Below are 57,671 nucleotides of genomic sequence, written 5' to 3'. Positions count from 1 at the left end.
ATCGAGCAGGATTACGGCCAGGGCGAGGTTGCCCACCAGGTAGGCGGTTGGGTAGTTATCAAAGATGATGCCGCCGCCATCGACGCCGGCAACCATGCCCACGGCCAGGATGATCACCAATATCGGGATCCCCAGGCGGGACGAAAGAGAACTCACCAGAATGCTCGCACTCACCAGCAACGCGCCGATCAAGAACAGGCTGTTGATGGTCGTCGCATTCAAAGGCAGTACTCCATGAGCAAACAAGACGGGGCGCAAACTGACCATGCAGTCTGCGTGCCAGCGATTCTAACCTGTTGAATTGCTGCGCTGTCAAAAAGCTTTTGTGGGGTCAATCCTGTAGGAACCGGGGGGGACGCCTACAGGGTGGGATTAGTCAGTTAGAGGCGAAAACGCCCGACCATCCCATTCAAATCCACCGCCAGGCGCGACAGCTCACTGCTCGCCGCACTGGTCTGGCTGGCGCCGGTCGCCGATTGCACCGACAGATCGCGGATGTTCACCAGGTTGCGATCCACTTCCCGCGCCACCTGGGCCTGTTCTTCCGCTGCGCTGGCGATGACCAGGTTGCGTTCGTTGATCTCGACGATCGCGGTATTGATGGTATCCAGCGACATCCCGGCGCCTTTGGCGATGTTCAGCGTCGATTCGGCGCGTTCGGTGCTGTTGCGCATCGAATCCACCGCGTGTTCGGTACCGGCCTGGATACTGCCGATCATCCGCTCGATCTCGCTGGTCGATTGCTGGGTGCGATGGGCCAGGGCGCGCACTTCGTCCGCCACCACCGCAAAACCGCGACCGGCTTCACCGGCACGTGCCGCTTCAATCGCCGCGTTCAGGGCCAGCAGGTTGGTCTGGTCGGCCAGGCCGCGAATCACGTCGAGCACTTTGCCGATGTCGCGCGACTCATTGGCCAGGTCGCCAATCAAGGTGGCGGTGGCTTGCACATCGCCGCTCATGCGCTCGATAGCGCTGACGGTTTCCTGCACCAGGTCACGGCCATCACCGGCGGAGGTGGTGGCGTTGCGCGACGCTTCAGAGGTGCTCACCGCATTGCGGGCGACTTCTTCGACGGCACTGGTCATCTCGTTCACCGCGGTGGCGGCTTGTTCGATTTCGTTGTTCTGCTGGGTCAGGCCGCGCGCGCTTTCGTCGGTGACGGCGTTCAGCTCTTCCGCAGCAGATGCCAGTTGGGTCGCTGAGCCGGCAATGCGTTGCAGAGTGTCGCGTAGTTTGTCCTGCATCTTGGCCATGGCGGCCAGCAGGCGCCCGGCTTCGTCGTTGCCGTCGACCTTGATCGGCCGCGTCAGGTTGCCTTCGGCCACTTCTTCGGCTGCTTCCAAGGCCTGGGAGATGGGCAGGGTGATGCTGCGGGTCAGCAGCCACGCAAACAGCAGTGTCAGCAGGGTGGCGATCACCAGCAGGCTCACCACCATGTTGAAGGCCATGTTGTATTGGTCTTCGGCGTCTTTATTGGTAGCCAGGGCCATCTTGTTGTTGATGTCCAGCAGGCGGGTGAGCACGGCGTTGACCTGCTCGGAGTTGCTCAGCAGTTCGGTGTTGAGCAGGGCGCGCAGCTCTTCCACTTGATTGGCGCGCGACAGGCTCTTCATGCGCTCTTCAATCTGATGGTACTGGCCCAGCAGGCGTACGTATTCGTCGTAGGTCGAGCGCTCTTCGCTGCTCTCGATGAGTTTTTCGTAGATGCCCTGGGCCGTGCGAATCTGCTGATTACGCAGCTCAAAGGCTTCCAGGGTTTTTTGCTGAACCTCCGGCTCGCGGTTGGTCAGCAGGCGGTACGACAGCACGCGCAGGCGCAGGGTCAGCTGGGTGAATTCATCGAGCGCACGAATGCTTGGCACGCTGGACAGGGTGATGTCTTCGGTGGCGCCACGGATCTTGCTCATCTGGTTCAGGGCAAACACACCGAGAAACAACATCAATGCGCCAATAAACGCGAAGCCGAGGAAGGCCCTCGGAGCGATATTCATATTACGAAGCGACATGCGGGAATCCTGGGGGAGAAGCGCGATCCGTGCGGCCATGAGACGGGGTGTCCCTCTCTATCGGTCGTACGACTAAAGTCTAAAGGGGCGTGTGCGGTTTTGTCGCATCTGACGAGGGGTTTCGCGGATTCAGGAACCAGATCCGGTAAATGCAGTCACTAAGGCTCGAAAGTGCGGCCCGGCCCTTAAAAATCGGGCTGCGCGCCGGGGATAACCCTGGCATCCGAGGTGAATTTTCTTTATCGTCACCGCCCTTTGAAAAAGCCCGAGAAATCAAAATGTTAGAAGCATCCCTCAGCCAATTGGAACAACTGGTCAGTGACCTCGTACAGCAGAACCAGGATCTGTTGGGCACCAACGAATCCCTCAAGGCGGAACTGGCCCGCGCCAAGGATGAGAACGACAGCCTGCAACTGAACCTGATGGAACAGGAAGAAAAGCACGGCGCCACCGCCGCACGTATCCAGGCGCTGGTTGAGCGTGTGAGCGCAGGGCCTGTCGGCGCATGAGTGAAGGGATAAAGGTCGTTTCGATTCTCGGAGAGGATTACTCGATCAAGGCTCCGGCCGGGGAAGAGAAAACCCTGATGCACGCCGTGACCCTGCTCAAGGCGTCCCTGGCCACCACCAAGAAGAAGTACCCGACCCTGATCGGTGACAAGCTACTGGTGCTGGCGGCGCTGAACCTGTGCGCTGAGCAGATCGAAATGCAGCAGGCGCACCAGCAGGAACTCGACCGTTACCAAGAGCAAGTCAGCGCCACGGTCGATGTGATTTCCAAGGCGATCGGAACGCCTTAGAACCACTCATCTTGCATGCCGAGGCACGTGTCATCGCGGGCCTCCAAGATTGCCAGTTCATGATGGCAGCTCGGCACTTCCCAGGTCAGGAAGTACCGGGCAGCCTGGAGCTTGCCTTTATAGAAGGCCGCATCCGCCGCATTGCCCTTGGCCAAGCCTGCTTCGGCGTGAATCGCCTGTTCCAGCCAGCGCCAGCCAATTACCGTATGCCCGAACACCTTCAAGTACAGCGCTGAGTTCGCCAGGCTGCTGTTGACCTTGCCGTGGGCGAGATCCGTCAGCAAACCGATGGTGACGCTTTGCAGGCGGTTGACCAGCTGTTCCAGCGCTTCCCTCAGCGCGGTGAGGCTTGGGTATTCCTGGGCACGGGCGCCGGTTTCGGCGATCAGTCGGATGAGTTGCTTCAAGCCTGCGCCGCCATTCTGCGCCAGCTTGCGCCCGAGTAGATCCAGGGACTGGATACCGTGGGTGCCTTCGTGGATCGGGTTCAGGCGGTTGTCGCGGTAATACTGCTCCACCGGGTATTCGCGGGTGTAGCCGTGGCCGCCGAGAATCTGGATCGCCAGTTCGTTGGCCTTGAGGCAGAACTCCGACGGCCAGGATTTGACGATGGGCGTGAGCAGGTCCAGCAGTTCGTGGGCTTGTTTGCGTTCGGTTTCGGTGGCCAGGGTGGTGGTGTCGTCGAACAGCCGCGCGGCGTAGAGGCCGAGGTCGAAGGCACCTTCCACGTAGGATTTTTGGGTGAGCAGCATGCGTTTGATGTCCGCGTGCTGAATGATCGAGACCGGCGCGGTCGTGGGATCTTTACTGTCGGGCAGGCGACCTTGCGGGCGTTCGCGGGCGTACTCCAAGGAGTAGAGGTAGCCGGCGTAACCGAGCATGACCGCGCCCATGCCGACACCAATCCGCGCCTCGTTCATCATTTGGAACATGCAGCTCAACCCCTGGTGCGGTTTACCCACCAGATAGCCGACGCAATTCCCGTTATCGCCGAAGTTCAGCGCGGTGGACGTGGTGCCCCGCCAGCCCATCTTGTGGAACAGCCCCGCCAGCAATACATCGTTGCGCTCGCCCAGGCTGCCGTCGTCGTTGACCAGGAATTTGGGCACGATAAACAACGAAATGCCCTTCACCCCGGCCGGCGCGTCCGGCAGTTTGGCCAGCACCATGTGCACGATGTTCTCCGACAGCGGGTGGTCGCCGCCGGAGATGAAGATCTTGTTGCCCTTGAGTCGATAGGTGCCGTCGGCCGCAGGCTCTGCGCGTGTACGAATATCCGACAGCGAAGAACCGGCGTGGGGTTCGGTGAGGGCCATAGTGCCGAAGAAACGGCCGTCAATCATCGGTTGCAGGAAGCGTTGTTTTTGGTCCTCAGTGCCGAAGCTTTCGATCAGGTTGGCGGCGCCCATGGTCAGGAACGGATAGGAAGTGGATGCCGCGTTGGCCGACTGGAAGTGTGCAAAACAGGCTTGGGACAGCAGGGTCGGCAGTTGCATGCCGCCGGCTTCGAAGCTGCGCGCGGCGTTGAGGAAGCCGGCTTCCAGGAAGGCGTCCACGGCGGGTTTCACCTCCGGAATCAGGATGGCCTTGCCGTCTTCGTAGCGCGGTTCGTTTTCGTCGTTCTTGCGGTTGTGAGGGGCGAAGTACTTTTCCGCGATGTTACGCGCGGTGCTGATGGCCGCATCGAAGGTTTCACGATTGTGTTCGGCAAACCGCTCGCGCTGGGTCAGGCCCTCGGCATCGAGGACTTCGTACAGCTCGAAAGCCAGATTGCGGGAACTGAGCAGCGTCTCGGACATGGCGGATTACCTATGTGGGAATAGGGCCGAGTCTAGGTGGGTAAATAGAGGCTGGATAGCAAGATTGATTTGGGTGATGGAGGTGTAAAACAACAGCGCAAGGCTTGCGCAGTCCATGTGGGAGCTGGCTTGCCTGCGATGGCATCGCTGCGGTCTGTCAGTAGCACCGCGTCGCTTGCATCGCAGGCAAGCCAGCTCCTACAAGGGGAGGGTGTTAGCCGATGGTCATCAGGCTGGCGTTACCGCCCGCGGCTGCGGTGTTGACGCTCAACGCCCGCTCGATCACCAAACGCTCCAGCGCAATCGCCGTCTCGCCTTGCGACAAGCCATGCACGCCGACAATCGCCCCACCACGCTGCGCCACTTGCTGGCACACCGCACGCAATTGATCGGAATCACCGTGATGCAGGACTGCGTCGAACACTACGTCGTCTTTGGACCAGTCGGCCACGCGCTTGATCTTCGCCTGAATCTCTTTAGGCAGGCGTGGGAACAAGGCCTTGGTCAGGTCAGATTCCGGCCATACCGCCGAACCGCCCACGGCCAGTACCGCCGCCAGTTGCGTCAGCAGATCGCCTTCCACTTCCGCCAGGCACAGTACGTGCTCGCGGGGCAGGATGGCGTAGCTGTTGCGTTCGCCGGTCGGGCCGGCCAGTTGGCGGGTGATACCGCTTTGCGATTGCGCGGCGAACTGGCTGCACAGGGCGCTCAGGTCGCTGAACTTATTGCTGTCGGCCCAGGTTTTCAGGGCGGTCAGCGGCTGGCTCATGGCATCGCGCAGGCGCACGTCCGGCGCGGCCAATGCGTCGCCGCGTACGAAGGATTGCTCGATGGCATCCGTAGGACGCGTCGACAGCAGGCGGTACAGGTACAGCGGGCCACCGGCTTTCGGGCCAGTGCCCGACAGGCCTTCGCCGCCGAACGGTTGCACGCCGACCACAGCGCCCACGATGTTGCGGTTCACATAGACGTTACCGGCATGGACGTTGTCGATCACCTTGGCGATGGTCTCGTCGATACGGGTATGCACGCCCAGGGTCAGGCCGTAGCCGGAAGCGTTGATCTGGCCGATGAGCTGGTCAATCTCTTTACGCTTGTAGCGCACCACGTGCAGCACCGGGCCGAAGATCTCCCGTTGCAGTTCGTCGAAGCTTTCCAGCTCGATCAGGGTCGGCATCACGAAGGTGCCACGCTTGATCTCTTCACCATCGGCAATCGCCACTTGATACACAGTGCGGCCTTTGTCGCGCATGGCCTGGATGTGTTTCTCGATGCCGGCCTTGGCTTCGGCGTCGATCACCGGGCCGATGTCGACGGACAGGCGCTCTGGGTTACCCAAGCGGCATTCCGCCATGGCGCCCTTGAGCATTTCGATGACACGGTCTGCCGAATCTTCCTGCAGGCACAGCACACGCAGGGCCGAGCAGCGTTGGCCGGCACTGTCGAAGGCCGAGGACACCACGTCGATAACCACTTGTTCGGTCAGCGCCGAGGAGTCGACGATCATCGCGTTCTGGCCGCCGGTTTCGGCGATCAGCGGGATCGGACGACCCTGGGCATCCAGACGGCCGGCGACGTTGCGTTGCAGCAGACGCGCCACTTCGGTAGAGCCGGTGAACATCACGCCTTTGACGCGATCATCCCCCACCAGGCGGGCACCCACGGTTTCGCCCTGGCCCGGCAGCAGTTGCAGCACGCCTTCCGGAATGCCGGCTTCCAACAAGATGCGCACGGCTTGCGCGGCCACCAACGGTGTTTGCTCGGCCGGCTTGGCCAGTACCGGGTTACCGGCGGCCAGTGCGGCGGCGACTTGGCCGCTGAAGATGGCCAGCGGGAAGTTCCACGGGCTGATGCACACCACCGGGCCCAGTGGGCGGTGGGCGTCGTTGGTGAAATCGTTGCGTGCCTGCACCGCGTAATAGCGCAGGAAGTCTACGGCTTCACGCACTTCGGCGATGGCGTTGGCGAAGGTCTTGCCAGCTTCGCGGGCCAGCAGGCCCATCAGCGGCTGGATCTCGCCTTCCATCAGGTCGGCGGCACGTTCCAGGATGGCGGCGCGCTCGGCGGGTGGGGTGGCCTGCCAGATCGGACCGGCGCTGATGGCGCATTGAATGGCATTGTCGACGTCTTCAACGGTAGCTTCTTGCACATGGCCGACCACATCACGCAGGTCGGACGGGTTCAGCACCGGCGCCGCCGCTTGCTCGCTGGAGGCGCAACCGAGCATCGGCGCGGCTTTCCAGTTGTTATGAGCGGTGGCCAGCAAAGCGCAGGACAGTGACGCCAAGCGGTGTTCGTTGGCCAGGTCGATACCGGCCGAGTTGGCGCGGTCGCTGCCGTACAGGTCGCGCGGCAATGGAATGCGCGGGTGCGGCAGGCCGAAACCGCCTTCCTGTGTAGCCATTTGCTCGATGCTGGCCACTGGATCGGCCACCAGCTCCTGGATCGAGATGGATTGGTCGGCAATGCGGTTGACGAAGGAGGTGTTCGCGCCGTTTTCCAACAGGCGACGGACCAGATAAGCCAGCAATGTTTCGTGAGTGCCAACTGGTGCGTACACCCGGCATGGACGGTTCAGCTTGCCATCGGCAACCTTGCCTACAACTTGTTCGTAGAGCGGTTCGCCCATGCCGTGCAGGCATTGGAATTCGTACTGGCCGGGGTAATAGTTCTGACCGGCGATATGGTAGATGGCCGACAGGGTGTGGGCGTTGTGCGTGGCGAACTGCGGGTAGATGACTTCCGGCACCGACAGCAGTTTGCGTGCGCAGGCAATGTAGGAAACGTCGGTGTACACCTTGCGGGTGTAGACCGGGTAGCCTTCCAGGCCTTCGACCTGGGCGCGCTTGATTTCGCTGTCCCAGTACGCGCCTTTCACCAGGCGGATCATCAGGCGATGACGGCTGCGACGCGCCAGGTCGATGACGTAGTCGATCACATACGGGCAACGCTTCTGGTAGGCCTGGATCACGAAACCGATGCCGTTCCAGCCGGTCAGTTGCGGCTCGAAGCACAGGCGCTCCAGCAGGTCCAGGGACAGCTCCAGGCGGTCGGCTTCTTCGGCGTCGATGTTCAGGCCGATGTCGTATTGCTTGGCCAGCAGGGTCAGGGACAGCAGGCGCGGGTACAGCTCGTCCATCACACGCTCGTACTGCGCACGGCTGTAGCGCGGGTGCAGGGCCGACAGCTTGATGGAAATGCCCGGGCCTTCATAAATCCCACGGCCGTGGGAGGCTTTGCCGATCGAATGGATGGCTTGTTCGTACGAGGCCAGGTACTTCTGCGCGTCGTGCTCAGTCAGCGCGGCCTCACCGAGCATGTCGTAGGAATAGCGGAAGCCCTTGGCTTCGAACTTGCTCGCGTTGGCCAAGGCTTCGGCGATGGTTTCGCCGGTGACGAACTGCTCGCCCATCAGGCGCATGGCCATGTCGACGCCCTTGCGGATCATCGGCTCGCCGCTCTTGCCGATGATGCGGCTCAGGGACGAAGTCAGGCCCGCTTCGTTGTGGGTGGCGACCAGTTTGCCGGTCAGCAGCAGGCCCCACGTAGCAGCGTTGACGAACAGCGACGGGCTATTGCCCAGGTGTGGCTGCCAGTTACCCGTGCTGATCTTGTCGCGGATCAGCGCGTCGCGGGTGCCCTTGTCCGGGATGCGCAGCAGCGCTTCGGCCAGGCACATCAGTGCCACGCCTTCCTGGGACGACAGGGAAAATTCCTGCAGCAGGCCCTGGACAATACCGGCACGGCCGCCAGCACTTTTCTGGTTACGTAGTTTTTCAGCGATCGAGGCGGCCAGCTTGTTGGTGGCTTCGGCCATCGGGGCCGGCAGGCGAGCCTGTTCGATCAGCATCGGCACCACTTCCGGCTCAGGACGGCGGTAAGCGGCGGTGATCGAAGCGCGCAATACGGATTGCGGCAGGATGCTCTCGGCGAACTCAAGGAAGCACTGGTGGGCGTGGTCGGTCTGGACCTCGCCTGCATCGTCGGCGTCCTTGCTGCTCAAACCATTGAGTTCGGTCAGGGTTGCACCACCCTCCAGTTTCTCCAGGTAATTGAAAATCGCCTGCTTGATCAGCCAGTGCGGCGTGCGATCAATGGAGGTCGCGGCAGCCTTCAGGCGCTCGCGGGTCGGGTCGTCGAGTTTGACCCCAAGGGTGGTCGTAGCCATTTTCTTATCCTCATGGGTGCCACTACCGAGTGGCATCAGCTGGCGGCAAGATTAGCTTTGCGCATGCAGAGGTGCAACCGGGTGCAACCCTTTTTATTCAGGAAATTTTCGATCGTGATCGGGAAAAAACACACCGTCGACGGATTGCGCTCTGCCTTGGTGCGTTTGCTTCTGAGATCGGCTGTTCTTGCTCCGAAAAGGAGCAAAAACAGGCTGTTTTCCACAAAACACATCAAGGTGCAACTTATTCTCGCGAAACTGGTTGCACCTTATTTGCTTTGTTGAATAGCATTCGCGCCCAAGGTGCAACCACCTCAACGAGTCGGTTCATCGGCTGACGGCTTTCCTGGGGAAACGTCAGTCATAAATGCGCGGCACGCAGCTACGTCTACCTACTTCCAGTGGGTGGCCGTCTGACAGACCGCTGCTACATAAAAACAAAGCCAGGGCGTCACTCTTATGAGCGTTAGTAATCCAACCCTGATCACGTTTGTGATCTACATCGCAGCAATGGTGCTGATCGGCTTCATGGCCTATCGCTCCACCAACAACCTTTCCGATTACATCCTGGGCGGTCGCAGCCTCGGTAGCGTGGTGACTGCCTTGTCGGCCGGCGCTTCCGACATGAGCGGCTGGTTGTTGATGGGCCTGCCGGGCGCGATCTACATGTCTGGCCTGTCGGAAAGCTGGATCGCCATCGGCCTGATCGTCGGCGCTTACCTCAACTGGCTGTTCGTGGCCGGTCGCCTGCGGGTCCAGACCGAGCACAACGGTGACGCCCTGACCCTGCCGGATTACTTCTCCAGCCGTTTCGAAGACAAGAGCGGCCTGCTGCGGATCATCTCCGCTGTGGTGATCCTGGTGTTCTTCACCATTTACTGCGCCTCCGGCATCGTCGCCGGCGCCCGCCTGTTTGAAAGCACCTTCGGCATGTCCTACGAGACTGCCTTGTGGGCCGGTGCTGCAGCGACTATTGCTTACACCTTCGTCGGTGGTTTCCTGGCCGTGAGTTGGACAGATACCGTACAAGCTACGCTGATGATTTTTGCGCTGATCCTCACGCCGATCATCGTGCTGCTGGCCACCGGTGGCGTCGACACCACGTTCCTGGCCATCGAAGCCCAGAACCCTGACAACTTCAACATGCTGAAAAACACTTCGTTTATCGGCATCATCTCGCTGATGGGCTGGGGCCTGGGTTACTTCGGCCAGCCGCACATCCTCGCGCGTTTCATGGCGGCGGATTCGGTGAAGTCGATTGCCAAGGCGCGTCGCATCTCCATGGCCTGGATGATCCTGTGCCTGGGCGGCACCGTGGCGGTGGGTTTCTTCGGTATCGCTTACTTCTCGGCGCACCCGGAAGTGGCAGGTCCCGTGACCGAAAACCACGAACGCGTATTCATCGAGTTGGCCAAGTTGCTGTTCAACCCATGGATTGCCGGTGTACTGCTGTCGGCCATTCTGGCGGCCGTGATGAGCACTTTGAGCTGCCAACTGTTGGTGTGCTCCAGCGCCCTGACCGAGGATTTCTACAAAACCTTCCTGCGCAAAAACGCCTCCCAGGTTGAGCTGGTATGGGTCGGCCGCCTGATGGTGCTGCTGGTTGCACTGATCGCCATCGCCATGGCCGCCAACCCGGAAAACCGCGTACTGGGCTTGGTGAGCTACGCCTGGGCCGGCTTCGGCGCCGCGTTCGGTCCTGTGGTGCTGATCTCGGTGATCTGGAAAGGCATGACCCGCAACGGCGCACTGGCCGGTATCCTGGTCGGCGCTATCACCGTGATCGTGTGGAAACACTTTGAGCTGCTGGGCCTGTACGAAATCATCCCAGGCTTCATCTTCGCCAGCCTGGCGATCTACTTCGTGAGCAAGATGGGCGCACCGACTGCCGGTATGGTCGAGCGTTTTGATGCTGCGGAAAAAGACTACAATCTCAATAAGTAATTCGCTGGGTGTTTAGCGCCAAGTGAGTTGGAAGAAAGGCCCGCGTCCTACGGATTGCGGGCCTTTTTTTACCTGTGATTTACGTCGGTCTGAAGAAGATTCAGACGCGTCTGTGTAGGGCTTTACTGATTTATCTGGGGCATGCTCAGCCAGGGGGAGTCGTGATGCAGAATCGGTCCTCCACACCTAGCAGAGAAACACCGGATGTTCGCTCCTGCCAATCAAAGCGCCTTTACCCTGACCCTCGATGGGAAGCCCAGTGAGTTCCAGGTCCACGGGTTCATGGGGGATGAGTTTGTTAGCCTGCCTTTTCGCTTTGACCTTGAGCTGGTCAGTGAGCAATCCGATCAAGACCTTGAGAGCCTGCTACACCGCCAAGCGTTCCTGGGCTTTGACGCCCATGGTCATGGGGTTCATGGTCTGGTGTATCGGGTGGCGCAGGGCGATTCGGGCAGACGCCTTACCCGTTACCAGATCACGCTGGTGCCGCAGTTGGCTTATCTGGAACACAGCACCCATCAGCGAATTTTCCAGAAAAAAACAGTACCCGAGATCATTGCGCAGGTATTGGAAGCGCAGGCTATCCAAAGTGATGCCTTTGCGTTTCAACTGAGCGGCAAGTATCCCGAGTGTGAATACTGTGTGCAGTTCGGTGAAACCGATCTGGAGTTCATTCAGCGTCTATGCGCCGAATCGGGCATTCACTATCACTTCCAGCACAACCCTGAGCGACACCTGTTGGTGTTTGGCGACGATCAAAGTGTTTTTGCGCGGCCTGATCAATCCACGCCGTATTCGCCTGGTACCGGGATGGTTGCCGACGAGCCAGCGATCAAGCGCTTTATCCTGCGGCTGAAGACGCGTACCACCGGTGTGAACCTGCGTGACTACGATTTCAAGAAGCCTGGCCTGACGTTGGAAAGCGAAGCATCCAGTCGGCTGCGGCCCACCCTGGACGACCAGCGCTACCCGGGGTACTTCACGGATCGTGAGCAGGGTAAGTATCTGGCGCAACGCTTATTGGAGCGTCATCGCAGCGATTACCGTCAGGCCAGCGGCGCCAGCGACCAGCCAGCGTTGGTGACTGGGCAGTTCTTGAAGATGACTGGGCACCCTCGTCAGGAATGGAATGATTTGTGGCTGGTTACCCAGTTGCACCATGTAGGGCACCAACCTCAAGTGCTTGAGGAGTCTGTTGGCGATGAGTCGCCTCAAGGCTACAGCAATGAATTTGTTGTAACGCCTTGGGACGTAGCGTTTCGAACACCTCTGATTATGTCCCGGCCTCAAATAGCGGGTTACCAGAACGCAGTGGTGACCGGCCCTGCCGACAGCGAAATCCATTGCGACGAATACGGTCGGGTCAAGGTGCAGTTGGCGTGGGATCGCGATGGGGAACATAACGACCATTCCAGCTGTTGGCTGCGGGTTGCCAGCGGTTGGGCGCATGATCGTTATGGGGCGGTATTGATCCCTCGGGTCGGTATGGAAGTGCTGGTGGGCTTCGTGAATGGCGACATGGATATGCCGCTGGTCATGGGCTGCCTGCCCAACGCGGCCACCCAGGTGCCCCTCGATCTGCCTGCGGACAAGACCCGCAGCATCTTCCGCAGCCAGAGCAGCCCCGGCGGTGGTGGCTACAACGAGCTGCGCATCGAGGACCGCAAGGGGGCCGAGGAAATCTACCTGCGTGCCCAGCGGAATTGGACGCAGCATGTGCTGCATGACCAGCAGGTGCAGGTTGATAACGCGCGTCGGGTGAGGGTCGGGGGTGAGTCGCACCATGAGCTGCAGGGCGATGAGCAGCGCATCACCCATGGCAATCGGCTGACCGAACTTAAGCAGGATGATCACTTGATGGTCGGTGGTTCGCAGCAGATGCGCGCCGGGCGGACAGTTCAGATTGGCGCGGGGCAAAGCGTTGTTATTGACGCCGGTGCCACCGTCACGATTCAGGCGGGCGGGCAGTCGATCACTCTTTCAGCCAGCGGTATTTTCAGCAGTGTGCCGATTCAGCTCGGCGGTGCACCTGCTCCGCCCGCAGCACCGTTGATACCCGGAGTAAAGGAAAAGCTGCTGGCGGTCGTCCCCGCACCGCTAAGTACCGCGCAAGTGGCCAGCCTGAAGCGAAGTGCGCCGTTTTGTGAAGAATGTGAACGTTGCAAAAACGGTCAATGTGATCTCGCGCAACATGGCGGTAAAGGAGCGGGAGCTAAGGCTGCCAAAGCCTCAGACGTCGAGCCGGGGTTCCATATCGTGCAGCGTGCGATGTCTCGGGATGCGTTGGAAAAAACGTTGTTCGAATCGCCCAGTGCGATCGTCCTGGAACGTTTTCGCAACCTCAATCCGCAGCTCACGCATTACGCCAGGCCGGGGCAGATGCTCGTCCTTAGCGATCCGCTCAATAGCCAATGCACGCGCGAAGAAGCGCTGCTGATGGAGGCGGCACGGGAAGTGAACGACGCCATGACGCTGATGAGCGATGACGAGGCGGCGTTCATGGTGGAGCACCAGCAAGAGATTGGTGCGTTGTTGGCGCAGAGTTCTACGGCGGTGGGGATTGGATCAAGCATGGTGGCAAGTCATTTAACGCGGGCCCAGTCCATCCTCGTCCATCTTGAAAATTTGCACGTCAAAACGTTCCAGGCCCGGGGCAATCTGCAAGGCGCAGAATTTTTCGCTGAGCGTCAGAAACTATTAACTCGACTAGATAACAGTCTCGGGCCTCTGGTACGCAAAGGCGCAGGCGTTTCCGATCATCCAAAGCTCAAAAGCGCATTGGGGATTTCCAGTCGCAGCCTGGTTCATCATTGGAGTAAAGCCGGTGTATCAGGAGGGATTCCTGGGTATGCGACGCATATTCAGGGTGTGGCGCGGGCGAGTCAGTACATGAAGGTGGGTGGTTTTGTGGGTATTGGGCTCGGCGGGACAGCGTCGGCGTTGAAGGTGAAAGAAACGTGTCGGGTTGGAAGCAGGGATGAGTGCCAGCAGGTCAAGCTCACCGAAAGTGGCGCATTCATTGGGATGGTAACAGGCGGAATAGTTGGGGCGTTGGGGAGCGGAACTATATGTGTCGGTATTGGCGTTGCTACCGTTGGGGTGGGCGGAGCGGTCTGCGCTGTTGTAGTCGCGGGGTTGGGGTCTGCTGTTGTGGGTAACGCGTTTTCAACAGTGGGTGAAACTGTTGGGGAAGTTGTCTATAAGGTGGTCCGATGATAAATGACTCAGAAATAATTTTTTTGATGTCATCATTAAGCCTGTTGGCGTTGGGTGCTTTCAGTGTTGGTGTTTGGTTTTATATAATTTTTTTTAGAATGTCTGAAGTTGTTAGTTGTTTGGAGCGGTCGTTAGTTGTTCAAGGCAGGTGCGAGTTTTTAAATGCTGGGCTGGTGGGTAATTTTTATATTCTAAGTGGGGTCTCTGGTGTGTTGGTTTTCCCTCAAAGATCAATTGAAAGGGGTGAACTTGATCTAGAGGACTATCGGCAGTTTCCAACGTCTTTAAAATTTTGGATTGTGTCCTCTACTTCAGCAGCAATTGTGCTTGCATTAGTCGGTGTTGGGATGGTCTTGGCAATTAAGTTCTTAGGGTGGCCTGCCTCGAGCCTTTAAGCTTTTTTCGCTACGCATAAATTTTATACTGAGCCAATTGGTTTGGGCACTGTGTCGTGCCTATCTTAAGAAATTGAACAGATATATATGAATTTAAAACGTAGAAGGTAGTTGTCGTTATTTTGGTGGTATGAATATTTCTTTGCGTGCTTGTTCTTTTGACAGGACTTTATCCAATGCCAAATCAATTATTACCCAGCGCTTGGTTGACTCAGAGCCCCCTCCAGCCCACCGAATACCTCTTTGTCATCCTCAGCAACGCCAGCGACGCCAAACCCTTCGCCGCTTGGCGATGTACTGCAGCTGGAATGCCGCTCCAACCCATCTGGGCAGGCACTGCCTACGCCGAGTGGAATGAAGTAATGCCTTATGTCGGCATCATCGAACCCAACAGCCCCTTCCTTGATTGGATAGCAACCACCGAGGCCACAGATTGGGGGTGGTTGGCGGTGTCCTCGAGCCCACTGGAAACGGTGGTAGCGCACCTGCAAAGCCTGACAAAGGTGTATTTACCGGATGACCAGGAGGTGTTTTTACGCTTCTGGGACGGCTCGCAGTTTTTGCCGATGTTGCAAACGTTGGGAGATGAGGTGGGGAAGGTGTTGCCGGTGTTCCAGCGCTATCTAATCAATGGCCAACCGCTGACAGGGGCGACCGGCCCGGTCACCGACGCCAAGGCCAGCCCCTGGTGGCGAGTGTCTGCACCGTTAATGGAGCACCTGGCTGAACAGTCACCGCACATCTTGATCGATAACCTGCTGCAATGGCTCGAAGAACAGCGCCCCGACCTCTACACCGCCTTCACGCCGACGACCCTGCAGCACAAGGTCGCCTATTTTGCGCGCAGTCCGAATGTCAGCCATGAGGCGCTGGCCGACTACCTTGCCTCAGAGCTGAGTTGAGCCCAATGCCTGCTGCAGATCTTCGATCAGGTCTTCAATCGCCTCGATACCTACCGACAGGCGAATCATCTCCGGCTTCACGCCGGCCTTGGCTTGTTCCTGCTCGTTCATTTGCCGGTGAGTGGTGGACGCCGGATGACACGCCAGGGACTTGGCGTCGCCGATGTTCACCAGGCGCTTGAAGATTTGCAGCGCATCGTAGAAGCGCACACCGGCGGCATAACCGCCTTTGAGGCCGAACGAGAGAATCGCCGAGGGTTTGCCCTGTAGGTATTTCTGCGCCAGTTCGTGGTGCGGGTGATCCGGCAGGCCGGCGTAGCTGACCCACTCCACATCCGTATGGCCTTGGAGGAACTGCGCAACTTTCAAGGCGTTTTCAGTGTGGCGCTCCATACGCAAGGCCAGGGTTTCCAAGCCTTGTAGCAGCAAGAAGGCATTCATCGGCGCCAGCGCCGCGCCCGTGTTGCGCAGCGGTACGGTACGCGCGCGGGCGATGAATGCGGCGGGACCGAACTTTTCGGTGTAGACCACACCGTGATAGGCCGGCTCTGGGTTGTTGAGGCCGGGAAATTTCTCCGGGTAGTCGGTCCAGGGGAAAGTGCCGCTGTCGACGATCACGCCACCCAGGGAATTACCGTGGCCGCCGATGTATTTGGTCACCGAGTGCACCACGATATCGGCGCCGAACTGGATCGGCTTGCACAGGATCGGCGTGGCCACGGTGTTGTCCACCATCAGCGGTACGCCACGCGCGTGGGCGACCTTGGCCAGGGCTTCCAGGTCGACGATATTGCCCGCCGGGTTGCCGATACTTTCGCAGTAGACCAATTTGGTGTTGCCGTCGATCAGTTCGGCGATGGCTTCGGCGGAGTCGTCGCGGGCGAAACGCACATCGACGCCAAAGCTGGGCAGCAAATGCGCGAACAAAGTGTAGGTGCCGCCGTAGAGCTGCGGGGTGGTGACGATGTTGTCGCCCGCTCGTGTAAGGGTCTGGATGGCATAGTGAATCGCCGCGCTGCCGGCCGATACGGCCAGGGCCGCGATACCGCCTTCCAGCGCGGCGATGCGCTGCTCCAGCACGTCATTGGTGGGGTTCATGATCCGTGTGTAGATATTGCCGGGCACGTCCAGGTTGAACAGATCGGCGCCGTGCTGGGCGTTATCGAATTCGAACGCGACGTTCTGGTAGATCGGCACTGCGACGGCCTTGGTGGTCGGGTCCGACTTGAAACCGTGGTGCAAGGCGATGGTGGCGTCTTTCATGATGGTGGTGGACCTCCCTGGCGTGTGGATCGCCACAATAAATCCGCACCCTCACCAACATTTAGACTTTTTTCAGGTGCACACCTGTCTTTTTGACATAAGCACCGCCCGGCACGCCGCACTGCACCAACGCCCGCGTAAAAGGTAAACTTCGCCCCCTGCGCAGGAGCAACCATGAATTATCGTCACGCCTTTCACGCCGGCAACCACGCCGATGTCTTCAAACACCTGACCTTGACCCGCCTCATCGCCCTGATGTCGCGCAAGGAGCAGCCGTTCGCATACCTCGACACTCACGCCGGTATCGGCCTGTACGACCTGCAGGGCGACCAGGCCAACCGCACCGGTGAATACCTGGAAGGCATTGCGCGCCTGTGGGGCGAAAGCGACTTGCCGCCGTTGACCGATGATTACATGCGCGTGCTGCATGAGATGAACCCGGACGGCCAATTGCGTTACTACCCTGGCTCGCCGGAGTTGGCGCGACGCCTCACGCGGCCCCAGGACCGCGTGCTGCTCAATGAAAAACACCCGGAAGACGGCGTGCTGCTCAAGGACAACATGAAGGGTGATCGTCGCGTGAAGGTGCACTTGGGCGAAGGCTGGCATGTACCGCGTGCCCTGCTGCCTGTGCCGGAAAAGCGCGCCTTGATGCTGATCGATCCGCCGTTCGAAAAACTCGACGAGATGCAACGCTGCGCCGCTTCCCTCAAGGAAGCCGTGAGCCGCATGCGCCAGACCGTCGCGGCCATCTGGTACCCGGTGAAAGACCAACGCATGTTGCGCCGTTTCTACCAGGACCTGGCTGGCACCGGTGCGCCGAAGTTGCTGCGTGTGGAGTTGCTGGTGCATCCGTTGGACACACCCAACACCCTGACCGGCTCGGGCCTGGCGATTGCCAACCCGCCGTGGGGCTTGGAGGAGGAGTTGCGTGAGCTGCTGCCGTGGCTGTCCAAGAAGCTGGGTCAGACCCAGGGCGGGTGGCAGATGGATTGGTTGATCGCTGAGTAACTTGTAGGAGCGAGCTTGCTCGCGAAAAACGTCAACGATAACGCGTGTTTTCAGACGAAACGTGTCGCGCTCAGGTTTTTCGCGAGCAAGCTCGCTCCTACAAGGATTTTCAGATCGGGCAGGTTACGCCGGTGCCACCAATCCCGCAGTAGCCCTGCGGGTTCTTCGCCAGGTACTGCTGGTGATACGCCTCGGCGAAGTACACCGTCGGTGCTTCTTCGATTTCCGTGGTGATCACGCCCAGACCAGCCTTGCTCAGTTCGCCTTGATAAGCCTCGGCACTCGCCTGTGCCGCCGCCAATTGCTCCGGCGTGGTCGCGTAGATCACCGAGCGGTACTGGCTGCCGATGTCGTTGCCCTGGCGCATGCCCTGAGTCGGGTTGTGCAGTTCCCAGAACATCTTCAGCAAATCTTCGTATTTCACCTTGGCCTGGTCGTACACCACCAGCACCACTTCGCTGTGGCCGGTCAGGCCCGAGCAGACTTCTTCATAGGTCGGGTTCGGCGTGTAGCCGCCGGCGTAACCGACCACGGTGCTGACCACGCCATCGCGCTGCCAGAACCGGCGCTCGGCCCCCCAGAAGCAGCCCAGGCCGAAGATCGCAAAGCCGACGTCATCCAGGAAAGGGCCGAGCAGCGGGTTGCCGTTGACGAAATGCGTCTCTGGCAGGTTCATCGGGGTTTCACGGCCAGGCAGAGCTTGTTCTTGGGTAGGCAGCACGTTTTTGTTCACCAGAATTTCCGAGCGCAAGACCATGATCAGTCCTCTCGTCAGGTTGAGTTAGCGGTAAAGATTCAGACAGCCAGTGTGCCCGAGTGTTACGGCGCTGTCAGGCGATTGGCCCGCGCGGGTAGCGTTTGAGCATCGCCAGCAGCTCTGCACCGGGGATCGGCCGGTCAAACAGGTAGCCCTGGCCGACATCGCAACGGTGGCGGCGCAGGAACGCCAGTTGCTCGGCGGTCTCGATGCCTTCTGCCACGACCTTGAGCTTGAGGTTGTGGGCCATGGCAATTACGGCCGAGGTGATTTCCATGTCGTCCTGGTTATCCGGGATTTCGTGGATGAAGCTGCGATCGATCTTGATGATGTCGATGGGGAATTTTTTCAAGTAACTCAACGACGAGTAGCCGGTGCCGAAGTCGTCCATGGCCAGGGTCAGGCCAAAGCTTTTCAGTTGATCAAGCTGCAGACGCGTGTCTTCGGTGGCTTCCAGCAGCAGGCCTTCGGTCAGTTCCAGCTCCAGCAGGTTGGCCGGCAGCTGTTCTTCCTTGAGGATCGCGGCAATCGAGGCCACCAGGTCCGGGTCGGAGAACTGCTTGGGCGACAGGTTGATTGCCACCTGCAGGTTGCCCATGCCGCCGGCGCTCAGTTGCTTGCTCATGCGGCAGGCCTGGCGGGCGATCCATTTGCCGATCGGGATGATCAGGCCGGTCTCTTCCGCCACGCTGATGAATTGGTCGGGGCGGATCATGCCCTTTTCCGGGTGGTTCCAGCGCAGCAGTGCTTCCATGCCCAGCAGGCGGCCGCTGCGCAGGCACAGCTTGGGCTGGTAGAACACGTCCAGCTCGTTTTGGGTGAGGGCGCGGCGCAGGTTGTTCTCGACGAACAGCTTGTAGCTGGCCTCGGCGTTCAGCGCTTCGGTAAACACTTGGACCTGGTGTTTGCCGTTGGCCTTGGCCTTGTGCAAGGCCAGGCCGGCGTTGCGCATCAGGGTCTGCGGATCGCGACCGTGCAGCGGCGCGCACGCCAGGCCCACGGAGCCGGTGACGCTGATCAACTGGTTGTCGACGAACATCGGTTTGTCGAGCGTCGCCAGCAACTGGCTGGCAACCTGCTGGCCGCTCTCCAGGTCGGTGTCGTCGAGCAGCACCGCGAACTCGTTACTGGCAAACCGTGCCAGGCTGCCGCCGGCACTCAGGCTGTTGCGCAAACGCCGTGCGAGGCTGATCAGCAGCTTGTCGCCGGTCTGGTGGCCGAGGCTATCGTTGATGCGCTTGAAGTTGTCGATGTCCACCAGCAACAGGCTGATCGGGCTGTCGCTGTCGCGGGCAAAGCGTTCGTCGAGGTTGCGGATGAACGCCGGGCGGTTACCCAGGTTGGTCAGGTTGTCGGTGTAGGCCAGGCGCTCGATGCGCTGTTGGGCCAGCTTGGTCTGGGTGATGTCTTCGTAGATGCCGATGTAGTGGGTCAACTCGCGGTTGTCGCCATACACCTTGGAAATCGACAACTGGCCCCAGTAGGGTTCGAGGTTTTTGCGGCGGCTCTTGAATTCACCCTGCCAGCTGTTGCTCTTGGCCAGGGCAGACGGTGCGTCGAACAGCAATTCACTGAGGTTTTCCAGCGCCGGCAACTGGGCCAGGCGGTGGCCGTGGACCTCTTCGGCGCTGTACTGAGTGATCGCGGTAAAGCTCGGATTGACGTACTCGACCACGCCGTCGCAGTTGACCAGCAGAAAGGCGTTGGCGCTTTGCTCCACGGCGCGCTGGAACAGGTGCAGAGCGCTGGTCGCCGTACGGCGGTTGTGGTTGTTGATGACTTGCGCGAACTGATCGGCCAGCTCGCCGGCAAAGGCAATTTCATCGGCCTGCCAGGCGCGGGTGCTGCCGCTTTGCTCCAGGCACAGCACGCCCACCACATGGCCGTCGACGCGAATGCTCGCGTCGAGCATGGCGTGGATGTCTTTATCGCGCAGGCTGTCGGCCATTTCCCGGGTGCGAGGGTCGCGCAGCGCGTTGGTGGCGTCGATCGCCCGGCTGCTGTGCAAGGCTTCCAGGTAGTCCGGGAAGCAGCTTGCATCAATGGATTCGGGCAGGTGGTGTTGCTCGTCGGCGCGGTGGTAGGCCGAGATCGGCACCAGGCGCTGACCTTCGAGGTTCCAGATGCTGGCGCAGTCAATCTGGTAGATATCGCAGGCACTGCGGGTGATCAGCTCGGCGGCTTCTTGCAGCGAATTGTGGGTCGTGTAGCGCTGGCGGGCCAATAGCAGGATCAGCTCCTGCTGGGCGCGCACCCGCTCCAGGTGCTGCAGTTGTTCCTGCTGGGCGCGCTGGTTGAGCTCCAGGGCGATCTGCAGGCGGCTGTTCTGGTTCTCCAGGTCTGCCGTCGGGGCAGCAGTGGGAATCTCGCTGAACAGGCCGTCGACCACCATCAGGTAGCCGCGCAGCAGGTGGCGATTGTGTTGCTTGTAGGATTCGCCCATCTCCAGCAGGCTCAGCGGCCCGTCGTTGGTGTGCAGGGTGTAGCGCACCAGGTAATGCGGGCTCTGGGTCAGTTGCTGCTGGATGGTGTCGTGCAGTTGATAGCGTGCCTGGGGCTCCATCAGGCTGGCGTAGGGCGTGCCGATCAAGGCGCACAACTCGACCGCTGGCAGGCCGAATTGGCGTTCGCAATTGGGGTCGAGGTAAAGGAGGGCCCAGCTTGCCTCATTCAGCCGCTCGAAACGCAGCATACCGAGGCGCGAAGGCACCGGTAACTGCGTCACTACCTCGGCCGCCATACGGGCGACATCGGGTTGGCTTTTCATGGGGGAAACTCACTTGAAATTACGCGCACGGCGCCGGGCTCACGCCCTCTTTTCTGTTGCCTGCGGCAAGGTTGCATCATGCGGCGCGGGCTGACAAGAGAGGATGAAGGCTAAGTGCTATAAGGGGGTTATCGGCTGCGAAAGGGATTTCTACAATCGGGGTGATGGAAGGTGTACAAGCCTGTTTTTGTTGTCCAACAAACCGGCAAAAAAAGCCCCGCCAAGTGGCGGGGTTGAGGTACGAGCGTGGCGCTCGAAAATCGGTGCAACCAGGCCTCCCGGGTGAACGGGAGGCCTGTTCGTGCTTACAGCAGGATGGTGCGGATGTCGTTCAGCAACTGGCTCAGGCGCTGGGTGAAGCGAGCAGCAGCAGCGCCGTTGATCACACGGTGATCGTAGGACAGCGACAGCGGCAGCATCAGCTTCGGCTGGAACGCTTTACCGTCCCACACAGGCTGGATGGTTGCCTTGGACACGCCCAGGATCGCCACTTCCGGCGCGTTGACGATTGGCGTGAAGCCAGTGCCGCCAATGTGACCGAGGCTGGAGATGGTGAAGCACGCGCCCTGCATGTCGTCCGGGGTGAGCTTCTTGTCGCGGGCCTTGGCAGCCAGTGCAGCGGCTTCGGCAGCGAGTTGCAGCAGGCTCTTCTGGTCGACGTTCTTGATGACCGGTACCAGCAGGCCATCCGGGGTGTCGACGGCAAAGCCGATGTGCACGTACTTCTTGCGGATGATCGCCTTGCCACTTGGGGCCAGCGAGGCGTTGAAGTCCGGCAGCTCCTTGAGCAGGTGCGCGCAGGCCTTGAGCAGCAGCGGCAGCACGGTCAGTTTCACGCCGGCTTTTTCGGCCACGGCTTTCTGCGCAACGCGGAAAGCTTCCAGGTCGGTGATGTCGGCCTGGTCGAACTGAGTCACGTGCGGGATGTTCAGCCAGCTGGCGTGCAAGCCGGCTGCGCCGATTTGCATCAGGCGGGTCATCGGCACTTCTTCGATTTCACCGAAGCGGCTGAAGTCCACGGTACGGATCGGCGGAATGCCCGAACCACCGGTAGCGCCGCCGGCAGCCGGAGCTTCCTTGGCTTTCTGCATCATGGCCTTGACGTAGACCTGCACGTCTTCCTTCAGCACGCGACCATGAGGGCCGGTGGCCGACACAGCGTTCAGCTCAACGCCGAACTCACGGGCCAGTTGACGCACGGCAGGGCCGGCGTGAACCTTGGCGCCGCTTGGCGCAGGTGCGGCAGCAGCAGGGGCCGCAGCGGCCTCGGCTTTTGCAGCAGGCGCAGGCGCAGCGGCAGCCGGTGCAGCTTCAGCCTTGGCGGCGGGAGCGGCGGCCGGAGCGGGCGCAGCAGCAGGTGCAGCGCCTTGTACTTTCAGCTTGAGGATGAAGTCGCCAGTGCCGACTTCGTCTTCCAGCTTGACTGCAATGCTTTCCACCACGCCGGCAGCCGGCGAAGGGATTTCCATGGAGGCCTTGTCGGACTCCAGGGTGATCAGCGACTGGTCGGCTTCGACGGTGTCGCCGACCTTGACCAGCAGCTCGATGATCTTGGCCTTGCCCGACGAACCGATGTCCGGGACATGAATGTCCTGGACGCTGGCGGCGGCAGGTGCAGCCGCCGGGGCCGGAGCGGCCTCGGCAGCAGCAGGCTTTTCAGCCGCAGGAGCAGCAGCGGCAGCAGGAGCCGCCGCAGGGGCTGCATCAGCGGCACCTTCGATTTCCAGTTCCAGCAGTTCGTCGCCTTCTTTCAGGCGGTCGCCCAGCTTCACTTTCAGGCTCTTGACCACGCCGGCCTTGGGAGCAGGGATTTCCATGCTCGCCTTGTCCGACTCCAGGGTCAGGATGCTCTGGTCGGCTTCGACGGTGTCGCCGACCTTCACAAACAGCTCGATTACTTCACCTTCACCGCTGCCGATGTCAGGTACGCGAATGAGTTCGCTCACAAAAAATCTCCTCAGCAGTCCAGTGGGTTGCGTTTTTCCGGGTTGATCCCGAACTTGACGATAGCGTCTGCCACCACCTTAGGTTCGATCTCACCACGGTCAGCCAAGGCTTCCAGGGCTGCCAACACCACGAAGTGACGGTCAACTTCGAAGAAGTGACGCAGCTTCTTGCGGCTGTCACTGCGGCCGAAACCGTCGGTGCCCAGGACTTTGAATTCCTTGGACGGGACCCACTGGCGAATTTGTTCAGCAAACAGTTTCATGTAGTCGGTCGAAGCGATCACCGGACCTTTACGGCCATTCAGGCACTCTTCAACGAAGGTGAGCTGTGGCTTCTGGCCAGGGTGCAGGCGGTTGTGACGTTCTACGGCCAGGCCGTCGCGACGCAGTTCGTTGAAGCTGGTAACGCTCCACACGTCAGCGCCGACGTTGAACTCTTCACGCAGGATCTTCGCCGCTTCACGCACTTCGCGCAGGATGGTGCCGGAGCCCATCAGCTGTACGTGGTGCGCTGCTTCCTTGGTGTCTTCTTCGAGCAGGTACATGCCCTTGATGATGCCTTCTTCCACGCCAGCCGGCATGGCTGGCTGCTGGTAGGACTCGTTCATCACGGTGATGTAGTAGAAAACGTCCTGCTGCTCTTCGGTCATCTTCTTCATGCCGTCCTGGATGATCACCGCCAGCTCATAGCCGTAGGTTGGATCAAAGGTGCGGCAGTTCGGGATGGTGGCAGCCAGGATGTGGCTGTGACCGTCTTCGTGTTGCAGGCCTTCGCCGTTCAGCGTGGTCCGGCCAGCGGTACCGCCGATCAGGAAGCCACGGGTACGGCTGTCGCCTGCTGCCCACGCCAGGTCGCCAATGCGCTGGAAGCCGAACATCGAGTAGAAGATGTAGAACGGCAGCATCGGCTGGTTGTGGCTGGAGTACGAAGTACCGGCAGCGATGAAGGAGCTCATGGCGCCCGCTTCGTTGATGCCTTCTTCGAGGATCTGGCCCTTCTTGTCTTCCTTGTAGAACATCACTTGGTCTTTATCGACTGGCTCGTAGAGCTGGCCGACGGAGGAGTAGATGCCCAACTGACGGAACATGCCCTCCATACCGAAGGTACGGGCTTCGTCCGGGATGATCGGCACGATGCGCGGGCCGATTTCCTTGTCCTTGACCAACTGCGCCAGGATGCGCACGAAAGCCATGGTGGTAGAGATTTCACGGTCGCCCGAGCCGTCAAGGATAGCCTTGAGGGTACTCAGGTCTGGCGTCGGTACGCTGAAGCTGTTGGCGCGACGCTGAGGCACGAAACCACCCAGTGCGGCGCGGCGCTCGGCCAGGTAACGGGCTTCGGCGCTGTTCGGCTCCGGCTTGAAGAACGGCAGGTTCTCCAGCTCTTCGTCCTTGACCGGGATGTCGAAGCGGTCGCGGAACAACTTCAGGCTGTCGACATCGACTTTCTTGGTGTTGTGCGCAGTGTTCTTCGCTTCGCCGGCACCGGTGCCATAACCCTTGATGGTCTTGGCCAGGATGACGGTTGGTTGTTCTTTGTGGTTGACCGCTTCGTGGTACGCCGCGTAGACCTTGTACGGGTCGTGGCCGCCACGGTTGAGTTTCCAGATCTCGTCGTCGGACAGGTCGGCAACCATCGCCTTGAGTTCAGGCGTGTTGAAGAAGTGTTCACGAACGAACGCGCCGTCTTTGGCTTTGTAGTTCTGGTACTCGCCGTCGATGACTTCGTCCATGCGACGTTGCAGGATACCGTCGACGTCCTTGGCCAGCAGTGGGTCCCAGAAACGGCCCCAGATGACTTTGGTCACGTTCCACTGAGCACCACGGAACACGCCTTCGAGTTCCTGGATGATCTTGCCGTTGCCGCGAACCGGGCCGTCGAGGCGCTGCAGGTTGCAGTTGATGACGAAGATCAGGTTGTCCAGCTTCTCGCGGCCGGCCAGGGAGATGGCGCCCAGGGATTCCGGCTCGTCACACTCGCCGTCGCCCAGGAAGCACCAGACTTTCTGCTTGCCTTCAGGAATGAAACCACGGGCTTCCAGGTACTTCATGAAGCGCGCCTGGTAGATCGCCTGGATTGGGCCCAGACCCATGGAAACGGTCGGGAACTGCCAGAAATCAGGCATCAGCCAAGGGTGCGGGTACGACGACAGGCCGTTACCGTCCACTTCCTGGCGGAAGTTGTTCATGTGTTCTTCGGTGATACGGCCTTCCATGAACGCACGGGCGTAAACGCCTGGAGAAGTGTGGCCCTGGAAGTAGATCAGGTCGCCGCCGTGTTCGTCGGTCGGGGCCTGGAAGAAGTAGTTGAAGCCGATGTCATACAGGGTTGCGCTGGAAGCGAAGCTGGAGATGTGACCGCCCAGGTCCGAATCTTTCAAGTTCGTGCGCATTACCATCGCCATGGCGTTCCAACGTACCAGCGAGCGAATGCGGCGTTCCATGAACAGGTCGCCAGGCATGCGTGCTTCGTGGGTAACGGGGATGGTGTTGCGGTATGGCGTAGTGATGGCGTAAGGCAGTTGCGAGCCGCTGCGGGTCGCGAGTTCGCCCATACGGGTCATCAGGTAGTGAGCACGGTCTTCGCCTTCTTTGTCGAGAACCGATTCCAGGGCGTCCAGCCATTCCTGGGTTTCGACGGGATCGAGGTCTTGCATGGCTTGCTCCAGGGCGGAAAGGCTACCAGAATCGGTTGCCTGAAGTTTGCGACTGGCCTTGTGGGCAGACGACATAAATTCTTGGATGGCCGAAGGTTGCTTCGGCGTCCTGTAGTTTTACTACAAATCGTCGGCCATTTCAGCCTTTCGAATGTATATACGAGTAGTAAAACTACACAAGACTGAGCGTATGGCTCGGTCTGGCTGGTGAGCATAATCGTTATTGTTGATCTTTTGCGAACAAGAAAAGGTGAATGTTTGATGTTGGCTGCCAAAATGAAATTAATTTCAGCTATTTCTAACCTTTGTTCGACAGTCCTTCATAGAGCGTGGTTCTTGCGTTCACAGCCACACGCCATTTACGCGCCGAACAAGGATAGACCATGAGCCTTCCAACACTCGCCGAACTACCGGCCATTCTCTTGCCAAAAGCCCAGCGAGCCGAGCAGTCATTTCGTGACGCAGTGGCCGCGCTGGACGACGATCATGGACTTTCTGCGTGGACGCCGCAACGGTGGGCCGACTTCGCCCGCGTGTGCGCGGCCAGTGATTTTGTCATTGAACAGAGTGTTCGTGACCCTTTGATGTTGTTGGAGTTGGTGGCCTGGGGCGAGTTGGACCGTGGTTTCGCGCCCGACGAGCTGTGCGGGCAGATTGCTGGCGCCGTGCAACAAGCCGAAACAGAAGACGAGCTGGGCCGTGTGCTGCGTCGCCAGCGTACGCGCCAGCAGGTGCGCATCATCTGGCGCGACCTGACCCGCCAGGCGGACCTGGTGCAAACCTGCCGCGACCTCTCCGACATGGCTGACGCCAGCATCGACCAAGCCTACCAATGGCTGTACCAGCGCCACTGCGTGCAGTTCGGCACGCCCACTGGCCGGCGCAGCGGCGAGCCGCAGCACATGGTCATCCTCGGCATGGGCAAGCTCGGCGCGGTGGAGCTGAACCTATCGTCGGATATCGACCTGATCTTCGCCTACCCCGAGGGCGGCGAAACGGTGGGCGTCAAACGCTCCCTGGATAACCAGGAATTTTTCATTCGTCTTGGTCAAAAACTGATCAAGGCCCTCGACCCGATGACCGTCGACGGCTTCGTATTTCGTGTCGACATGCGCCTGCGCCCCTACGGTTCGGCCGGTGCACTGGTGCTCAGCTTCAATGCGCTGGAGCAGTACTACCAGGACCAGGGCCGCGACTGGGAGCGCTACGCCATGATCAAGGCGCGGGTCGTTGCTGGCGACCAGGTGGCCGGTGCGCAACTGCTCGACATGCTGCGACCGTTTGTCTATCGCCGCTACTTGGACTTTTCCGCCATCGAAGCGCTGCGCACCATGAAGCAGTTGATCCAGCAGGAAGTGCGGCGCAAGGGCATGGCCGACAACATCAAGCTGGGTTCGGGCGGCATCCGCGAAGTGGAATTCATCGCCCAGGCCTTCCAGCTGATCCACGGTGGTCGTGACCTGAGCCTGCAGCAGCGTCCGTTGCTCAAGGTGCTCGGTACGCTGGAAGGCCAGGGCTACCTGCCGCCGGCGGTGATCGCCGAATTGCGCAATGGCTACGAATTCCTGCGCTACACCGAACACGCGATCCAGGCGATTGCCGACCGGCAGACGCAAATGCTCCCGGACAGCCCGGAAGACCAGGCGCGCATTGCCTTTATGTTGGGCTTTGCTGACTGGGCCGCCTTCCACGAACGCCTCATGTACTGGCGCGGTCGGGTGGACTGGCATTTCCGCCAAGTGATCGCCGATCCTGACGAAGAAGAGGGCGAAGAAAGCGAGTTGGTGGTGGGCGGTGAGTGGTTGCCGCTGTGGGAAGAATCCCAAGATGAAGAAGCCGCCTGCCGGCAATTGGCCGAAGGTGGTTTTACCGACGCGACCAAGGCCCTCAAGGCGTTGGCCGGCCTGCGCAACAGCCCGCAACTGCGCGCCATGCAGCGTTTGGGGCGTGAGCGGCTGGATGCATTTATTCCGCGCCTGCTTGCCCAAGCGGTGGAGCACGCCAACCCGGACCTGGTGTTGGAGCGCGTGCTGCCATTGGTCGAAGCCGTCGCGCGGCGTTCCGCTTATCTGGTGCTGCTCACGGAAAACCCCGACGCCCTGCGTCGCCTGTTGACCCTGTGCGCCGCCAGTCCGTGGATCGCCGAGCAGATTACCCGCTTTCCGCTGTTGCTCGACGAATTGCTCAACGAAGGCCGTCTGTTCAAGCCTCCGTTGGCGCCTGAATTGGCCGCCGAGTTGCGCGAGCGCCTGACGCGCATCCCCGAAGACGACCTTGAGCAACAGATGGAAGCCCTGCGCCACTTCAAGCTGGCCCACCGTCTGCGTGTGGCCGCCTCGGAAATCGCTGGCAGCTTGCCGTTGATGAAGGTCAGCGACTACCTCACCTGGCTTGCCGAGGCCATTCTCGAACAAGTGCTGGCCCTGGCCTGGCGCCAGACCGTGGCGCGCCACGGTTCACCGCAACGATTGGACGGCACCCTGTGCGATCCTGGGTTCATCATTGTCGGTTATGGGAAAGTCGGCGGGATCGAACTGGGGCATGGTTCGGACCTGGACCTGGTGTTTATTCACGATGGTGATCCGCAGGCTGAAACCGATGGTGCCAAACCGATCGACGGGGCGCAGTTCTTCACGCGCCTGGGCCAAAGGATCATCCACTTGCTGACCACCCAGACCAACTCCGGCCAGTTGTACGAAGTCGACATGCGCTTGCGGCCTTCCGGCGCGTCCGGTTTGCTGGTGAGTTCGCTGGGTGCGTTTGACCGTTATCAACGAAATGAAGCGTGGACCTGGGAACATCAGGCGCTGATCCGTGCGCGGGTGCTGGTCGGCAGCCAGGATGTAGGCCATGCGTTTGAGCAAGTACGGGCTAAAGTGCTGGGGCAGGAGCGGGACCTGGCGAAGCTGCGCCAGGAGGTCAGCGAGATGCGCGCCAAGATGCGCGACAACCTGGGCACCAAGACCACGGCGGCCGGCACCGGCGCCAATGCCTTCGAGGCCACGGCAGTGTTCGACCTCAAGCAGGACGCCGGAGGTATCGTCGATATTGAATTTATGGTGCAATACGCGGCTTTGGCGTGGTCTGCGCAACATCCATCGTTGCTGCGCTACACCGACAATATCCGCATTCTGGAAGGCCTGGAGCAGGTGGGCTTGATGCCCGCCGCCGATGCCCACCTGCTGCGCGAGGTGTATAAGGCCTACCGTTCCGCCGCGCATCGCCAGGCCTTGCAAAACGAGGCCGGCACGGTAGCCGGGGATCAGTTCGCCGACGAACGGCGCCAGGTGATGCGAATCTGGAAAGAACTGGGGTTAAGTTGAGTCAACTGTAGGAGCCGGCTTGCCGGCGATGAGGCCCTTGGAATCCATGGAGATCTTTCGGACGTTATCGCTGGCAAGCCAGCTCCTACAATTGTTCGTCTCCTACAGAAAATTTCGATGCGGGGAGGCATAAGCCTCCCCGCATCGTTTGTGGAAACTACATGAATATTCTGATCGTTGGGCCCAGTTGGGTCGGTGACATGGTGATGGCGCAGACACTGTTCAAGTGCCTGCGCATGCGCTACCCGGACTGCCAGATCGACGTACTTGCCCCTGAGTGGAGCCGGCCGATCCTCGAACGCATGCCGCAAGTGCGCAAGGCCTTGAGCTTCCCGCTCGGCCATGGCGCGCTGGAGCTTGCGACGCGCCGTCGCATCGGTAAATCCCTGGCGGGTGAATACGACCAGGCGATCCTGCTGCCCAATTCGCTCAAGTCGGCGTTGGTGCCGTATTTCGCCGGTATCCCCAAGCGCACCGGCTGGCGTGGTGAGTTCCGCTACGTGCTGCTCAATGACGTGCGCACTCTGGACAAAGCCCGCTACCCGCTGATGATCGAGCGCTTCATGGCCCTGGCCTACGAGCCGGGGGCCGAGTTGCCCACGCCGTATCCGCGTCCGAGCTTGCAGATTGATCCGGTGAGCCGTGACGCCGCCCTGGCCAAGTTCGGCCTGGAACTCGATCGTCCAGTCCTGGCGCTGTGCCCCGGCGCCGAGTTTGGCGAGTCCAAGCGCTGGCCGTCGGAGCACTACGCCAAGGTCGCCGAGGCGAAGATCCGCGAAGGCTGGCAGGTATGGCTGTTTGGTTCGAAGAAAGACCATCCGGTGGGCGAAGACATTCGCCAACGCCTGATTCCGGGCCTGCGTGAAGAGGCGGTCAACCTCAGTGGTGACACGTCGCTCGCCGAAGCCATCGACCTGCTGTCCTGCGCTGACTCGGTGGTGTCCAACGACTCCGGCCTGATGCACGTCGCCGCCGCGCTGAACCGCCCGCTGGTGGCGGTGTACGGCTCCACGTCGCCGGGTTTCACGCCGCCGTTGGCCGACAAGGTCGAAGTGGTGCGCCTGGGCCTGGAGTGCAGCCCGTGTTTTGATCGCACCTGCCGTTTCGGTCACTACAACTGCATGCGCCAGTTGCTGCCGCAGCCGGTGAACGAAGCCTTGCAGCGGTTGCAGGGCTCTGCGGTCGAGGTCCGATAGTTTGCGCGTACTGGTAATCAAGACCTCATCCTTGGGCGACGTGATTCATGCCTTGCCGGCCCTGACTGATGCAGCGCGGGCGATTCCCGGCATCCGATTCGACTGGGTGGTGGAAGAAGGCTTCGCCGAGATTCCCACCTGGCACCCGGCGGTCGATAAGGTGATCCCGGTGGCGATCCGCCGCTGGCGCAAGAACCTCTGGCAGACCATCAAGAGTGGCGAGTGGCGGCGCTTCAAACAGCAAGTCCAGTCGACTAAATATGACCTTGTGATCGATGCCCAGGGCCTGCTGAAAAGCGCCTGGCTGACCCGCTACGTGCGTGCGCCCATCGCGGGTTTCGACAAGCATTCCGCCCGCGAGCCGATGGCTGCACGTTTCTATTCCCGTCGCCTCGCCGTGGCGCGTGGGCAGCACGCGGTGGAGCGTCTGCGTCAGCTGTTCGCCGTGGCCCTCGGTTATGACTTGCCCAAAGGCTTGGGCGACTACGGCCTGAGCACTGAAAAACTCCTGGGCCTGCCGCCGAAAAAGCCGTTTGTACTGCTGCTGCACGGTACCACTTGGGACACCAAGCACTGGCCCGAAGCTTACTGGCGCGAGCTGGCCGAGCGCATGGGGCGCCTGGGTGTGGATGTGAAGTTGCCTTGGGGCAACGCCGCCGAAAAAGCCCGCGCCGAACGCCTGGCCCAAGGCCTGCAAAACGCCGAAGTGCTGCCCAAATTGAACCTGGCCGGCGTCGCCCGCGTACTGGCCGGCGCCCGTGCCTGTGTGGCGGTGGACACCGGTCTCGGTCACTTGGCCGCCGCGCTGGATGTGCCGACCATTTCCCTGTTCGGCCCGACCAACCCCGGCCTCACCGGCGCGTATGGCAAGGGCCAGATTCACCTGGCCAGCGACTTCCCCTGCGCACCGTGCCTGCAAAAACAATGTACCTATCAACCGACGGCCGACGACCTGCGTCGGTTCGACCTCAAGCGCGAGTCGCCCCTGTGCTTCACGCGCCTGAACCCTGAGCGTGTGGCAAGCCGACTGAGCACGTTGTTATTGGCTGAGGAGCTGCACTGATGCAACTGGCTTTTGTTTTGTACAAATATTTCCCCTTCGGTGGCCTGCAGCGCGACTTCATGCGCATCGCCCTGGAGTGCCAGCAGCGCGGCCATCAGATTCGTGTCTACACGCTGATCTGGGAAGGCGACATCCCGCCCGGCTTCGAAGTGCTGGTGGCGCCGGTCAAGGCGTTCTTCAACCATCGGCGCAATGAGAAGCTCAGCGCCTGGATGGCCGCCGACCTGGCCAAGCGCCCGGTAGATCGCCTGATCGGCTTCAACAAAATGCCGGGCCTGGATGTGTACTACGCCGCCGACGGCTGCTTTGAAGACAAGGCGCAAAATCTGCGCCACTCGCTGTACCGCTATTTTGGTCGCTACAAGCACTTTGCCGACTACGAGCGCGCGGTGTTCGCCAAGGACGCCAAGACCGAAGTCCTGATGATTTCCGAAGTGCAGCAGCCGCTGTTCATCAAACACTACGATACGCCGCTGGAGCGCTTCCATCTGCTGCCGCCGGGCATTGCCCAGGACCGCCGCGCGCCGCCGAATGCCGCCGAAATCCGTGAAGGGTTCCGCAAGGAATTCAACCTGGGCGCTGACGACCTGCTGCTGGTGCAAATCGGCTCGGGCTTCAAGACCAAGGGCGTCGACCGCAGCCTCAAGGCCGTGGCCGCGTTGCCGGCGGAACTGAAAAAACGCACGCGCCTGTTTGTAATCGGCCAGGACGACCCCAAAGTATTCCAACTGCAAAGCGCAACGCTGGGGCTGGGCGACAACGTGCAGTTCCTCAAGGGCCGCAGCGATATCCCGCGTTTCCTGCTGGGTGCCGACCTGTTGATCCACCCGGCGTACAACGAAAACACCGGCACCGTATTGCTTGAAGCCTTGGTGGCCGGGCTGCCGGTACTGGTCTCGGCCGTATGTGGTTATGCCCACTACATCGCCGAAGCCGACAGCGGTCTGGTGCTGGATGAGCCGTTCGAACAAGCGCAGCTCAACCAGTACCTGGCGAATATGCTCACTGACACTGCACAGCGCGCGGCCTGGAGCCGCAATGGTTTGGCCTTCGCTGAGACGGCCGACCTTTACAGCATGCCGCAGCACGCTGCGGATGTGATCCTGGCGGAGCCAAAACGATGAAGTTGATTCTTGCCGAACCGTTCAAGACGTTATGGGCCGGGCTTGATGCCTTTGCCGAAGTCGAGAAACTGCAAGGCGAAGTATTCCGCGAGCTGGCGGCGCGTCGCACCCTGCGTACCGTGGTGGATGGCCGTCCGTATTTTGTGAAAATCCACCGTGGCATTGGCTGGGCGGAAATCTTCAAGAACCTGATCACCGCCAAGTTGCCGGTGCTAGGCGCTGGCTTGGAGTGGGATGCCATCCACCGCTTGCAGGAACTGGGCGTTCCGACCATGACTGGCGTGGCCTTCGGCGAAAAAGGCAGCAACCCGGCGGACCAGCACTCGTTCATCATCACCGAAGAGCTGGCACCGACCCTTAGCCTGGAAGATGTGACGATCAATTGGGTGGCGGAGCCTCCGGCGCCTGCGTTGCGTCATGCGCTCACCCATGAGCTGGCGCGCATGGTCGGCGATATGCACCGTGGCGGTGTGAACCACCGCGACTGCTACCTGTGCCATTTCCTGCTGGACACGGCCAAGCCCATTGATGCGAAGAACATCAAGCTGTCGGTGATCGACCTGCATCGCGCCCAACTGCGCGCGCACTTGCCGTTGCGTTGGCGCGACAAGGACCTCTCCGCGCTGTACTACTCGGCGCTGGAAATCGGCCTGACCCGTCGCGACAAACTGCGTTTCCTCAAGGGTTACTTTCGCCAGCCGCTGCGCCAGATCCTGGCCGAGCAATCGGCGTCGTTGAACCTGATGCAGCGTAAGGCCGACAAGCTTTACGCACGCAAGCAGCGCCTCGGGGATGCAATCTGATGGCGGGTTGGAACCTGGAACCTGCCTACGCCCACCTGGCGGATGATTTTGGAAGCCTCGAAGCGGTTTTCGCCCTGCAGGGCGAGCGGCTAACCCGTGATCCACTGTCGGAAGTGATCCGTGTGGAGCGCGGCGGGGTCAATTACTACGTCAAGCGCTACACCGGCGCCGGCAAGGGCCTGCGGCGTTACCTGGGCAAGCCTCGGGTCAAGTCCGAGTGGCAGAACCTCAAGCGCTTCGCCAAGTGGGGCATTCCCACCGCCGATGTGGTTGCCTGGGGCCTGGAGCGCAAAGGCCTGGCCTACGACCGTGGCGCGATGATCACCCGCGAGCTGCCGAGGACCGAAGACCTTTCGGTGCTCGCCGAGCGCAACGATGCGCGCCTGCGCGACCCCAAGTGGGTCAACGCGGTGAGCCGCCAGCTCGCCGAATACACGCGCACCATGCACGACCATCGTTTTACCCATAACGATTTGAAGTGGCGCAACCTGCTGGTTGATGACCAAGCGACCCTGTACCTGATCGATTGCCCCAACGGCGATTTCTGGCGCGGGTTCTGGCTCAAGTACCGCATCACCAAAGACTTGGCCTGCCTGGACAAAGTGGCCAAGTATCACCTGTCCGCCACCCAGCGCCTGCGGTTCTACATACAGTACCGTCAACGCCGGCACCTGAGTGCATCGGATAAAGAGCGGATTCGCCACGTGGTGAAGTTTTTCGAGGGGCGCGAATGAGTGACTTCCTGGCGGTTGAGGACCGTGCGCTTCTGGAGCGCAACGGCCTGGCAACTTTTGATGCCCTATGGGCCAAGCAACTGGACGCGGTGGACGAGCCGAACACCAGCAAGGGTGGCTGGAGCAGCGTGTTCCGCCTGGAGCTCGACGGCCACGGTTACTACCTCAAGCGCCAGAGCAACTACCTGACGCGCAGTTTGCACCGCCCGTTTGGCGAGCCGAGTTTTTCTCGCGAATTTCGTAATATCAGTCGGTACCAAAAGCTCGGTATCCCGGCGTTGCAGGCGGCGTTCTATGGCGAGCGCAAAGTGGCCGGCGAACACCGTGCCATGCTGTTGACCCGCGCCCTGGATGGCTGGAATGACCTGGACTCGTTGCTGGAGCATTGGCCTTCGCTCGGTGATGCCCAGCACCGCGCGATCCTGCTGGCCTGCGGTCAGCTTGCGCGTCAATTGCACAGTGTCGGCCAGGTGCATGGCTGTTTTTACCCCAAGCATATTTTTATGCAGGCCAGCGGCGACGGCTATGTCGCGCAGTTGATCGACCTGGAGAAAACCCGCCCGCTGCTGTTCGGCTGGCGTGATCGGGTCAAGGACCTGGAGCCTTTGCTGCGTCGTGCACCGCAGTGGTCTGACGAGCAAGTTCGCCAACTGCTGGCTGCCTACCTCGACCAGCCTGAAGACAGCGCGCTGGTCTCCACCTGGCTCCAGAAGTTGACCGCTCGCCGCAGCCACAAGGAAAACCGTTGATGCGTTTGTCCGAGCTGAAAACCGCCGGCCGCACGCCGGGCTTGCCCCTGACCCTGGAGCTGGCCGATGCGGCGGGCCCTGGCCAGTTGCAACTGCTGAGTCTGTTGCGCGTGTTGCCCGGCGAACGGTATGTGGGCGCCGCCGTCTGGCGTGGCCGTCCGGTGTTGGCCAAGTTACTGGTGGGCAGCAAGGCGGCGCGGCATTTTCAGCGAGAACTCACAGGCGTGCGCCTGCTCGCTGAACAGGGGCTGACGACGCCGTTGTTGCTTGCGGACGGGTTGCAAGAAGGCGAGGGTGGTTGGCTGCTGTTCGAATTTATCGAGGGCGCCGAAAGCCTGGCCGATGCCTGGCAGGCCGTCGAAGGGTTGCCGCCGTTGGCTGACGAGCAAACCGCGGTGCTGGCCGAAGCGCTGGGCGCCATTGCGCAGATGCACACCAAGGGGCTGTGGCAGGAAGACCTGCACCTGGACAACCTGCTGCGCCAGGACGGCAAACTGTACCTGATCGATGGCGCTGGGATCCGCGTCGAAGAGGCGGGCAAGCCGCTGTCGCGCAACCGCGTACTGGAAAACCTCGGCGTGTTTTTCGCCCAGTTGCCGAAGAATCTCGAACCGTTCACCGAAGAACTGCTGGTGTACTACCTGTTGAGCAATGGCGAGCACGCCCTTCCGTTGGAAGTCCTGGAAAAGCAGGTGCGCAAGGTCAGCGCCTGGCGCCTCAGGGACTTTTTGAACAAGGTCGGCCGCGAGTGCACGTTGTTCAGCGTGGTGCGTGGCGCTTTCGCCTTGCGCGCCATTCGCCGCGAAGAAGAGCCGGCGATGCTGCCGGTGCTGGAGCAGGCCGATTCGCTGCTGGACCAGGGTCATTTGTACAAGACCGGTGGTGCTGCCAGCGTGGCCAAGGTCGAGGTGGCCGGTCGGCAACTAGTGATCAAACGCTACAACATCAAGGGCTTTGTCCATTGGCTCAAGCGTTTCTGGCGTCCAAGTCGCGCCTGGCATTCCTGGCGCGAAGGCAACCGTCTGGCCTTCCTCGGTATCGCCACGCCCAAGCCGCTGGCGGTACTGGAAAAACGCTTCTTCTGGTTGCGTAGCCGCGCGTACCTGATCACCGAATATTTGCCTGGCCCGGACATCATCGAACGCTTCGCGCCGTACGTTGAAAACGGTGATGCGCCGGAAAACGAGCTGCAGGCGCTGGATCACCTGTTTGCCGAGCTGATCCGCGAACGCATCAGCCATGGTGATTTCAAGGGGCACAACCTGTTTTGGGACAAGGATCGCTGGTCGTTGATCGACCTGGATGCGATGTGTCAGCACGGCTCTGATGCCAGCTTCGCCCCAGCGTATGCTAAGGACCGGGCGCGGTTTATGCGTAACTGGCCGCAAAGCAGCGCGCTGTACACGTTGATTGATCAGCGGCTGCCTCGAGACATCAACTGATCAAAACTGATACTCCGCCCCTGCGCCCGCATACCACGACCGCCCAGGCGCCGCTTCGTAATAGCGGTTGTTGCCATCGCCGACGATCACCGAGCCGACGTACTGGCGGTCCAGCAGGTTATCCAGGCGCAGGGTCTGGTGAAAGGTCCAGTGTTCGACTTTCTGCTCGAAGCGTGCGCGCCAGTTGAAGACGCTATAGGCCGGCGCGGCACGTTGGCTGTTGGTGTCTTCGACATAGACCTTGCTGCGGTACAGGCCTTCGATGGCGGTGCTGACCCAGTCGCGGGGTTTCCAGTTCAGCTCAGCGAACAGCGTGGTTTGCGGCACGCCGGGCAGATAGTTGCCTTTGTCGACGGCGGTGCTGCCGCCGCTGACGAAGTCGCTGTCGTAGGTGGCTTGCAGGCGGGTGTAGGCGAGGCTGGTGCTCCAGTGTTCGCTGAGCTGGCTTTCGATGCCCAGTTCGAAGCCGCGACGCAGGGTGCGGCCGGCGTTTTGGTAGCTGGTGCGGCCGTCTTTGGATTGAGCGACCACCAACTCATCTTTCGTGGTTATCTGGAACACGGCTGCGTTGATCCTGGTGTTCTTCACCTGGGCCTTTAGTCCCACTTCATACTGGGTGCTCTCTGACGGTTTCAGGCCGAAATTGAAGCCCTCCACGCTGCCGGGTGCGTAGGCCAATTCGGCCTGGGTCGGTGTTTCGAATCCTTTGCCCGCGCTGACATAACCATGCAGCTCGGGCGTGAAGGCGTACATCACGCTCATCGAGGGTGTGTTTTTCTGATAGGTCTTGTGACCACTCGCGTCGCCGTTACTCAGGAATTGATCATCGACGTCCAGCTCCATGGTGCTGTGCCGCACGCCCGCTTGCAGGGTCCAGCGGTCCAGGGCCCAGTTGGCCTGGATGTAAGGGTCGAGGCTGCGGGCGGTGTCGATTTCATCGCGACGTAGCTGGCCTTTCACGCCGAGGGTGTTGCCACTGTAGTTCTGGTAGCCGTGGCGACTGTCTTCGCTCTGGTCGAAGTCCAGACCGGTGATGATCATCAACTCACCCGGTGCGCTCTCGATAGGCTGCATCCAGCGCACGCTGCCGCCGTAGAACTTGCGGTCGAATTGCACCACGCCGCCGCCACGTTCGTTGGCAGGTGTCCCTTTTGGAATCGACAAGTACTGAATCACACTCCGCCGCCCCGTATACGCATTCACCTGCAACGTCGCATCGCCGATGTAGCGCTCGTAATTCATGCCCAATTGCTGATGATCGATGCTTTTTCGTGTGTTGTAGGTCAGCGCATTGGCACTCACCGAGCGTGGATCAGCTTTGTACGCGGCCCACGTCTGCCCAAGTGGATCCTGCGTGCCGTTCTGTTCCAGGCTGCTGTAGATCAGCGCGAGCTTGCTGTCGTCATCCGGCTGGACGTTGAGCTTGGCAAACGTCTGGTCACGGCGCGCACTGCTGTGGTCGCGGTAACCGTCGGTGTCCATGCGCGAAGCGTCGAGCACGAAGCCTGCGCCATTCGCTGCGCCCTCGGCGGTCAGGTGGTTCTTGTTCAAACCGTCGCTGCCCACCAGGGTTTCGGCGCCAATGCGCGGCGGGCCTTCGCCGTCGCGGGAGAACATCTGGATCACGCCGCCAGCATTGCTGCCATACAAGGTGGCCGCAGGGCCGCGCAACACTTCGATGCGTTCGGCGGTGTCGAGGTTGAACGTGGCTGCCTGGCCCTGGCCATCCGGGGTGCTGGCGGGGATGCCGTCGGCGATCAGCTTGATGCCGCGCACGCCAAACGCCGAGCGCGCGCCGAAGCCGCGGGAGGAAATCTGCAGGTCCTGGGCATAGTTCTGGCGGTTCTGCACCACCAGGCCAGGCACGCGGGACAGCGCTTCGGAGGCGTTGATGCCCAATTGACCGTCGCTGATCTGCTCGCGGCTGATGCCGTCGACCGAATAGGGCAGGTCGAAGGCCGGGCTGGCGCTGCGTGAGCCGGTGACCACGCTGGGGTCCAGGATCAGCGGTGCATCGTCAGCCGGTGCGGCCTCGCTCAAGGCGAGCAGGCCGGGCAGCAACAAGGTGAAGCGGGTGAAGGTTTTCATCGGTCAGCCAGAATCCATGGCGCGTCGTATAGGAGGTAAACGCGCAAAGGGGCGCGAGTTTAGTGACTTGGGCGATTTTTATCATTTAGGAATCGTCTTACGCTGCCAATCGGTACTGTCACACTGGGTCATCAGCCTTTGTGATGTTAGCGTGGCAGGCCTTGGCAATGACAATGGCTGATGGATCAAACGGAGGGGGTCATGAGGATTGGGTCGAAAGTCGTGTGGCTTGCGCTGTGTTTCTTGCTCGCCGGTTGCGGAACCATCAATACGGTCTTCCGTCCCGACGCCGTCGCCAGTCAGAACCTCAAAGACTCGCGAAGCCACTGCGAGAACGTTCCGCGCATCTACAGCGGGGTGATCTATGGTTTTTGCACGCTCAATGGCGAACCTGCGCCCGACAAGAGTTTGAAAGGCGTGAACCTGATGGACCATGGTGGGAGCATGCTACCCATTGTCGCGGTCGAGTTTGTCGCCTCCGGCGTGCTCGACACCCTGGTGCTGCCCTACACCATTTATCGTCAAAGCCGGGACGGCAGCATCGAGATCTTCCGCTGATCCCTCTTGCCACTTGCTGCTAACAGCTCCCCTCTGCTTTTAAGCTATAATCCCGCCCTTTAGCTGTTTCCCGCCCGAGCGGGAAGCACACTTTTTTCAGGCGCACCCCGCCTGCATGCAGACTAAAAGAGGCTAGACCCCTGTGGCATTGACGATTCTTGGCCTGTCCGGCGCCCTTAGCCATGATCCTTCCGCAGCCTTGTACATCGACGGCAAGCTGATCGCGGCCGCCGAAGAAGAGCGCTTCGTACGCGACAAACATGCAAAGAACCGCATGCCCTACGAATCGGCGAAGTTCTGCCTGGAGCAGGCCGGCATCAAGCCTTCCGACGTTGACGTGGTGGCGATTCCGTTCGCCCCGATCAGCCTGTTCGGCGAGGCGCGCTGGCACTACGCCAAGCGTTACTGGTACGCCCCGGACCGCGCCCTTGACGCAATCCTGATGGGCAACCGTCGCTACAAGCGCTATCGCAACAAGATCGTCTGGTGCCTGGAGCAACTGGGCTTCGACCCGAAGAAAATCAAGATCGAACCGGTTGAGCACCACCTGGCCCACGCGTCCAGCGCTTACCACTGCTCCGGCTTCCAGGAGAAAACCGCGATCCTCGGCATCGACGGTAAGGGTGAGTACGCCACCACGTTCTTCGGCTACGGTGAAAACGGCAAGATCCACAAGATCAAGGAATTCTTTGACCCGGACTCCCTCGGCGGCCTGTACGGCGCAATCACCGAGTTCCTCGGTTTCGAGATGCTCGACGGTGAGTTCAAGGTCATGGGCATGGCGCCGTATGGCGATGCCAGCAAATACGACTTTTCGCGCCTGGCCTCCTTTGAAAATGGCGAGTTGGTGATCAACACTGAATACGCCAACGTCATCGGCCTGCGTCGCTATAAAGAGAAAGGCAAGGGCTTCTACTTCTCGCCAAAACTGATCGAGTGGCTGGGTCCGAAGCGCGAAGGCGATATCGCCGACGAACCGTACATCCACTACGCCGCCAGCATGCAAGCGCTGTTCGAGAAGCTGGCGCTGCAGATGATCGACCACTACCTGGGCGACATCCTGAAAGACACCGGCAAGCTGGCCTTCGCCGGCGGCTGCGCGCTGAACGTCAAGCTGAACCAGAAGATCATTGCCCGCGACGACGTGAAGGAGCTGTTCGTTCAGCCAGCGTCCGGTGATGCCGGCACGGCTGTCGGCGCGGCAGCTTATGTGTCCCACGCCCGTGGTGTACCGGTCGAGAAGATGGAACACGTCTACCTCGGCCCGTCCTACAGCAACGAAGACGTGATTGCGGCGTGCGCCAAGCACGAAAGCAAGCCCGTGTGGCGCAAGATCGACAACATGCCGCAACGCATTGCCAAGATCATGGTCGACGGCAACCCGGTGGCCTGGTTCCAGGGCCGCATGGAGTTTGGCCCGCGAGCCCTCGGCGGTCGTTCGATCATCGGTTGCCCAAGCGCCACCGGCGTAGCTGACCGCATCAACCACCAGATCAAGTTCCGCGAGCGCTGGAGGCCTTTCTGCCCGTCGATGCTCGACACCGTGGCTCCGCAGATGATCAAGGTCGACCACCCGGCGCCGTTCATGACCTTCACCTTTGAAGTGGCTGAAGAGTGGAAGACCCGCGTGCCGGAAGTGGTCCATGAAGATGGCACCTCCCGCGCCCAGGTGCTCAAGCGCGAATACAACCCGCGCTACTACGACATGATGAAAGAGCTGGAAGTGCTGACCGGCAACGGCGTGTCGCTGAACACCTCGCTCAACCGTCGTGGCGAAGCGATGATCTGCTCGCCGAAAGACGCGCTGGACATGTTCTTCGGCTCCGACCTGCAATACCTGATCATGGAAGACATCCTGGTCGTCAAAGACGGCGTGGACCCCTATGACACGGTCGGCTGAACGCCACGTCCTGCAGTTCTGCCACGGCTATGACGGGCCGTTCCTTGATTGTGCCCGTCAGTACGCCAGCCTGTTCGCGGGCAAAGGCTACAAGGTGACCACGGTGTTTCTCACCGGGGTCGCCGACCCTGAGGTCGCGGCCGGTTGCGCCTCCGATGAAGTGTTGTTCATGGAGTTCAGTTCCAAGGCCATTCGTGGCCTCAAGCTGGGCGCCATCGCCGAGATGCGCAAGATTGCCGCCTCGCGCAATTTCAGTTTCTGCATCGCGCACCGCGCCAAGCCGATCTACGTCGCCTTGCTCGCCACGCGCTTGCAGGTCATTGGCGTGCACCATGCCTTTGGTGATTACCAGCGCCGTGGCCGCCGCCTGTTTGCGTCGATTTTCCGCAAGCGCTTGAGCTTGCTGGGTGTGTCCGACGCCGTGCGCGATGACATCCGCCGCTGCCTGCCGAACTGGCCGGCGGCGCGTATACAGACCTTGTACAACCGCATCGACGTGGAAGCCCTGCAAGCCCAACAGGTTTCCAAGGATGACGCGCGGGATGCCCTAGGGTTGTCGCCGGATGAATGGGTGGTCGGCAACGTCGGCCGCCTGCACCCGGACAAGGATCAGGCCACGCTGCTCAAGGGCTTTGCCCTGGCACTGGGACGGTTGCCGACTGAAAGCCGGTTGGCGATTCTCGGTACCGGTCGCCTGGAGCAGGACCTCAAGGAACTGGCCCGCGAACTGGGGATTGCCGACAAGGTGCTGTTCCTCGGCCAGGTGCCGGATGCGCGCCGCTATTTCCGCGCGTTTGATGTGTTTGCGCTGAGTTCCGACCACGAACCCTTCGGCATGGTACTGCTGGAAGCCATGGCTGCTGGTGTACCGCTGCTGGCTACCGCGTGTGGTGGTGCGCGGGAAGTGGTCGAAGGTGTTGGCATCCTGTTTCCTTTCGGTGACGCCGAGCACCTGGCCCAAGGGCTGGGGCACCTGGCCGCGATGGATCAACAGCAACAACGCCAGTGCGCCGAGATGATGCTGGAGCGCCTGCACGCACGGTTCTCGGACCAGGCGGTGCGCGACACTTTCTGGCAACTGCCACACGTTATTGAACTGACCGCGAGGGCTTGATGCTCAATCGATTCCAAGGCTGGCGCGAGCGTGGCTGGTCCGTCGTCGATGCACCGGCCTACAGCGAGGCCTGGCAGCGTTTTGGCGGTAGCGTCGCGACGCACCCGCAGGTCATCGAGCGCCTGGCCGGCTTGGCACAGATTCCAGTGCGTTACCTGGCCTGGGAGCAGGCCGGTGAACTCAAGGCGTGCATTGCCACGTGGGGGCGCGACCTGGCGCTGTCCAAGGACGTGCTCAAGCGCAGCGGCAAGAAAGGCTTGTTCGACCTGGGCAACGCCGAAGTGATCCTGCCGGCCGCCGCCGATGCGCAGGCGCCTTTGAGGCAGCGTGCACGCTACCTGTCGACGTTGAACGAAGGCCGCTTTATCGGCCTCAAGCCCCAGGCCGAGCAGTTGGCCATGGCACGCACGCCGGAAGAACTGTCGAAGAAGTTTCGCTACAACCAGCGCCGCGAACTGCGTTTGCTGGAGGAGGCGGGCGGCGTAGTGCGGCCTGTCGGTGAGTTTTCCAGCGGTGAGCTGGCGGCCATCTACTGTGACCTGTTCCTGCGCCGCTGGGGTTTCACCGCCACGGGCGCCGAGCGCCTGGCCGAAGTGATCGAGCTGATGCGTGAGTGGTTGATCGGCTCAGTGATCTTTCTGAATGACGCGCCCATCGCGATTCAGTTGGTGTACCGCGTCGAGTCGCCGGAATGGATCAGCGTGGAGTACGTCAACGGCGGGGTCGATCCTGAAACTCGTGCCTTCAGCCCTGGCAGCGTTTTGAGCTTTCTCAATACCCAAAGTGCCTGGGAGCAGGCGCGCGAAGTTGGCAAGCCGTTGCGCTTCTCCTTTGGCCGGGCCGACCGCGAGTACAAGGACCGTTGGTGCAACCCTGTGCAGGTATTCAGCGTATGAGTCGTAAGCAGCAATTGCTCAAGCGCCACCGGCGTAACAAGCGCACGGCGCTGATGATGGGTGTGTTGTTGCTGATGTTGGTCGGCATCCTGGTGGCCTGGTGGCTACCCTTGCTGTTGGCGGTGGTGGCCTGGGTTGCTCATGAAGCGTGGTTTGCCGACCATCTGTTCTATGCCCCCAACGAAGATTACCAATACCGTTTTGCGGCGGATGCCGAGCTGCCGGGCGTGCGCCTGGAAAATGGGCGCTTGCTACTGGAGCAGTCGGTAGACGCGCAGGCCACACTGGTGCTGGGGATCAAGGTCAAAAGCACGTGGCTGGGGCGCTTTTTTGACCCAAGCGTCGAGCTGGCGGGCGACCGGCAAACCTTTGAGCGTGGCGTCAACGGCATGCGTTACCTGAATCTCAGTGGTTTGGCGCTGAGCGAGTTGCAGTTGCGCGGTCGGCATTGCCGATTGATCGGCACGCCCCGCCTGTGGGCTTGGACCCACCCGGATTACCGCGCGCAGCGTGTAATGGTGATCGCGCCCCATGCCGACGATGCCGAATTGGCGGCCTTTGGTCTGTACAGCCAGGCTGAAAAGCCCTGGATTGTCACCCTGACCGCAGGCGAAATCGAAGCCGAGCATTATCAGCAGATGGGCCTGGACGCGGTTGAAGCCGCGCGTATCAAAGGCCGCCTGCGCGCCTGGGACAGCATCGCTGTGCCGCTGTGGGCCGGTGTGCCACAGGCGCACTGTGTACAACTGGGGTACTTCTGCCTGCAATTGCAGGCGATGCAAGCCGCGCCGGACCTGCCGTTTGCCTCCCGTGAAGCGCAGATGACAGACATTCGCCCCTTCCGCCAATTCAATCCGTTCCCATTGGCGGCGGACAGCGACGGCTTGCCCACCTGGAACAACCTGTTGGCCGACTTGCGCCAGGTGTTGTTGATGGCGCGCCCGGAAGTGATTGTGTTGCCGCATCCGGTATTGGACCCGCATCCAGACCACATCTGCGCGCAGCACGCTGTTCTGGAAGCCTTGCAAGGCCTTGAGTGGCAGCCGACGGTAATACTGGGCTACGCCAACCATTTGCACGACAACGACCGCTGGCCCATGGGCGACGCGGGCGCCGGCATTGCGTTGCCGCCGCTGTTCGACGCGACTGAGGAGCTGCTGCCCTGCAGCCTGCCACTGACGTTGGCGCAGCAGCGTGACAAGGCCATGGCGCTGGGCATGATGCATGACTTGCAACCGGCACCGCCCTTCAAGCGCCGTGTCCGGCGTTGGTTACAGCGACTATTGGCGGGGCGAGCGCAGTCGCCGTATGGTGAGAACGAATTTTTCCGCAAGGCCGTACGACGGCATGAGTTGTTCTGGCGTTTGGGAAAGGATAAGTAATGAAAGTCTTGTTTCTGGTGCAGAAAGAGCAGCGCGCCATCCTGGATCGTTTGTACGAAGGCGTGGCCGAGCACTGCGAATGTGATATTCGCTGGTTGAGCAGCGATGAGCAGCGCAACCTGCGTGGTTACTTCCGGCGTGAGGTCGACGTGACCCGTTACGACCGTATCGTGTTCTTCCTGCGCTTCAAGCAGGAAATCCGCCAAGTCGGGTTTATCCGTACCCTCCCGAACCTGGTGATCCTCGAACACGACGCCTACCAGAACTACATTCCCTGCAAATACACCGGAAAATTCAGCGCCCATTACCGTCGTTTGCCGTGGGCGCGGGTGATCAGCTCCGGCTTTATGGTGACCGAGCGGCTGCGCGCCGAGGGCTTTGACGCGGAGTTCGTGCCAAAGGGCTATGATCAGGCGCTGTTGCAGCCGCAGGAGCGTGTGCGGGATATCGAGCTGGCGTTCGTCGGCAGTACCAACAGCGTGGCCTACAGTGGTCGCAAGGCCCTGCTCGATGAGCTGGCACAGGTTGAGCCTTTGGTGGTCACGCGCACCAAGTCCGGTGAGGAATACTGCGCGACCCTCAACCGGATCCGTTTTTTCGTCAGTGCCGATGTGGGCATGGGCGAGTACATGATCAAGAATTTTGAAGCCATGGCCTGCGGTTGCGTGTTGTTGGCGTTTGATCAGGGCGCTGAGGAAAATGCTGCCCTGGGGTTCGAGGAGATGGTCAATGTGGTGTTCTACAAGGACATCCCGCAGTTGCAGGAAAAGCTGACCATTTTACGGTCCAATCCGCAATTGGCGGCCGACATTGCGCGTAATGGGCAGGACCTGGTGGTCAACCAGTTCAGTTTTGCCCGTATCGGTCAGCGGATTGTTGAAGTGCTCAAGCCCCCCCTTCGGCCCCGTGCTCCATTGAGTGTGCTGGAAAGATTGCGTCTGAAACTGGGCGTTTGATATCGGCCAGGTGGCCGCAAATGATGGCTATGTGATATTATCGAGGCTTGAATGCACTTCTCCGATCAAAGCGACATAACGCTCGTAGTGACCAGTTGCGGTCGCTTCGATTTGTTGAAGCGCACGCTCGAGAGCTTCGATCAGTTCAATACGGCAGCGATACGCGAAGTCGTTATTACCGAAGATTCCGGTGATGACGCCGTACGCCTTGCGGTCCCAGGGCACTGGCACAGTCATTGCACTTTCTTGATCAACCGGCCGAAGCTTGGGCAGTTGGCTTCCATCGACTTGGCCTACGAGTCGGTCAAGACCCCCTACATATTCCATTGCGAGGATGATTGGGCGTTTTATCGACCCGGCTTTGTCGAGGATTCCAAGGTGATACTGGAACATCGGCCGGATATTTTGCAGGTGTGGTTGCGTAACTACGTTTACGACTTGCAAGTGCACAGCCCCTATATTCACCTGGGGCCACGTGAAGTGATTGGCGCAGTACCTTGTTATCCCCTGCTGTCCGACAAACCTGAATGGCAGGGGTTTTCGTTGAACCCAGGGTTGCGGCGCATCAAGGAGTATCACTTGTGCGCACCCTATGCGGGGTTCGAGGGTGAGAAGGGATTATCGAAGCGTTACGCGCAACTGAACCTGGAGGCAGTGACTCTGGAGGGCGATGCGGTTTTGCATACCGGTTTCGGTTTGCATGTGGCGACGGCAGAAGAGCGCTTGACCAAGGCACGGCGCAAGCGACGCGAGCGGATCAAACTGGCAGCTATGCTGGTACTGGGTGTCAGTATCGGCTGGTTGATCCATTAAGTGCAGCCAAGTACAGGCGACAAGCCATCACCACGCCGCAAAAGGTCATTTTTTCGATGAGTATCCTCAACATCATGTGGGCCGGTGGTTCTGCATTCGCTTCGGTGCAAAAGGTTCATCAACAGATACTTTCCCACGCTGTATGCCGTGGACCGGTCAATACCTGGTTGCTTCAAGGTCGTTCGCAAGAAGCTGAGCCGGCATTGGAGTGGAACCTTTCCTCTGCCCGTCTCAAAGGCCGGTATCTATGGAAGTTGCTGATGCCCTTGATGCGTGCGCGCTTCCGCAAGGCATTGCCTGACGATGTAGAGATTGTGCTGCTTGATGGGGTGGGCGTGGCCCGGGTGATCTTACCGGTGCTCAAGCGTTTACCGCGCGTACGCGCCGTCGTGATATTTCATGGCGTCACCCGCATGCGCCGGACGGACCAGAAACTGTTTGAACAATTTCCGGCAGCGCAGCTGACCGTGGCGGCCGTCTCGCAAACGCTCGCTCACTCGATCGAGCGTGTTCTGCAACGACCCGTGACGGTGTTGCGCAGCGCGTTCGATCCCGTGGCTTTTCGCGCTGCCACGCTTTCTCGGGAGCAGGCGCGCACTCGTCTTGGCCTTCCGTTGGATGGCTCGCCCGTGCTGGGTGCGGTAGGTCGATTGGTCGACGGCAAAGGATTCAGCTGTTTGCTGGAGGCGTTTGCCGGCGTGTCAGTGCATCAACCTGATGCGCGGCTGGTGATTATCGGCGAGGGCGCGGCGAGGGATACCCTGGAGGCACGTATCGAGCAGCTCGGCTTGCAGGGCAAGGTTTTTCTGCCGGGTCATTTGCCGGACGCGGCGACGCTGTACCGGGCCTTTGACTGGGTGGCGATTCCGTCGACGCAAGAGGGCTTGGGGTTGATCCTGCAAGAGGCAGTAATGGCCGGCGTGCCCGTACTGACCAGCGAATTGGCTGTGTTTCGCGAGCAACTGGCGGAAGCCGGCTGGTACGCCCCTTCAGATAATGCACAGGCCTGGAGCCGCTTGATGGAACGCGCCTTCGCGACTTCGTCCCAGGACGTGCTCGACGCTCAGTCGCGGGTATTGGCACCGGAGCAAGCCTGGAAGGATTTCAGTGAAACCTCCCAGCGCCTGTTTTCATGCCGCTAGCAGGGCTTGTTCCAGTGCGCGCATTGGAAAGCGTTCGTTCAGCTTCTCGCGCGCAATATAGCGTGCGAAATGCTGCAAGTTGCGCCGCGCGAGTTCCGGGTTAAGCGGTGCGCGTAAAAAGCGCATGTCCGCGACGTCGATCAGACCCATTTCGTTATCAGGTGTGACAACGATATTGCCCAGATGCAGGGAGCGGAAGTAGATTCCTGCACCATGCAAGCGACGGATAAGTGCCACCAACGGGTCGAGGTTCGATTGCCAATCAAAGCCCTCCTTGTTGGAAATCTGGCGCAGCGTTTCACCCGGCAACGGGCGATACAACACTGCAGTCATGCCAGGTGCGGCCAGTTGAAAGAATGCAAGTACGGTCAAGGTGGGGATGCCACGTTGTTGCAACTGCGCCACATTGTCGATGAAACGCTTGGAGTAAGGACGAAACAGCGCCGACGAGAACAGGCGCTTGCGGCGAAACAGTTTGAGGATATTCCCGTCAGCCAGCAGGTAGACTTTGGGGCCGTAACTGTCCTTTTCCAGGATGCGGGCGCCTTCAATCATTGCGTTTAAGTCGGCTTGGGGAAGCCTTGAACATTGCATCGTCGGAAAGCCTTGTAGGAGTCGCGGGCACAGTGATCGGTAATAATGCCGAAAGTTTTGGGTTTTAACCATGCCGCGTTGGCGGGATGGACGTATTCAGGAGCGGTTGATGCAAGCAAGTCGTTGGGCACAGGTATGGATGATTTTCGGGTTACTGTGGTTTCTGGTGGCGATTGCCTTCGCGCCAACCAACAAGATCTATCAACAAGGGTTGACGCTGTTTCTCTGGCTGCCGGCCATGGTGTTTGCCTGGTCGGCGCGTGAGCGGCTCAAAGAGGTGTGGCGCTCACAACGCTGGATCTGCCTGATGATTCTGTTGATGGCGATCTGGGGTGGGATCAGCTTGCTGTGGACCAATGTTGAGGACCCTTCCCGAGAAGCCAAGCGTCTGCTCTACGTCGGCGTCTTCCTGCTGTTTTTTCCGGTACTTGCCGACGGCAGGACCGACCGGATCATTCGCGTGCTGCAGTGGGGTGGCTACGGTCTGGCCCTGTCATCGCTGATTGCAATCATCAAGTTCTATGGTATCGAGCACCGTGAATGGTCCGATCGCCTCGCGGGGTTGGGGCAACTGTCCCATCCGATTCTTGGCGCGTATGTGATCGGTGTGGCTGCGGTCTGGATGCTGCACTGGCCGCCTCGCGGGCGATGGATGCAAGTGGCTTGGGCCGTTGCGATCGGCTTGCTTGGGCTCTTCGTCGTGTTGAGCCAAAGCCGTGGTGCCGCGGTTGCGTTGTTGCTGAGCGTGGTGGCGATGCCACTCTGGTGCCGCGATCGACGCACGGTGGTAACGGCCGCCGGTGCGATTGCGGCAGCAGTGGCTGTGTTCATCGCCATGGAGTCCTTGATGCTGGCCCGTGGTGTCTCCTACCGGCCACAGATCTTCATGGAAGCCTTGCGCATGATCGCCGAACGCCCGTGGACAGGCCTGGGGCTCGGTGGTGACTACAAGGTCTTTACCGACGGCCAGTACTTTGACCACTCCCACAACCTCTTCACCCACGTGACCATTGAGCTGGGTCTACCCGGCCTGCTGCTGTGGTGCGCCGTGTGGCTCGGCGTGTTGTGGCAAGCCTGGAAGGCGCGTAGTACCGACCTGGGCAAGGGTATTCTTGGTATATGGATGTTTTCGTTCCTGGCAATGCAGTTCGACGCTGCCAGCCTCACAGGCACCCCTCGGGCCGAATGGTTCATCACTTGGCTGCCGATCGCCCTGGCCAGTGTCTTGGTCTGGGCTCGGGCCAATCCCGATGCATGTGATAAAGTTCGCGTCCTACCCAATCAGTGAGCTCGACACATGAGTGACGCACCGCCCAAAGCGGACCAGGAATCCAGCCTGAAAATCTATTTCAGGCTGCTGGGCTATGTGAAACCGTACATCGGCATGTTCATGCTGAGTATCGTGGGCTTCGTGATCTTTGCTTCCACCCAGCCGATGCTGGCCGGGATCCTCAAGTACTTCGTGGATGGCTTGAGCAATCCCGACGTGGTGTTCCTGCCCAAGATCCCGTTGTTCAAGGACCTGAAGCTGTTGATGGCCGTGCCGCTGCTGATCATCCTGATCGCCGCGTGGCAAGGCCTCGGCTCGTTCCTGGGCAACTACTACCTGGCCAAGGTCTCCCTGGGCCTGGTGCATGACCTGCGGGTCCAGCTCTTCAACAAGCTGCTGGTATTGCCCAACCGTTATTTCGACACGCACAACTCCGGGCACCTGATTTCCCGCATCACCTTCAACGTGACCATGGTGACCGGTGCCGCCACGGATGCGATCAAGGTCGTGATCCGTGAAGGCCTGACGGTGGTGTTCCTGTTCGGCTACCTGCTGTGGATGAACTGGAAACTGACCCTGGTCATGCTGGCGATCCTGCCGCTGATCGCAATCATGGTGGGCAGCACCAGCAAGAAATTCCGCAAGCAGAGCAAGAAGATCCAAGTGGCGATGGGCGACGTCACTCACGTGGCCTCGGAGACCATCCAGGGCTACCGCGTAGTGCGCAGCTTCGGCGGCGAAAGCTACGAAGAGCGCCGTTTTGCTGCCGCCAGCCAGGGCAACACCGACAAACAGCTACGCATGAACAAGACCGGCGCGGTCTACACGCCGATGCTGCAACTGGTGATCTATACCGCCATGGCGGCACTGATGTTCCTGGTTTTGCTGCTGCGCGGCGACGCCACGGCGGGTGACCTGGTGGCCTATATCACCGCAGCAGGCTTGCTGCCCAAGCCGATCCGGCAACTGTCGGAAGTCAGCTCGACCATCCAGAAAGGCGTCGCCGGTGCCGAAAGCATCTTCGAACAGCTGGATGAAGAGCCGGAAGTCGACAGCGGCACCGTGGAGCGTGATCGCGTCAGCGGTCGCCTCGACGTGCGCAACCTGAGCTTCACCTACCCAGGTGCCGATCGCGAAGTACTCAAGAACATCAGCTTCACCGCTGAGCCTGGGCAGATGATTGCCCTGGTCGGGCGCTCAGGCAGTGGCAAGTCCACGCTGGCCAGCCTGATCCCGCGTTTCTACCACCACGAAACCGGGGAAATCCTGCTGGACGAGGTGGAGATCGAAGATTACCGCCTGCGCAACCTGCGCCGGCACGTGGCCCAGGTGACCCAGCACGTCACGTTGTTCAACGACACGGTGGCCAACAACATCGCCTACGGTGACCTGGCGGATGCACCGCGTGAAGACATCGAGAAAGCCGCCACCGACGCCTATGCCATGGACTTCATCGCCGAGCTGCCAAAAGGTCTGGACACCGAAGTCGGCGAAAACGGTGTGCTGCTCTCCGGTGGTCAGCGCCAGCGTTTGGCTATCGCCCGGGCACTGCTGAAAAATGCACCGCTGCTGATCCTGGATGAGGCGACATCTGCGCTGGATACCGAGTCCGAGCGCCACATTCAGGCCGCTTTGGACAAGGTCATGAAGGGCCGTACCACCCTGGTGATCGCGCACCGACTGTCCACCATCGAGAAAGCCGACATGATTCTGGTGATGGACCACGGTGAAATTGTCGAGCGCGGTACACATGTGGAACTGCTGGCCATGGGCGGCTATTACTCGCGCCTGCATGCCATGGGGCTGGATGAGCCGGTAACGGCCAACATCACCTGATATACCGGGGCGCGCAATGCGCCCCGGTGTTTGTATCAAGCCCCTTACAGGCTTGACCAAAGCCAAATAATTCGCTGCCTATCGTTTGATATGTTGGCCTTCTCGATTCGATTGACGAACGAGAGGGCTAACCTTCTTGTGTGGGTAACGGAATGTTGCAGCGTCTGTTCTGGAAATTGCTTCCCAAGCCCCAACGGGTGTTTCTGCTAGGACGTTTGTCGGTGGTGGATCGCCAGGCGGTGAACAAATCCCTGTCAGGGGTGACCAGGCTTCCGCCTGCTTTCGAACGTCACAACTGCGTGTTTATCCATGTGCCCAAGTGTGCCGGCAGCAGTGTCTGCTCGGCGCTGCTTGACGGGCGCTGGCCGGGGCATCTGCCGTATTACTGGTACCAGCAGCAATTCCCCGAGCACTGCGAGCGCAGTTTCAAGTTTGCCTTCGTGCGCGATCCGTTGGAGCGCGCCTATTCGGCCTACACCTACTTGCGCAGCAATCATATGGGCACCCGTGATTTGCACGCCCAGGCACTGGTGTGCAGCTACCGCGACTTTGATCATTTCGTCGGTAACTGGCTGCACCCGGACAACCTGCACCGCCAACTGCACTTCGCGCCCCAGACCGATTTCCTGGTCGATCACATGGGCCGGATGGCCATGGACTTTCTTGGGCGCCAGGAGTCCCTGGAGCAAGACTTCCAGCAGTTGTGTGAGCGCCTCGGTATGAGCGCTGCCCTGCCACGCCTGAATGTTTCACTGGGTCGACGCAGTGAGCCGGTCAAGGAGTTCTGCACCTTGCGTACGCGCCGCCTGGTCCGGCGTGCCTATCAACGTGATTACGAGGTCTTGGGGTATGAATAGTCAGTCGCTGTCTCAGGGTTTTGCTTCTATCCGCCCCTTCGCCTTGTCGCTGTCGGTGGCCGCACGGGCCGCGCTCAAGCACCAACAGCCTTGTTGCCTGTGGCTGACGGGGTTGTCCGGGTCCGGTAAGTCGACCCTGGCCAATGCACTGGAAGTGCAGCTCAACGAACAGGGCCGGCATACCTTCGTGCTCGACGGCGATAACGTGCGCACCGGGTTGTGCAGTGACCTGGGCATGAGCGATGCGGCACGCAAGGAAAACATCCGGCGTATTGGCGAAGTCGCGCGGCTGATGCTGGACGCGGGATTGATCGTGATCGTTTCGGCGATTTCTCCGTTCAGCGCAGATCGTGCGACCGCCAAGGCACTGTTCGGGCCGGGACAGTTCTTCGAGGTCTACATCAGCACGCCCATTGATGTGTGCGCACGGCGTGATCCCAAGGGTTTGTACCGCGCGGCGCAGGAAGGGCGCATCAAGGCTTTCACCGGCCTGGACAGCCCTTATGAGGCGCCGGTCCATGCCGACTGCGAAATCAACACCGATGAGGTCGAACTGGCCGACGCGGTGGATCACATTTTGGCCGTGCTGTTCAAAAAATGATCAGATTTATCCTGTGATGCATCCCGGTTAACGCTCTCGAACTAGGCGGCGCTCACCCTGTGCTAATATCGCGCCCCTGTTCATTTTGTATGTGGGATGCTCCATGAAGTTGTCCATGCCGCGATTCGATCAAGCCCCTGTCTTGGTGGTCGGCGATGTCATGCTCGACCGTTACTGGCATGGCGGTACCTCACGGATTTCCCCTGAGGCGCCGGTACCGGTAGTCAAGGTCGAGCAAATCGAAGACCGTCCAGGCGGCGCTGCCAACGTTGCCCTCAATATTGCCGCCCTCGGCGCCCCGGCCTCCCTGGTCGGCGTGACCGGCGACGACGAAGCCGCCGACAGCCTGGCCAACAGCCTGCGCGGTGCTGGCGTGCGCGCGCTGTTCCAGCGTATTGCCCACCAGCCGACCATCGTCAAGCTGCGGGTCATGAGCCGGCACCAGCAACTGCTGCGTATCGATTTCGAAGAACCCTTCAGCACCGACGCCCTCGCCCTCAGTAGCCAGGTCGACCAGTTGCTCGAAGGCATCAAGGTGCTGGTGTTGTCCGACTACGGCAAAGGCGCCTTGAAGAATCACCAGGAACTGATCCAGGCCGCCAAGGCCAAGGGCATTCCGGTATTGGCCGATCCCAAGGGCAAGGACTTCTCGATTTATCGCGGAGCCAGCCTGATCACGCCGAATCTCAGCGAATTCGAAGCCATCGTCGGCGGTTGCACCGATGAGCACGACTTGGTGACCAAGGGCGCGGCGCTGATGGCCGACCTCGACCTGGGCGCCTTGCTGGTGACCCGTGGCGAGCACGGCATGACCTTGCTGCGTCCTGGCCACCCGGCGATGCACCTGCCGGCACGTGCCCGTGAAGTGTTCGACGTTACCGGCGCCGGTGACACCGTGATCTCTACCCTGGCCGCCTCGATTGCGGCGGGCGAAGAGCTTCCCCACGCGGTGGCCCTGGCCAACCTGGCGGCGGGCATTGTGGTGGGCAAATTGGGTACGGCTGCCATCAGCGCGCCTGAATTGCGTCGTGCGATCCAGCGCTCCGAAGGTTCGGAACGCGGTGTGCTGACCATCGAGCAACTGCTGCTGGCGATTGACGATGCCCGTGCCCATGGCGAAAGCATTGTGTTCACCAATGGCTGCTTCGACATCCTGCACGCGGGTCATGTGACTTACCTGGAGCAAGCGAGCGCCCAAGGCGATCGCCTGATCGTGGCGGTCAACGATGACGCCTCGGTGAGTCGCCTGAAAGGCCCTGGCCGTCCGATCAACAGCGTCGACCGCCGCATGGCGGTGCTGGCTGGCCTGGGAGCGGTGGACTGGGTGATCAGCTTTCCTGAAGCGACCCCGGAAAACCTGCTGGCCCAGGTCAAGCCGGACGTGTTGGTCAAGGGTGGCGACTACTCCGTCGACCAGGTCGTAGGGGCGGATATCGTCAGTGCCTACGGCGGCAAGGTCAAAGTATTGGGTCTGGTCGAGAACAGCTCGACCACGGCTATTGTCGAGAAAATCCGCAACAATGAGTAAGTGGGTGCTTATCACCGGTGGTGCGGGTTTTATCGGCTCGCACCTGGTCGATGCGTTGCTTGCCAAAGGCTACGGCGTGCGGGTGCTGGATAACCTGTCCACCGGCAAGGGCAGCAATTTGCCGCAGGGCAACCCGCGGGTCGAACTGCTGGAAGGTGATGTGGCCGACGCCGATTTAGTGGCTCGTGCCACTGTCGGAGCAACGGCGGTGGTGCACCTGGCCGCAGTGGCCTCGGTGCAGGCCTCGGTGGATGATCCGGTCAGCACGCACCAGAGCAACTTCGTCGGCACCTTGAATGTCTGCGAAGCCATGCGCAAGGCCGGCGTGAAGCGCGTGGTGTATGCCTCCAGCGCGGCGGTCTACGGCAACAATGGCGAAGGCGCATCGATTGACGAAGACACCACCAAGGCGCCGTTGACGCCCTATGCGTCTGACAAGCTGGCGGGTGAGTATTACTTCGACTTCTACCGTCGCCAGCATGGCCTGGAGCCGGTGATCTTTCGCTTCTTCAATATCTTCGGGCCACGCCAGGACCCATCCTCGCCGTACTCCGGCGTGATCAGTATCTTCAGCGAACGCGCGCAGCAGGGCGTGCCGATTGCCGTGTTTGGCGATGGCGAGCAAACCCGGGACTTCATGTACGTGGAAGATCTGGTGGACGTGTTGGTGCAGGCGATTGAAGCGCCGAACGCGCCGTTGGGCGCGATTAACGTGGGCTGGAACCGCACGACCACCCTCAAGCAGGTGTTGCAGGCGCTGGAAGAGATTGTCGGCAAGTTGCCGGCGGTGACTTACGGGCCGGCGCGTTCTGGGGATATTCGCCACTCGCGGGCGAACAATCAGCGGTTGTTGGCGAGCTTCACACTGCCTGAGCCCACCCCGTTGAAGGTTGGCCTCGCACGCCTGCTCAACATCTGACCCTTGTAGGAGCCGGCTTGCCGGCGATGAGGCCCTGAGGATCACCTCAACCTTCAGGCCGCTATCGCCGGCAAGCCGGCTCCTACAGGTTGGTTTTTGCAATCATTGGCTGGCTTTTTTCTTCGGCACAATCTTGCGCAGTACCCGCTGTGCCAGGCGCTTCAATTTCGACTCTTTCTCCGGCTCCGCCAAGCCCTGCTGGCGTAGCCAATCCTTCCAGCGAATCCGTTCCTCGCGCACCAGCCAGCCTTCCTGCTGGGCGAAGCTTTCCGCCAGGTACAAGCCGCGAGTACTCGCCGGGTACAGCTGGTCTTTCTTAACGGTGTACAACTCGGCCAGGGGCTGGCCGTCTTTGAGCGGCATCAGGTACAGGTCAGGACGCTGGCGGTCCAGGCGTGCCACCAGTTGATCACCTTCCAGGCGCTCGTCCACATGGAACAGGCTCAGGGACTTGGCTTCCTTGGGCACTTCCAGGCGCAGGTCATAGATCAGTTGCAGGGAGGCGGTGGGCAGGTGCACATAAGCGCGCGGGCGCTCGATCAATTGGGTGGTGGCGCAACGTACCGGGCGCGCGGCACCGGACAGCGGGCTGAGGCGAAAGGGCAGGGCTTCACGGTAATGCAGCGCGGCGGAATAAGGCGCCGGTAGCCAGGTGTCATTGAAGCGTCCGCCCAGCCAGCCTTCCGGCGTCTCCAGCAGGCACTCTTCGGCGATTTCCTGGATGGCGGTGTGCAGCGGCAGGTTCAGTTCATGGGCTGGGACGTAGCCTGAGATCAGCTTGAGCACCACATCGCCACGGTCCTGGCGGCGTTGACGTACCAGCACCCAGTAATCGCGGTTCTGCCAATGCAGGGTCAGGCGCACCGATACGCCGAGGTTGGCCAGTTCCAGGGCGAAACGCTCGGGGTCAGCGACCTCCACCGGTTTGCGCCGTTGCAGGGTCTGGGCAAAATTGAGCGGCATGCCGACGCTCTGGTAACTCAGGCCTTCGGGGGTGGCTTCGACGTGCAGCGGCAGTGTCTTGAAGTTGCTGGGGTTTTTTCTTATGAGCGTTCGCGGCATGTCGGCTCCTTCTTGCGACGGGGTCGGCCGCGTGGGCGGCATCAGAGTTGACGAATGACCTGGGCAGCGGTCGCCACGTTATGGGCCAGGTGCAGCGGATTAATGGTCCCGACAATAGCACTGGCGACGCCCGTTTGCGCAAACAACAGCATGAAACTCGCACGAATTGGATCCACTCCAGGTTCCAGGCAAACGTGGCCGCTGGCCAGGGCCTTTTTCACCAGGATGCCCTTGCCGTGGGCCGCCGCATAATCAATGACGGCTTTCTCGGCCTGTTCGTTCAAATTGTAGGTGACCATGGCGCAATCGCCCTGTTCCAGAGCCTTCACGCCGCCTTCGACGGTTTTACCGGAGAAGCCGAAACCGTGGATTTTGCCCTCTTTTTTTAGCTCCGCCAGGGCCTGGTAGACTTCGCAGTCGTTGAGGATTTCCAGGTCATTGCCGTTGGAGTGCACCAGCACCAGGTCGATAAAATCGGTTTCAAGTCGTTTCAAGCTGCGCTCGATCGACATCCGAGTGTGAGCCGCGCTGAAGTCGTGGCTGGACTGGCCATTCTCGAATTCTTCACCGACTTTGCTGACGATCACCCAGTCCTTGCGCTGACCGCGCAACAGCGGCCCCAGGCGTTCCTCACTCATGCCATAGGCCGGCGCGGTGTCGATCAGGTTGATGCCCAGTTCGCGGGCCTGACGCAACAGCATGCGGGCCTCTTCGTCACCGGGAATCTGGAAACCGCTGGGGTATTTTACCCCTTGGTCGCGGCCCAGCTTGACGGTGCCCAAACCTAGTGGCGAGACCATCAGGCCAGTGCTGCCCAAGGGGCGATGCAGGTCATGCAGAGTGGGCAGGCTCATGGCAACAGTTGCTCCCAGGCAGGTACGCCGATGGCGGGTTTTGGCAGGTCGGGCAGGGGCTGGCTGGCGCTTGGGCGGATGCCGTCACGTTCCAGGCTGTTGATCACTCGATCGGCGAAGTCCGGCGCCAGGGCCAGTTTGGTCGGCCAGCCCACCAACAGGCGGCCTTCTTCGGCGATGAAGGCGTTGTCGGGACGGGTGAGGCCCGATTGCAGTGGCTCGGCACGGTCGACGCGCAGGGTGGCCCACTGGGTTTGGCTCATGTCGATCCACGGCAACAGCTGAGCAAGCTCTTTCTGTGCGGTGGCGATCTGTTCTTCCGGCGTGCGCGCCACGCCATCCGCTTCGGCAATGTCGCCGCCCATGTACCACACCCAGTTGCCATCGGCGGCCGGGTGGGTGGTGACGGTGATGCGCGGCTTGGTGCCGCCGCCCAGGCAGTGGGCATACAACGGCTTCAGGCCAGGGCCTTTGGCGATGATCATGTGCAAGGGGCGCTTTTGCATCGCTGGCTGGCTCAGCCCCAGCGCGGTCAGCAGGTCCGCCGTGCCCGCGCCGGCACTCAACACGATGCGCTGGGCGCGGATCTCGCGACCGTCTACGTTCAAACCGACGAGTGTGTTGCCTTCCAGCAAGGGCTCGATGTGCTGCCCGGCGAGCAAACCATCACCGGCCAGTTGGGCCAGGCGTTCGATCAGGCTCGGTACGTCGATAACCAGCTCGGCCAGGCGATAGACCTTGCCCTTGAAGCGACGGTCTTGCAGGGCGGGCGGCAGGTCGTCGCCCTTGACCTGATCGACACGGCCGCGCACGGCCTTGCTGGCGAAGAAGCTGGTGAGGTTGCCGGCAATCGTGCCGGGCGACCACAGGTAATGGGCTTCGGACAGCAGGCGCACGCCGGTCAGGTCCAGCTCACCGTTGCCCGCCAGCGCTTCACGCCAGCGGCGCGGCATGTCGGCAATGGCTTCGGAGGCGCCGGTGAGGGCGCCGTGCAGGGCGTATTTGGCACCGCCGTGAATGATCCCTTGGGACTTCACACTTTGCCCGCCGCCCAAGGTGGCGTTTTCCACCAACACCGTGGAAAACCCCTGGCGGCGCAGGCGCGCATTCAGCCAGAGGCCGGCAACCCCGGCGCCGACAATCAGAACGTCGGTGGAAATAACGGATGGCATGGGCGACCTCAGTGTTCAAGACAAGAGGCGCAGTATACAGGGATCACTATTTGTAGGAGCCCGGC

The 57,671-nt window shown here is 60.6% G+C and carries 42 protein-coding genes and 3 pseudogenes (1 of these 45 cut by a window edge); 30 read left to right on the top strand and 15 right to left on the bottom strand.

Annotated elements, in window-relative coordinates; genetic code table 11:
- The 3 genes and pseudogenes from HX868_RS01245 to HX868_RS31135 form a co-directional block, all read right to left on the bottom strand.
- Nucleotides 1-222, bottom strand: the beginning of a protein-coding gene (locus HX868_RS01245) for a potassium/proton antiporter (protein WP_177001640.1). The gene continues 1,521 nt to the left of window position 1, outside the view; the window shows 222 of its 1,743 coding nt (coding positions 1-222); its start codon is at nucleotides 220-222; its stop codon lies off the left edge, out of view.
- Between the two features lie 158 nt (nucleotides 223-380).
- Nucleotides 381-980, bottom strand: a pseudogene (locus tag HX868_RS31140) (methyl-accepting chemotaxis protein); the annotation flags it as partial.
- Nucleotides 981-1,283: 303 nt separating this feature from the next.
- Nucleotides 1,284-1,940 (bottom strand): annotated as a pseudogene (locus HX868_RS31135) (MCP four helix bundle domain-containing protein); the annotation flags it as partial.
- Nucleotides 1,941-2,284: 344 nt separating this feature from the next.
- Between HX868_RS31135 and HX868_RS01235 the strand changes: the two are divergent.
- Together HX868_RS01235 and HX868_RS01230 are read left to right on the top strand one after the other, a co-directional pair.
- Nucleotides 2,285-2,515, top strand: a complete 231-nt coding sequence (locus tag HX868_RS01235) for a hypothetical protein (RefSeq protein ID WP_016977201.1) — start codon at nucleotides 2,285-2,287, stop codon at nucleotides 2,513-2,515.
- On the top strand, nucleotides 2,512-2,805 hold the full coding sequence (locus HX868_RS01230; RefSeq protein WP_016977202.1) for a cell division protein ZapA: 294 nt from the start codon (nucleotides 2,512-2,514) through the stop codon (nucleotides 2,803-2,805). The genes HX868_RS01235 and HX868_RS01230 overlap by 4 nt, the downstream gene beginning before the upstream one ends.
- Here HX868_RS01230 and HX868_RS01225 read toward each other — a convergent pair.
- On the bottom strand, nucleotides 2,802-4,604 hold the full coding sequence (locus tag HX868_RS01225) for an acyl-CoA dehydrogenase (RefSeq protein ID WP_177001638.1): 1,803 nt from the start codon (nucleotides 4,602-4,604) through the stop codon (nucleotides 2,802-2,804). The genes HX868_RS01230 and HX868_RS01225 overlap by 4 nt on opposite strands.
- Nucleotides 4,605-4,818: 214 nt before the next feature.
- Nucleotides 4,819-8,772, bottom strand: a complete 3,954-nt coding sequence (gene putA / locus HX868_RS01220) for a trifunctional transcriptional regulator/proline dehydrogenase/L-glutamate gamma-semialdehyde dehydrogenase (RefSeq protein WP_177001637.1) — start codon at nucleotides 8,770-8,772, stop codon at nucleotides 4,819-4,821.
- 29 nt (nucleotides 8,773-8,801) lie between these two features.
- Here putA and HX868_RS01215 point away from each other — a divergent pair, with 29 nt between their 5' ends.
- From HX868_RS01215 to HX868_RS01195, 5 genes and pseudogenes are all read left to right on the top strand, one after another.
- Nucleotides 8,802-9,110 carry a hypothetical protein gene (locus tag HX868_RS01215; RefSeq protein WP_177001636.1) on the top strand — a complete coding sequence of 103 codons (309 nt, stop codon included), beginning with the start codon at nucleotides 8,802-8,804 and terminating at the stop codon, nucleotides 9,108-9,110.
- A 121-nt stretch (nucleotides 9,111-9,231) separates the two neighbouring features.
- Nucleotides 9,232-10,716 (top strand): sodium/proline symporter PutP, encoded by a 1,485-nt coding sequence (putP, locus tag HX868_RS01210; RefSeq protein WP_177001635.1) that lies wholly within the window; start codon nucleotides 9,232-9,234, stop codon nucleotides 10,714-10,716.
- A gap of 204 nt (nucleotides 10,717-10,920) precedes the next feature.
- Nucleotides 10,921-12,909, top strand: a pseudogene (locus HX868_RS01205) (type VI secretion system Vgr family protein); the annotation flags it as partial.
- Between the two features lie 1,019 nt (nucleotides 12,910-13,928).
- Nucleotides 13,929-14,327, top strand: a complete 399-nt coding sequence (locus HX868_RS01200; protein ID WP_177001634.1) for a hypothetical protein — start codon at nucleotides 13,929-13,931, stop codon at nucleotides 14,325-14,327.
- Nucleotides 14,328-14,503: 176 nt separating this feature from the next.
- On the top strand, nucleotides 14,504-15,229 hold the full coding sequence (locus tag HX868_RS01195) for a DUF4123 domain-containing protein (protein ID WP_177001633.1): 726 nt from the start codon (nucleotides 14,504-14,506) through the stop codon (nucleotides 15,227-15,229).
- Here HX868_RS01195 and HX868_RS01190 read toward each other — a convergent pair.
- A complete protein-coding gene (locus HX868_RS01190) occupies nucleotides 15,215-16,492 on the bottom strand; it encodes an O-acetylhomoserine aminocarboxypropyltransferase/cysteine synthase family protein (RefSeq protein WP_177001632.1) in 1,278 nt (425 codons plus the stop codon). The genes HX868_RS01195 and HX868_RS01190 overlap by 15 nt on opposite strands.
- A 174-nt stretch (nucleotides 16,493-16,666) precedes the next feature.
- On the opposite strand from HX868_RS01190, the gene HX868_RS01185 reads away from it, so the two are divergent.
- Nucleotides 16,667-17,503, top strand: coding sequence for a 23S rRNA (adenine(2030)-N(6))-methyltransferase RlmJ (locus HX868_RS01185; RefSeq protein ID WP_106577568.1), 837 nt, complete (start codon nucleotides 16,667-16,669; stop codon nucleotides 17,501-17,503).
- Nucleotides 17,504-17,612: 109 nt separating this feature from the next.
- Here the strand turns inward: HX868_RS01185 and msrA are convergent, their stop codons facing one another.
- From msrA to aceE, 4 genes are all read right to left on the bottom strand, one after another.
- Nucleotides 17,613-18,260, bottom strand: a complete 648-nt coding sequence (gene msrA, locus HX868_RS01180) for a peptide-methionine (S)-S-oxide reductase MsrA (RefSeq protein ID WP_095014424.1) — start codon at nucleotides 18,258-18,260, stop codon at nucleotides 17,613-17,615.
- Between the two features lie 73 nt (nucleotides 18,261-18,333).
- Nucleotides 18,334-21,027, bottom strand: a complete 2,694-nt coding sequence (locus HX868_RS01175; protein ID WP_177001631.1) for a putative bifunctional diguanylate cyclase/phosphodiesterase — start codon at nucleotides 21,025-21,027, stop codon at nucleotides 18,334-18,336.
- 305 nt (nucleotides 21,028-21,332) lie between these two features.
- A complete protein-coding gene (aceF, locus tag HX868_RS01170; RefSeq protein ID WP_177001630.1) occupies nucleotides 21,333-22,973 on the bottom strand; it encodes a dihydrolipoyllysine-residue acetyltransferase in 1,641 nt (546 codons plus the stop codon).
- Between the two features lie 11 nt (nucleotides 22,974-22,984).
- Nucleotides 22,985-25,630, bottom strand: a complete 2,646-nt coding sequence (gene aceE, locus HX868_RS01165) for a pyruvate dehydrogenase (acetyl-transferring), homodimeric type (protein WP_177001629.1) — start codon at nucleotides 25,628-25,630, stop codon at nucleotides 22,985-22,987.
- Between the two features lie 383 nt (nucleotides 25,631-26,013).
- On the opposite strand from aceE, the gene glnE reads away from it, so the two are divergent.
- From glnE to HX868_RS01125, 8 genes are all read left to right on the top strand, one after another.
- Nucleotides 26,014-28,953, top strand: coding sequence for a bifunctional [glutamate--ammonia ligase]-adenylyl-L-tyrosine phosphorylase/[glutamate--ammonia-ligase] adenylyltransferase (glnE, locus tag HX868_RS01160; protein ID WP_177001628.1), 2,940 nt, complete (start codon nucleotides 26,014-26,016; stop codon nucleotides 28,951-28,953).
- A gap of 161 nt (nucleotides 28,954-29,114) precedes the next feature.
- Nucleotides 29,115-30,149: a lipopolysaccharide heptosyltransferase II gene (gene waaF / locus HX868_RS01155; protein ID WP_177001627.1), complete on the top strand. Its 1,035-nt coding sequence runs from the start codon at nucleotides 29,115-29,117 to the stop codon at nucleotides 30,147-30,149.
- 1 nt (nucleotide 30,150) lies between these two features.
- On the top strand, nucleotides 30,151-31,212 hold the full coding sequence (waaC, locus tag HX868_RS01150; protein ID WP_177001626.1) for a lipopolysaccharide heptosyltransferase I: 1,062 nt from the start codon (nucleotides 30,151-30,153) through the stop codon (nucleotides 31,210-31,212).
- The gene (locus HX868_RS01145) at nucleotides 31,212-32,336 is read left to right on the top strand and encodes a glycosyltransferase family 4 protein (RefSeq protein ID WP_177001625.1); all 1,125 of its coding nucleotides are present in this window, start codon (nucleotides 31,212-31,214) and stop codon (nucleotides 32,334-32,336) included. The genes waaC and HX868_RS01145 overlap by 1 nt, the downstream gene beginning before the upstream one ends.
- Nucleotides 32,333-33,139, top strand: a complete 807-nt coding sequence (gene rfaP, locus HX868_RS01140; protein ID WP_177001624.1) for a lipopolysaccharide core heptose(I) kinase RfaP — start codon at nucleotides 32,333-32,335, stop codon at nucleotides 33,137-33,139. Before HX868_RS01145 ends, rfaP begins: the two co-directional genes overlap by 4 nt.
- Complete coding sequence (locus HX868_RS01135; RefSeq protein WP_177001623.1) at nucleotides 33,139-33,873, top strand: lipopolysaccharide kinase InaA family protein; 735 nt, start codon at nucleotides 33,139-33,141, stop codon at nucleotides 33,871-33,873. The genes rfaP and HX868_RS01135 overlap by 1 nt, the downstream gene beginning before the upstream one ends.
- Nucleotides 33,870-34,622 (top strand): lipopolysaccharide kinase InaA family protein, encoded by a 753-nt coding sequence (locus HX868_RS01130; RefSeq protein WP_177001622.1) that lies wholly within the window; start codon nucleotides 33,870-33,872, stop codon nucleotides 34,620-34,622. The genes HX868_RS01135 and HX868_RS01130 overlap by 4 nt, the downstream gene beginning before the upstream one ends.
- Nucleotides 34,622-36,064 carry a lipopolysaccharide kinase InaA family protein gene (locus HX868_RS01125; protein ID WP_177001621.1) on the top strand — a complete coding sequence of 481 codons (1,443 nt, stop codon included), beginning with the start codon at nucleotides 34,622-34,624 and terminating at the stop codon, nucleotides 36,062-36,064. Before HX868_RS01130 ends, HX868_RS01125 begins: the two co-directional genes overlap by 1 nt.
- Here HX868_RS01125 and HX868_RS01120 read toward each other — a convergent pair whose 3' ends face one another.
- On the bottom strand, nucleotides 36,065-38,152 hold the full coding sequence (locus HX868_RS01120) for a TonB-dependent receptor family protein (protein WP_177001620.1): 2,088 nt from the start codon (nucleotides 38,150-38,152) through the stop codon (nucleotides 36,065-36,067).
- A gap of 201 nt (nucleotides 38,153-38,353) precedes the next feature.
- Here HX868_RS01120 and HX868_RS01115 point away from each other — a divergent pair, with 201 nt between their 5' ends.
- The 8 genes from HX868_RS01115 (at nucleotide 38,354) to HX868_RS01080 (ending at nucleotide 46,913) form a co-directional block, all read left to right on the top strand.
- Nucleotides 38,354-38,710 (top strand): YceK/YidQ family lipoprotein, encoded by a 357-nt coding sequence (locus tag HX868_RS01115; protein WP_177001619.1) that lies wholly within the window; start codon nucleotides 38,354-38,356, stop codon nucleotides 38,708-38,710.
- A gap of 142 nt (nucleotides 38,711-38,852) precedes the next feature.
- On the top strand, nucleotides 38,853-40,610 hold the full coding sequence (locus HX868_RS01110; RefSeq protein ID WP_095014437.1) for a carbamoyltransferase family protein: 1,758 nt from the start codon (nucleotides 38,853-38,855) through the stop codon (nucleotides 40,608-40,610).
- Nucleotides 40,594-41,724, top strand: coding sequence for a glycosyltransferase (locus tag HX868_RS01105; RefSeq protein WP_177001618.1), 1,131 nt, complete (start codon nucleotides 40,594-40,596; stop codon nucleotides 41,722-41,724). The genes HX868_RS01110 and HX868_RS01105 overlap by 17 nt, the downstream gene beginning before the upstream one ends.
- Entirely contained in the window at nucleotides 41,724-42,620 is an 897-nt protein-coding gene (locus tag HX868_RS01100) for a GNAT family N-acetyltransferase (protein ID WP_016975601.1), read from the top strand. The genes HX868_RS01105 and HX868_RS01100 overlap by 1 nt, the downstream gene beginning before the upstream one ends.
- Nucleotides 42,617-44,002: a PIG-L deacetylase family protein gene (locus tag HX868_RS01095; protein WP_177001617.1), complete on the top strand. Its 1,386-nt coding sequence runs from the start codon at nucleotides 42,617-42,619 to the stop codon at nucleotides 44,000-44,002. The genes HX868_RS01100 and HX868_RS01095 overlap by 4 nt, the downstream gene beginning before the upstream one ends.
- Entirely contained in the window at nucleotides 44,002-44,958 is a 957-nt protein-coding gene (locus HX868_RS01090) for a glycosyltransferase family protein (RefSeq protein ID WP_177001616.1), read from the top strand. The genes HX868_RS01095 and HX868_RS01090 overlap by 1 nt, the downstream gene beginning before the upstream one ends.
- A 51-nt stretch (nucleotides 44,959-45,009) precedes the next feature.
- Nucleotides 45,010-45,771 carry a glycosyltransferase family 2 protein gene (locus tag HX868_RS01085; RefSeq protein WP_177001615.1) on the top strand — a complete coding sequence of 254 codons (762 nt, stop codon included), beginning with the start codon at nucleotides 45,010-45,012 and terminating at the stop codon, nucleotides 45,769-45,771.
- Between the two features lie 56 nt (nucleotides 45,772-45,827).
- Nucleotides 45,828-46,913 (top strand): glycosyltransferase, encoded by a 1,086-nt coding sequence (locus HX868_RS01080; protein ID WP_177001614.1) that lies wholly within the window; start codon nucleotides 45,828-45,830, stop codon nucleotides 46,911-46,913.
- Here the strand turns inward: HX868_RS01080 and HX868_RS01075 are convergent.
- Nucleotides 46,902-47,468 (bottom strand): BUD32 family EKC/KEOPS complex subunit, encoded by a 567-nt coding sequence (locus HX868_RS01075; protein WP_177001613.1) that lies wholly within the window; start codon nucleotides 47,466-47,468, stop codon nucleotides 46,902-46,904. The two genes, HX868_RS01080 and HX868_RS01075, sit on opposite strands and share 12 nt — an antisense overlap.
- 148 nt (nucleotides 47,469-47,616) lie before the next feature.
- Here HX868_RS01075 and HX868_RS01070 point away from each other — a divergent pair, with 148 nt between their 5' ends.
- The 6 genes from HX868_RS01070 to HX868_RS01045 all read left to right on the top strand — a co-directional run bounded on the left by HX868_RS01070 (nucleotide 47,617) and on the right by HX868_RS01045 (nucleotide 54,518).
- The gene (locus HX868_RS01070) at nucleotides 47,617-48,795 is read left to right on the top strand and encodes an O-antigen ligase family protein (RefSeq protein ID WP_177001612.1); all 1,179 of its coding nucleotides are present in this window, start codon (nucleotides 47,617-47,619) and stop codon (nucleotides 48,793-48,795) included.
- A gap of 9 nt (nucleotides 48,796-48,804) precedes the next feature.
- Nucleotides 48,805-50,613 (top strand): lipid A export permease/ATP-binding protein MsbA, encoded by a 1,809-nt coding sequence (gene msbA / locus HX868_RS01065; RefSeq protein WP_177001611.1) that lies wholly within the window; start codon nucleotides 48,805-48,807, stop codon nucleotides 50,611-50,613.
- Between the two features lie 152 nt (nucleotides 50,614-50,765).
- Nucleotides 50,766-51,470: a sulfotransferase family 2 domain-containing protein gene (locus HX868_RS01060; RefSeq protein ID WP_177001610.1), complete on the top strand. Its 705-nt coding sequence runs from the start codon at nucleotides 50,766-50,768 to the stop codon at nucleotides 51,468-51,470.
- A complete protein-coding gene (cysC, locus tag HX868_RS01055) occupies nucleotides 51,463-52,071 on the top strand; it encodes an adenylyl-sulfate kinase (protein WP_177001609.1) in 609 nt (202 codons plus the stop codon). Before HX868_RS01060 ends, cysC begins: the two co-directional genes overlap by 8 nt.
- Before the next feature lie 103 nt (nucleotides 52,072-52,174).
- On the top strand, nucleotides 52,175-53,599 hold the full coding sequence (gene hldE / locus HX868_RS01050; protein ID WP_016975611.1) for a bifunctional D-glycero-beta-D-manno-heptose-7-phosphate kinase/D-glycero-beta-D-manno-heptose 1-phosphate adenylyltransferase HldE: 1,425 nt from the start codon (nucleotides 52,175-52,177) through the stop codon (nucleotides 53,597-53,599).
- On the top strand, nucleotides 53,592-54,518 hold the full coding sequence (locus tag HX868_RS01045) for an NAD-dependent epimerase/dehydratase family protein (RefSeq protein WP_177001608.1): 927 nt from the start codon (nucleotides 53,592-53,594) through the stop codon (nucleotides 54,516-54,518). Before hldE ends, HX868_RS01045 begins: the two co-directional genes overlap by 8 nt.
- A 102-nt stretch (nucleotides 54,519-54,620) precedes the next feature.
- On the opposite strand, the gene HX868_RS01040 is transcribed toward HX868_RS01045, so the two are convergent.
- From HX868_RS01040 to HX868_RS01030, 3 genes are read right to left on the bottom strand one after another with little or no spacing between them, the layout of a single operon-like run.
- Entirely contained in the window at nucleotides 54,621-55,580 is a 960-nt protein-coding gene (locus tag HX868_RS01040; RefSeq protein ID WP_095014451.1) for a metal ABC transporter ATPase, read from the bottom strand.
- Nucleotides 55,581-55,621: 41 nt separating this feature from the next.
- Nucleotides 55,622-56,434: an aldo/keto reductase gene (locus HX868_RS01035; RefSeq protein ID WP_177001607.1), complete on the bottom strand. Its 813-nt coding sequence runs from the start codon at nucleotides 56,432-56,434 to the stop codon at nucleotides 55,622-55,624.
- Complete coding sequence (locus tag HX868_RS01030; protein ID WP_177001606.1) at nucleotides 56,431-57,606, bottom strand: NAD(P)/FAD-dependent oxidoreductase; 1,176 nt, start codon at nucleotides 57,604-57,606, stop codon at nucleotides 56,431-56,433. Before HX868_RS01030 ends, HX868_RS01035 begins: the two co-directional genes overlap by 4 nt.
- Nucleotides 57,607-57,671: the final 65 nt, after the last annotated feature.

The sequence above is a fragment of the Pseudomonas reactans genome (genome assembly GCF_013385825.1).
Lineage (GTDB): Bacteria > Pseudomonadota > Gammaproteobacteria > Pseudomonadales > Pseudomonadaceae > Aquipseudomonas > Aquipseudomonas reactans.
Note: the sequence above shows the minus strand (reverse complement) of the source record. Positions and strands in the feature narration are given on the sequence as shown.

What these genes read in the sequence shown, in the direction of transcription:
- glnE (WP_177001628.1), top strand. Translation starts at nt 26,014, where the DNA reads ATGAGCCTTCCAACACTCGCCGAACTACCGGCCATTCTCTTGCCAAAA.
- HX868_RS01230 (WP_016977202.1), top strand. Translation starts at nt 2,512, where the DNA reads ATGAGTGAAGGGATAAAGGTCGTTTCGATTCTCGGAGAGGATTACTCG.
- HX868_RS01175 (WP_177001631.1), bottom strand. Translation starts at nt 21,027, where the DNA reads ATGAAAAGCCAACCCGATGTCGCCCGTATGGCGGCCGAGGTAGTGACG.
- HX868_RS01105 (WP_177001618.1), top strand. Translation starts at nt 40,594, where the DNA reads ATGACACGGTCGGCTGAACGCCACGTCCTGCAGTTCTGCCACGGCTAT.
- HX868_RS01130 (WP_177001622.1), top strand. Translation starts at nt 33,870, where the DNA reads ATGAGTGACTTCCTGGCGGTTGAGGACCGTGCGCTTCTGGAGCGCAAC.
- putA (WP_177001637.1), bottom strand. Translation starts at nt 8,772, where the DNA reads ATGGCTACGACCACCCTTGGGGTCAAACTCGACGACCCGACCCGCGAG.
- putP (WP_177001635.1), top strand. Translation starts at nt 9,232, where the DNA reads ATGAGCGTTAGTAATCCAACCCTGATCACGTTTGTGATCTACATCGCA.
- HX868_RS01195 (WP_177001633.1), top strand. Translation starts at nt 14,504, where the DNA reads ATGCCAAATCAATTATTACCCAGCGCTTGGTTGACTCAGAGCCCCCTC.
- HX868_RS01100 (WP_016975601.1), top strand. Translation starts at nt 41,724, where the DNA reads ATGCTCAATCGATTCCAAGGCTGGCGCGAGCGTGGCTGGTCCGTCGTC.
- HX868_RS01045 (WP_177001608.1), top strand. Translation starts at nt 53,592, where the DNA reads ATGAGTAAGTGGGTGCTTATCACCGGTGGTGCGGGTTTTATCGGCTCG.
- HX868_RS01125 (WP_177001621.1), top strand. Translation starts at nt 34,622, where the DNA reads ATGCGTTTGTCCGAGCTGAAAACCGCCGGCCGCACGCCGGGCTTGCCC.
- HX868_RS01085 (WP_177001615.1), top strand. Translation starts at nt 45,010, where the DNA reads ATGCACTTCTCCGATCAAAGCGACATAACGCTCGTAGTGACCAGTTGC.
- HX868_RS01080 (WP_177001614.1), top strand. Translation starts at nt 45,828, where the DNA reads ATGAGTATCCTCAACATCATGTGGGCCGGTGGTTCTGCATTCGCTTCG.
- waaF (WP_177001627.1), top strand. Translation starts at nt 29,115, where the DNA reads ATGAATATTCTGATCGTTGGGCCCAGTTGGGTCGGTGACATGGTGATG.
- HX868_RS01145 (WP_177001625.1), top strand. Translation starts at nt 31,212, where the DNA reads ATGCAACTGGCTTTTGTTTTGTACAAATATTTCCCCTTCGGTGGCCTG.
- HX868_RS01030 (WP_177001606.1), bottom strand. Translation starts at nt 57,606, where the DNA reads ATGCCATCCGTTATTTCCACCGACGTTCTGATTGTCGGCGCCGGGGTT.
- HX868_RS01070 (WP_177001612.1), top strand. Translation starts at nt 47,617, where the DNA reads ATGCAAGCAAGTCGTTGGGCACAGGTATGGATGATTTTCGGGTTACTG.
- hldE (WP_016975611.1), top strand. Translation starts at nt 52,175, where the DNA reads ATGAAGTTGTCCATGCCGCGATTCGATCAAGCCCCTGTCTTGGTGGTC.
- HX868_RS01115 (WP_177001619.1), top strand. Translation starts at nt 38,354, where the DNA reads ATGAGGATTGGGTCGAAAGTCGTGTGGCTTGCGCTGTGTTTCTTGCTC.
- HX868_RS01090 (WP_177001616.1), top strand. Translation starts at nt 44,002, where the DNA reads ATGAAAGTCTTGTTTCTGGTGCAGAAAGAGCAGCGCGCCATCCTGGAT.
- HX868_RS01185 (WP_106577568.1), top strand. Translation starts at nt 16,667, where the DNA reads ATGAATTATCGTCACGCCTTTCACGCCGGCAACCACGCCGATGTCTTC.
- HX868_RS01075 (WP_177001613.1), bottom strand. Translation starts at nt 47,468, where the DNA reads ATGATTGAAGGCGCCCGCATCCTGGAAAAGGACAGTTACGGCCCCAAA.
- HX868_RS01135 (WP_177001623.1), top strand. Translation starts at nt 33,139, where the DNA reads ATGGCGGGTTGGAACCTGGAACCTGCCTACGCCCACCTGGCGGATGAT.
- HX868_RS01035 (WP_177001607.1), bottom strand. Translation starts at nt 56,434, where the DNA reads ATGAGCCTGCCCACTCTGCATGACCTGCATCGCCCCTTGGGCAGCACT.
- aceE (WP_177001629.1), bottom strand. Translation starts at nt 25,630, where the DNA reads ATGCAAGACCTCGATCCCGTCGAAACCCAGGAATGGCTGGACGCCCTG.
- HX868_RS01235 (WP_016977201.1), top strand. Translation starts at nt 2,285, where the DNA reads ATGTTAGAAGCATCCCTCAGCCAATTGGAACAACTGGTCAGTGACCTC.
- HX868_RS01040 (WP_095014451.1), bottom strand. Translation starts at nt 55,580, where the DNA reads ATGCCGCGAACGCTCATAAGAAAAAACCCCAGCAACTTCAAGACACTG.
- msbA (WP_177001611.1), top strand. Translation starts at nt 48,805, where the DNA reads ATGAGTGACGCACCGCCCAAAGCGGACCAGGAATCCAGCCTGAAAATC.
- cysC (WP_177001609.1), top strand. Translation starts at nt 51,463, where the DNA reads ATGAATAGTCAGTCGCTGTCTCAGGGTTTTGCTTCTATCCGCCCCTTC.
- rfaP (WP_177001624.1), top strand. Translation starts at nt 32,333, where the DNA reads ATGAAGTTGATTCTTGCCGAACCGTTCAAGACGTTATGGGCCGGGCTT.
- HX868_RS01060 (WP_177001610.1), top strand. Translation starts at nt 50,766, where the DNA reads ATGTTGCAGCGTCTGTTCTGGAAATTGCTTCCCAAGCCCCAACGGGTG.
- msrA (WP_095014424.1), bottom strand. Translation starts at nt 18,260, where the DNA reads ATGGTCTTGCGCTCGGAAATTCTGGTGAACAAAAACGTGCTGCCTACC.
- HX868_RS01095 (WP_177001617.1), top strand. Translation starts at nt 42,617, where the DNA reads ATGAGTCGTAAGCAGCAATTGCTCAAGCGCCACCGGCGTAACAAGCGC.
- HX868_RS01120 (WP_177001620.1), bottom strand. Translation starts at nt 38,152, where the DNA reads ATGAAAACCTTCACCCGCTTCACCTTGTTGCTGCCCGGCCTGCTCGCC.
- HX868_RS01225 (WP_177001638.1), bottom strand. Translation starts at nt 4,604, where the DNA reads ATGTCCGAGACGCTGCTCAGTTCCCGCAATCTGGCTTTCGAGCTGTAC.
- HX868_RS01190 (WP_177001632.1), bottom strand. Translation starts at nt 16,492, where the DNA reads ATGAAAGACGCCACCATCGCCTTGCACCACGGTTTCAAGTCGGACCCG.
- HX868_RS01200 (WP_177001634.1), top strand. Translation starts at nt 13,929, where the DNA reads ATGATAAATGACTCAGAAATAATTTTTTTGATGTCATCATTAAGCCTG.